The sequence below is a fragment of the Mumia sp. Pv4-285 genome (assembly GCF_041320275.1).
In the GTDB taxonomy this organism is placed as follows: domain Bacteria; phylum Actinomycetota; class Actinomycetes; order Propionibacteriales; family Nocardioidaceae; genus Mumia; species Mumia qirimensis.
The window spans coordinates 1,633,208-1,690,878 of the sequence record NZ_CP162023.1 but is presented as its reverse complement, the minus strand read 5'-3'; the positions used below and the strand labels follow the sequence as shown (position 1 = coordinate 1,690,878).

Here is a 57,671-nt window from a genome sequence, read left to right as displayed (position 1 = left end):
GACCACGTCGCTGCCCTCGAGCACGTCGGCCAGCCCTTCCTGATCGGTCCACCTCGCGTCTGCGCCGGGTCCGCGCCCGATCGTCCGCACCTCGGCCCCGTCGGCACGCCAGGCCGTCGCCAGGTGCTGGCCGATGTATCCGGACGCACCGGCGACGACGGCGACCTGCCCGCCCCTCATCGCTGCACCTCGGCCGGCGAGACGAGGTCGACGACGTCGTCGACCAGACCGCGGGCGACCGGGAGGCGCGACAGCGCGACCGCCCTCCCGACGACGGGCGCGAGTCGGTCGACGAGAGTGCGGGTTCGCTCTTGAGCGGGGGTGGGGTCGACCACCCAGTGCAGCGTGACGCCGAGGTAGAGCAACCACAGAAGCGTCGGAAGCCGGTCACGGAGGGCGCTCGGCACGCGCGTCTTCGACGTCGCCACCGCATGGTCCATCAGCGCGATCGCCATCGCACGTGCGTCCGTCGACTCCGCGGAGAACGGGCTGGCCGACGACGACCCCGGGAGCGCCTGCTGCACGAACGTCGTCCCGAAGCCGTGGTACGGCGCCATCACGTCGAGACCGGTGTGCAGGACGACCCGCAGGTTGTCGACGAGCGGCGCGCCGTCGATGAGGTCGGCCAACGCCCGGTCACGATGATCGCGCTGGACGCTCACGTAGAGCTCGTGCACGAGCTCGTCCTTGCCGGCGAAGTAGTAGTACGCGTTGCCCAGCGACAGTCCGGCCTCGTCGGCGATGCGCCGCATCGTCGTCGCGTGATAGCCGTCCGTACGGAACAACCGCAACGCCGCGGCAACCAGGCGCTCCCGCGTGTCCTTCGCCATCAGAGCCACCGATACTTGAACATGTTCGAAACCTAGTCGAGGTTTCGAACATGTTCAAGAACGAGCGGCGCGGCGTGGAGCAACGATGAAGACGCTGTCAGCCGAGCGGCTTCGCCATCGCGACGCGCTCCCACGGGTCGAAGAAGGCGGACTCTTCGGCGATCCGCTCTCGCACCCCCGGGCTCCAGAGCGCCTCCGGGACGACGTCGAAGCCCAGCCGTCGGTAGTACGGCGCGTTCCACGGCACGTCCGCGAACGTCGTCAGCGTCATGACCGTCAGCCCGTGGTCGCGTGCCCACACCTCGACGGCATCCACGAGCGCCCTGCCGATCCCCTGCCGCGCGCACGACGGATGGACCGACAGCTGCTCCAGGTGAGCACAACCGTCGACGATGCCGACGGACGCGAACGCGACCGGCGAACCGTCGCCGTCCACCTCCACCCAGGTCGTACCGCGATCGACAGACTCCGCGACAGCCGCGTACGACGTGGGCTCGCCGTCGGCGACGAAGCCGAGACCGATGTCACGGAAGCGCTCGTCCGCCGCGCGCTCGACCTCTCTGATCTGCTCGACGTCGTCGCGCGTGGCCGGCCTCATGGGACGACTACTTCTTGCCCTTCTCCCCCGCGTCGCCGGTCGACAGCGCGGCGACGAACGCCTCCTGCGGCACCTCGACGCGCCCGACCATCTTCATCCGCTTCTTGCCTTCCTTCTGCTTCTCGAGCAGCTTGCGCTTACGGCTGATGTCGCCGCCGTAGCACTTGGCAAGCACGTCCTTGCGGATCGCGCGGATGGTCTCGCGGGCGATGACCCGGGCGCCGATCGCGGCCTGGATCGGCACCTCGAACTGCTGACGCGGGATGAGCTCCTTGAGCTTCTGCGCCAGCGCGACGCCGTAGCCGTACGCGTTGTCGCGGTGCACGATCGCGCTGAACGCGTCCACGGGGTCGCCCTGGAGGAGGATGTCGACCTTCACCAGGTCGGCCGCCTGCTCGCCGGTCGTCTCGTAGTCGAGCGACGCGTAGCCCTTCGTACGGCTCTTGAGGTTGTCGAAGAAGTCGAACACGATCTCGGCGAGCGGGATCGTGTAGCGGATCTCCACCCGGTCCGACGACAGGTAGTCCATGCCGAGGAGCGTGCCGCGGCGCGTCTGGCAGAGCTCCATCACCGGGCCGATGTAGTCCGTCGGAGTCAGGACGGTCGCCCGCACCACCGGCTCGTACACCTCGTTGATCTTGCCCGTCGGGTACTCGCTCGGGTTCGTGACGCGGTGCTCGCTGCCGTCCTCCATGAGGACGCGGTAGACGACGTTGGGTGTCGTCGAGATCAGGTCGAGGTTGAACTCGCGCTCCAGCCGCTCGCGCACGATCTCCATGTGGAGCAGGCCGAGGAAACCGATACGGAAGCCGAAGCCGAGCGCATCGGAGGTCTCCGGCTCGTACTGCAGCGCGGCGTCGTTGAGCTGGAGCTTGTCGAGCGCGTCGCGCAGCGTCGGGTAGTCGTCGCCGTCCATCGGGAACAGGCCCGCGAACACCATCGGGTTGGGGTGGCGGTATCCGCCGAGCGCCTGTGTCGCGGGCTTGCTCGCCGAAGTGACCGTGTCGCCGACACGGGACTGGCGCACCTCCTTCACGCCGGTGATGAGGTAGCCCACCTCGCCCACACCGATCCGATCGGCCTTCGTCGGCTCGGGTGAGATCACCCCGACCTCGAGCATCTCGTGCACCGCGCCCGTCGACATCATCTTGATCTTGTCGCGGTGCGAGAGGGACCCGTCGATCACCCGGACGTAGGTGACCACACCGCGATAGGTGTCGTACACGGAGTCGAAGATCATCGCGCGTGCGGACACAGCGGCGTCACCGACGGGGGCAGGGATCTGGTCCACGACCGCGTTGAGGACGTCCTCGACACCGACACCGGTCTTGGCCGACACGCGGAGGACCTCGTCGGGCTCGCAGCCGACGAGGTGCGCGAGCTCCTCGGCGAACTTCTCCGGCTGCGCGCTCGGCAGGTCGATCTTGTTGAGCACGGGGATGACGTGGAGGTCGGCGTCGAGGGCCAGGTAGAGGTTGGCGAGGGTCTGCGCCTCGATGCCCTGCGCCGCGTCGACGAGCAGGATCGCGCCCTCGCAGGCAGCAAGGCTGCGGCTCACCTCGTAGGTGAAGTCGACGTGCCCGGGCGTGTCGATCAGGTTGAGGACGTACGTCGTGCCGGCGTCGGCGCCCGTGGACTTCGTGAACGGCAGTCGCACCGCCTGGCTCTTGATGGTGATGCCGCGCTCACGCTCGATGTCCATCCGGTCGAGGTACTGGGCGCGCATCGAACGGGCGTCGACGACCCCGGTGTGCTGCAGCATCCGGTCGGCCAGCGTCGACTTCCCGTGGTCGATGTGGGCGATGATGCTGAAGTTGCGGAGGATCGCCGGGTCGGTCGCGCCCGGTGAGGGCGCCGACGAGGCGGGTGAGGTCTTGGCCATGGTGCCTCCCATCCTCCCATGACGGACCAGACGGGCGGGCCACGAGGACGGACGACTCAGCGCGCACGCCGCCGGGACGTGCGGCACGAGCGAGAATCGTCAGTCCCCGCGGCCCTCTGTGGAAGACGCCTGCACGGACGGGCCACGATCGGCCAGGCTGCTCGCCATGCACGTCGTCGAAGCACTGGCCCGCCTGGGAGGCGTCGCGCCGAGTCGCCTTCTCGTCTCGGCGACGTCGCGGAAGCGAGTTCGGACCGCGCTCAAGAACAGTGAGATCGTCCGGGCCGAGCAGGGATACGCATTGCCGACCGCCGACGACGGGAAGGTTGCGGCTGTGCGCCTGTCAGGGCTCGCGTCACACCAGTCTGCCGCCGCGATCCACGGTTGGGAGATGAAGTCACAGCCCGACCGTCCTTCCGTGATCGTGCCGCGCGGACGCAACGTTGCGCCCGAACGCAGGGCGGGCACCGACGTCCGATGGCGGCCGCGTGATTCGATCGAGAACTGGAACGACCTCGTCACCGACGAGATCCAGACCGTCATCGACTGTGCGAGGGACCTCCCGTTCGACGAGGCTCTGGCGATCGCCGACTCGGCGTTGCGTCGGCACGCGGTGCACGCAGACGACCTCGAACGCGCCGCCCGCCGCCTCGCCACGCGCGGGCGGGGGCGCGCCATCCGGGTCGTCACCCACGCTGACGGGCGTGCCGCGAACCCGTTCGAGTCCGTCCTTCGAGCGGTCGCCCTCGGCGTCGACGGGATCGCGGTCGAGCCGCAACGGTGGATCAGCGACGGCTCGTTCAGGGTCCGGCCAGACCTGGTGGACCCCGAGCTGCGCATCGTCCTCGAGGCGGACTCGTTCGGCTTCCACGCAGACCGCGCCTCGCTGCGGCGAGACTGTCGGCGCTACGTCGCCCTGGCTCTGCGCGACTGGCTGGTCCTGCGATTCAGCTGGGAGGACGTCATGTTCGATCCGGATTACGTCGCCGAGTGCATCGCGTGGGCCGTCCGACGGCATGGGCCACGGCGACGGACGACTCGCGCCGACCGGGCTCGGTACGCGGCCTGACGGCGGGAATCGTCAGTCCCGGTGGCCCCAGGGCGCCTACGCTTCTCGTTGTGAACCTGATCCTCAACATCATCTGGCTCGTTCTCAGCGGGATCTGGCTGGCCATCGGCTACGCGGTCGCCGGGGTGATCCTCTGCATCACGATCATCGGCATCCCGTGGGGCATCGCGTCGTTCCGGATCGCCTCGTACGCGTTGTGGCCGTTCGGACGCACGATCGAGCCCCATCCGACCGCGGGCGTGGCGTCGATGATCGGCAACGTGATCTGGATCCTTCTCGCCGGCTGGTGGCTCGCGCTGGCGCACCTCGTGAGCGGGGTCGCGCTCTGCATCACGATCATCGGCATCCCGCTCGGTCTGGCGAACTTCAAGATGGTCCCGATCTCCCTGGTGCCGCTGGGCTACCGGATCGTGCCCGTCCGCAACGGTTGACCGGTTCGCGCGACCCTCAGGGCGTTTTGGCTGTCCGAGGAGGCGCTGATACAGTGGGTGGTCGCGTGTCCGTGTCCGCGCGCGCACCCAATCCACTTCGACAGAACAACGAGGCTTGCCCCGTGGCAAACATCAAGTCGCAGATCAAGCGCAACCGGCAGAACGAGATTGCCCGCGAGCGCAACAAGGCTGTGCGGTCCGAGCTGAAGACGGCCGTCCGCCGCTTCACCGAGGCCGTCGACGCTGGCAACAACGACGATGCGCAGGAGTTCGCGAAGGCAGCGAACCGCAAGCTGGACAAGGCGGCGTCCAAGGGCGTCATCCACAAGAACCAGGCTGCGAACCGCAAGTCGTCGATCGCGAAGAAGGCTGCCGCTCTCTGAGCGCATGACTTCCGCATCACAGCGGCACCTCCCGACGGGAGGTGCCGTTGTTGCGTCTGGGCTCAGCTGCTGCTCTTGTCGGGCAGGCGCGGGATCAGCCACCCGAGGAACGCGTCCTGGCTCCTCGTCTGGAGATAGACCCGTCCGGGACCGGTCAGGTCGACCACGAAGCCCTCACCGCTGAGCAGCGTCGACTTCCACCCGCCGACCTTGCGCACCTTGTACTGGATGCCTTCGCCCCACCCGACGAGGTGGCCGGTGTCGACGACGTGCCGCTCTCCCGCCTCCAGTTCCAGCGTCTCGATGGCGCCGTAGCTCGAGACGAGCAGCGGACCGGTGCCGGTGCATCGCAGCATGAAGAGACCTTCGCCTCCGAAGAACGTCTTGGCGCCGCCCCACTTGCTGTCCACGTCGATGTCGATGCCTGCGGCGAGGTACGACCCGGACTGGACGAACACCGTCTCGCCACCGATGTCCCACCGCACGATGTCGCCGGCGAGTACGGGAGCGAAGGTGATCTCACCCGGCCCGCCCGAGGCGGTGAACGTGTTGAGGAAGAACGACTCGCCGCCGAGAACCGCTCGCCGCAGCCCTTTCATCATCCCGCCCATGGTCGACGTCTGGATGTCGATGTTCGACGACATCGCCATCATCGCTCCGCCCTCGGCGCGGACTGACTCCCCTGCGGCGAGCGCACAGGTCGCCGACGCGTACGCAGGGCGGTTCTTGATCTCGATGTCCATGGCCGCAGGCTAGCCACCCCAGGGGTACGGCGCCTCTCGGTCGAGGTTCAGACCCGCGTCGGACGAGCCGGCGTCACGCGGTGCGGGCGCCGGTCACGGTCAGGACCATGCGCTCGAGGGCGTACTCAGGGTCGGATGCACCCTTGACGTCGAGGTCGGCGCGCGCAACGGCGCCGATCGCGACGGAGATGCCGGTGCTGTCCCATCCGCGGAGCTGGGCACGCAGCCGCTTGAGCCTGAACGGCGGTGCCCCGACCTCACGGGCGAGCTCCGCCTCCCGCAGACCCTTGCTCGACGCGACGCCGTAGCGAGCGAGCGAGCGCAGCCCGGACGCGAACGCCGAGGTGATGAGGACCGGCGCGACGTTGTTGTTGAGCGCCCATCGCAGCTGCTCGAGCGCGAGAGCGGTCTGGCCGTCGATCGCCGCGTCAGCGATGTCGAACCCCTTCACCTCCGCCCTGCCGCCGAAGTACTGGCGGACCAGCTCCAGCGAGATCGGCGCACGCTTGCCGTCGGATCCGGTCGCCGCGTCGACGAGCTGGTCTGCGGCCGCCGCGAGTGAGCGGAGGTCGTGGCCGACGGCATCGACGAGGTAGCCGGCAGCCTCCTCGGAGATCGAACCACCGAGCTGTCGTACCTCCGAGGCGACCCAGCGTGAGATCTCCCACGGCTTGGGTGCGGAGCTCGTGACCTCCTGGACGGCGGCGAGCTTGCGCAGCTTGTCGAGCACGCCCTTGCCCTTCTGACCACCGCCGTGGGTGAGGACGAGCGCCACGTCGGGGGCGGGCGAGGCAGCGTACGAGAGGAGCTCGTCAGCCGTGGTCGGGTCGAGCGACTCGATGCTGCGGACGACGACCGCGCTGTGCGCGGAGAAGAGCGACGGACTCGTGAGCGCGGTCAGCTCGCCCGTGCCGAGGGTCGCGGCCTCGACGTCGGAGACGGCGACCTCAGGATCCTCGCCCCGGATCTGGGTGAGGGCGCGACGCATCGCACGGTCGGTGAGGAACTCGACCCCGCCGGTGACCAGGAGAACGGTGCTGAACAAGGACGCCATCGTCGTCAGCATCCCACGCTCCGCCGACAGCTCACCGAACCACCCCGCCGAGCCGGCCGTCGCGCACGACCACGGCCACGTCGTGGCCGGGGTCCGTACGCAGGACCGTCGTGCCGTGCGACTCCAGCAGCTCGAGCGTCTGCGGTGCGGGATGCCCGTACGTGTTGTCAGACCCGGCGCTCACCGTCGCCCAGCGTGCCCCCAACCCGGTCAACCAGGCGGCATCCTGGTGCGCGCTCCCGTGGTGCGGCACCTTGAGCACGTCGACCTGCAACCTCGGGTACGCGGAGTGGAGCGCCTTCTGCGCGGGCGGCTCGACGTCGCCGGTGAGAAGGATGCGGACCCCGGCCACCTCGGCGAGCAAGACGATGCTGGCATCGTTGGCTGAGTCGTCGTCCGGCGCCTCGGCGGGTGTCGTCACCGGCCCGAGCACGGTGAGCGACACGTCGCCGGCCCGCCAACGGTCGCCGACACCCAGGTCTCGCACCGCGACTCCCGCGAGAGCGGGGCGGCTGGGTCCTGCCCCGAGCCAGGACACCTCTCGCCCCTCGAGCACGCCGTCGAGGCCGTCGACGTGGTCGGCGTGGTCGTGCGTCACGACGAGTACGGGCACGGATCGGACGGCGAGGTCGCGGAGGCACCGGTCGACCGCGCCCGGGTCGGGCCCGGCGTCGACGACGACCGCCGCGCCAGGGCCGGCGCGGAGGATCGTGGCATCGCCCTGGCCGACGTCGCAGGCGACCATCACCCATCCTCGCGGTGGCCACCCCGGGCTCAGCGGGGCGACGACCACCAGGACCGTCGCTCCCACGACCGCGCACGTGGCGACACGTCGACGCAGCACACGGTGCGCGGTCGACGCGAGGACGACCGTCACGCCGAGGACGACAGCGACGACCACCGGGCCGTCGCCCACCGTGGCGGACGCGCCGGGGAGGTCCGCGGCCCGCTGCCCCACGATCACGATCCAGCCGGCCGGCACCGAGGTCGCCAGGCCGACCACCGGACCGAGCGGCGCCCACAGGAGTCCGACGGTCCCGCCGGCCAGCCCGAGCACGGTCGCAGGGCCGACGGCAGGGGCGACCAGCAGGTTGGCCACCACGGCCACGAGCGAGACCTCGCCGGACAGCGCGACGACCGGCGCCGTGCACGCCAGCTGAGCGGACGCGGGCACGGCGACCGCCTCCGCGGCCCACCGCGGCATCCACCGTCCGAGCGCGTCCCGCCACACCGGAGCAAGAAGGACGATGCCCCCCGTCGCCACGGCCGACAGCAGGAAGCCGGCCGAGGTCGACAGCCATGGGTCGACGAGCACCACCGCGACCACAGCCCACGCGAGACACCTCGCGCCGCGTGCCCGTCCACCGGTGCTCAGCCCGGCGACGCCGACGAGTCCCATCACCGCCGCGCGGACGACCGACGGCTCGGGTCTGGCGAGGAGCACGAAACCGACGGTCGCGAGCACGGCCAGGGCGATGCGTGCACGAGGGCCTGCTCCGAGCGGCCGGGCGACCGCGAGCACCGCTCCGACGAGCAGGGTGAGATTGGTGCCGGACACCGCGAGCAGGTGCGTGAGGCCGCTCGTCCGGAAGTCCTCGGTGAGCTCGTCGCTGAGCGCGTGGTCGTCGCCGTGCACCAGGGCGGGAACAAGCGCGGCGACATCGGCAGACCGGCCGGCGACCGAGGCGGTCACGGCCTCGCGCAGGCGGTCGGCCCCGTCCCACCACCACGCGGGGTCACCACCGGACCGGCCCTCGATCGACGATGCCGAGACGGTCGCCGTGTACGAGGAGTCGTCGGGTGGTGCCAGTCGCCCCACCAGATCGACGGTCTGGCCGATCTCGACGCGCGGAGCAGCCCCGCGGACCCACACCCGGACCGGTGTCCTGCCCGACACGACCTCGCCGCGGGCCTCCATCGAGCGCAGCGTCGCTGAGAAGACCACCGACCCGCCGAACCGACCGTCGACCTCGCGCAGGTCGCTCGTCACGACGGCGACGGAATGCACCGTCGCGCGCTGGGCGGCGAGCTCCGCGACAGGGCCGTGACGGTGCATCGCCGCCCGCAGCGTACCGAGCACCACGGCAGCGACGAGCAGCACCAGGACGAGCAGAACCCAGGGCGTACGACGACGCAGCGCAGGGACGACACCGTGTGCGAGGAGTCCGAGGCCGACGACGCCGGCGGTACTGAGCAGCGCAGTCACCGTCGGTGTCCTCGTCGCCAGGACGGCGCCTGCCCACGCTGCGACGGCCGGGAGGATCATGCGAAGGTCGACCGGTCGCTCAGGCGTACGCCGGTCGGCGCCTGCGTCCACCGAGCGCCCCGTCCCACGGCTCGTGGCCGTGCCGGACGGATCAGACCGTGACGAGGTCACGCAGCCGGGCCAACGTCGCGTCGCCGATGCCTCGCACCTCGAGCAGCTCGTCGACCGAGGTGAAGCGCCCGTGCTCGGCGCGCCAGTCGAGGATGGCCTGGGCGGTGACCGGACCCACTCCGGGGAGTGTGTCGAGCTGCTCCATCGTGGCCGTGTTGAGCGGGACGACTGCCCCTGCCGGACCACCCGCATCACTGCTCGACGGAGACGGCAGGGCCGCCGGGAGACCGTCCACCGCGGGCATCCCGACCACGATCTGCTCCCCGTCGACGAGCACGCGGGCAAGATTGAGCGGCGTGAGGTCGACGCCGCGCGTGGCGCCCCCCGCCGCATCGAGTGCGTCGACCACACGGGAGCCCGAGGGGAGAGCGACGATGCCCGGCCGCCGGACCTTGCCCGCCACGTCGACGACCACTTGGGCCGCTCCGCTCCCCTGCGCCGGAGCCGGCGAGGGTGCCACGCCCTCTGCGGCACCACCCTGGGGGACGAAGGTAGCCGGCGCGAGCGGCTCCGCGACGACCGATCGGGGCTGCGCGCGCAGGACCCAGAACCCTGCACCCACGGCCGCGACGAGCACGATGACGACGACGACCACGACGTGTCGCGCCGTGACACCCGCCCCGAGGACGCTCAGCGCGCGCGGGAGCGCGACGGTCGACCCCGGTGCACGCCCCACCGCCCCCGATCGGTGCCGGCCCCAAAGGTCGTCGCCCTCGGGCCCGCCGAGCGGAGCCACGGGTCGTGACAGCCTCCGGCGACGCTCGGACTCCGCCCGATCGGGCAGCTCGTCGAGCGGGAGGAGACCATCCGGCCACAACAGCTCGTGCACGTCGTCGCCGAGCGCGACACGTGTGGACGCATCGGGCTCCGGTGCACCATCGAGCACCGCGAGGTCGTCCTCGGCGACGTCACCCCCGGCGATGCTGGCATGGGCGACGCCGGACTGGGCGATGTCGACCCGTCCGGTCCCGAGCTCACGAGCCAGCAGTGCAAGACGGCGCCGTGCTGCCTCGCTCGTCCGGTCGGCTCCGCGTCTGTCCACCTGGGAACGCTAAGGCCGGACGACCGGCTCGCGCGGAGCACACGACTCCACCCTGTGGACAAACGTCGGGTCGAGTCCGCTGGGGAGCGGCCGGACGGAAGACTAAGGAGCGCTCGGCAGCCGACCCGAGACAGTGGCGGCCAGCAGGCCTGGCCCGACGTGGGCGCCGATGACCGCTCCGACCTCCATCACGTCGACGGCACCGAGGCCGAGGGCGTCGCGCAGCCGGTCTGCGAGCGCCCTCGCCTGGTCCTCTGCGTCGAGATGCTGCACGGCGACGTCGACGCCGTCAGGGTGCGCGGCGACGGCCTGCGCGGTGAGCTCCTCGAGGCGGCCGATCGCACGTGCCGACGTCCGCACCTTCTCGACCGGCACGACCCTGCCGTCCTCGACCCCGAGGATCGGCTTGACCGACAGCGCGGAGCCGAGCATCGCCGACGCCGTGCCGATGCGGCCGCCGCGGCGCAGGTGCTCGAGGGTCGCGACGTAGAAGTACGTGGTCGCCCGCTCGGACCGGACCTGGGCGGCTTTAGCGGCGTCCTCGGCCGATGCTCCCGCGTCACGGTGGTCGGCTGCGCTGAGGGCGGCGTACCCGGTGGCCATCCCGACCTGCCGGCTGTCGACGCAGAGCACGGGGACCGGGCCCTCCTGGGCCGCCATCTGGGCGGACTCGAACGTTGCCGAGACCCGGGAGCTCAGGTGCACCGAGACGACCGCCTCGGCCCCGCGGTCAGCAAGGTCGGCGTACAAGCGCGAGAAGCGTTCCGGGCTGGGGCGTGACGTGCTGACGGCCCGCCCTGTCCGCAGCGCACGCGCGAGGTCCGCCGACGTCACGTCGACGCCTTCGGTGTACGAGCGGTTGTCGATGACCACCTCGAGCGGCACGACGGTGATGTCCCGGGACGCTGCGAGCTCCGGGGGCAGCGAAGCCGTCGAGTCGGTCACGATGGCGATCGTCATGGGCCGAGGGTAGCCGGAGACGCCGTGGCGGGCGCGTGCTCGTGCATCGGCCTGCGCGCAGCGCCGTCGCCGGTCCGTCCAGGCCGCCTCGTCTCTCGGCGTCGACGCAATGTGATCGTTCACAGAATCGGGCGAAACTGGTCACTTCGCCGAGGGGCTCGCGAAGGTCACGATTTGGAGACGACGCAGCAGCGCCAGGCGCTTGTCATCGTGCTTCAGCGCGCATTGAGGTGCAGCGACTCGCGCTCCCCAAAGACGCTCTGACCTGCGTAGATGAACGTGCCGTCGACAACGGCCCGACATCACGAGCTGGTCGACGCCCCACCCGAGACGACCGCCCCGGAGCGAGCAGAAAATGTGCCAGCGCCCTTGACGACCACAAATGTGAGCGTTAACAATCTGACCAATCGATGTGGCGCCCGTCACATCGAGAACGACCGGGGAGCAGTTGTCCGCCTGTGCCCCTTCGCCCGCACCAGAACCGGTGCCGGGTTCCGTAGACGGAGGAACCTCATGATCAGGAGAGTGAGTGCAGCCGCCGTCGGCGCCGTGCTCGTCGGCAGCCTCGCCGCGTGCGGGAGCGGCGGCAGCAGCGACGCGTCTGACGACGACAGCATCACCATGGGCTTCGCCCAGGTGGGTGCAGAGAGCGGTTGGCGGACAGCCAATACCCAGTCCATCAAGGACACCGCGAAGGAGGAGGGCGTGACCCTGAAGTTCTCCGACGCGCAGCAGAAGCAGGAGAACCAGATCAAGGCCATCCGGTCGTACATCCAGCAGAAGGTCGACGTGATCGCCTTCAGCCCGGTGGTGGAGACCGGCTGGGACACCGTCCTCCAGGAGGCCAAGCGGGCGAAGATCCCCGTGATCCTCACCGACCGCTCGGTCGACTCCGACGACACGTCCCTGTACGAGACCTTCCTCGGCTCGGACTTCGTCCTCGAGGGAGAGAAGGCCGGCGACTGGCTCGTCGAGAACGCCGACACCGCCGACACCGACAAGAACGGGACGATCAACGTCGTCCAGCTCGAAGGCACGACCGGTGCAGCTCCGGCGATCGACCGCGCCGAGGGCTTCAAGGAGAAGATCGCCGCCGACCCCCGGATCGAGGTGACCGCGTCGCAGACCGGTGACTTCACCCGCGACGGCGGCAAGAAGGTCATGGAGTCCTTCCTCAAGTCGCAGCCCGACGTCGACGTCGTCTACGCCCACAACGACGACATGGGGCTCGGCGCCATCGAGGCCATCGAGGCTGCCGGAAAGAAGCCGGGGACGGACATCAAGATCATCACCGTGGACGCCGTCAAGGACGGCATGACCGCGCTCGCGGAGGGGAAGATCAACTTCATCGTCGAGTGCAACCCGCTGCTCGGCCCCCAGCTGATGGACCTCGCCGCCAAGGTGGTGGCCGGCGAAGAGGTGCCTGAGCGTGTGGTCACCGAGGAGTCGACCTTCGACCAGGAGCAGGCCAAGGCTGCTCTGCCGGACCGCCAGTACTGAGTGCCGGCCTGCGCGTCGCCATCCGTCACGTGGTGCTGGGGGCTGATCCTGGATCCGCCCCCGGCACCACCCACCGAACCACCACAACCCGCCGACCCACGAGACCCCGAGGACTCGAGATGACCCACATGTCAGCCGACGCGTACCCCTCATCGGGGACGCGACCGGGCGGCACACCGCGCGACCCGCAGCCGGTCGTCGAGATGACCGGGATCACGATCACCTTTCCCGGGGTCAAGGCGCTCGACGGCGTGGACTTCCGGATGTTCCCGGGTGAGGTCCACGCGTTGATGGGTGAGAACGGCGCAGGGAAGTCCACGCTGATCAAGGCGCTGACCGGCGTCTACCCCATCGATGCGGGGACGATCCTCGTCGACGGCGAGGAGCAGCGGTTCGCCGGCACGGCGATGGCGCAGGAGGCCGGCGTCAGCACCGTGTACCAAGAGGTCAACCTGTGTACGAACCTCAGTGTGGCGGAGAACATGCTGCTAGGTCGCGAACCGCGCCGCCTCGGGCGCATCGACCACCGGCGCATGAACCGGCGCGCGAGCGAGGTGCTCGCCCGCCTGGGTCTCGACATCGCACCCCGCTCCCGCCTCGGGGACCACCCGATCGCCGTCCAGCAGCTGGTCGCGATCGGCCGTGCGGTCGACATCGACGCCCGTGTCCTCGTCCTCGACGAACCGACCGCGAGCCTCGACGCCGACGAGGTCGCCAAGCTTTTCGAGGTGGTGCGAGCTCTCCGGTCGCAAGGGGTCGCGATCCTCTTCGTCTCCCACTTCCTGGACCAGGTCTTCGCGATCTCCGACCGCATGACCGTGCTGCGCAACGGACGCCTCGTCGGTGAGCACCTCACCGACGGCGTCACGCGGCTCGAGCTCGTCGAGGAGATGCTCGGCCGGGAGCTGGAGGTCCTCGAACGCCTCGACCGCGAGCCCTCCCGTCAGCCGGACGAGCGTCGTACGCCGGTCCTGCGGGCGACCGGACTCGGCCGCAAGGGTGCTCTGGCGCCGGTCGACCTCGACGTGTACGACGGCGAGGTGATCGGCGTCGCCGGTCTGCTCGGCTCGGGCCGGACCGAGCTCGCCCGTCTGCTGTTCGGCGCGGACGCGTCGGACAGCGGCACGATCGAGGTGCGCGGGCGTCGCGTCCACCTTCGGACCCCGCGCAAGGCGGTCGACCACAAGATCGGCTTCTCCAGCGAGAACCGGCGCTCCGAGGGCGTGATCGGCGACCTGACCGTGGCCGAGAACATGCTGCTGGGCCTGCAGGCCGCGCGCGGGTGGCTCCGGCCGGTGCCGCCCCGTACCCGCGACCAGCTCGTCGCGAAGTACCTCGAGGCGCTCGACATCCGCCCCGCCGACCCGGACGCGCTCATGCGCAACCTCAGCGGAGGCAACCAGCAGAAGGTCCTGCTCGCCCGCTGGCTGATCATGGAGCCGGACCTGCTCCTCCTCGACGAGCCGACGCGCGGGATCGACGTCGGGGCGAAGGCCCAGATCCAGCAGGTCGTCGACGACCTCGCCCGCGACGGGATGGGCGTGGTGTTCATCTCGGCCGAGCTCGAGGAGGTGCTGCGCCTCAGCGACCGGCTCGTCGTCATGCGCGACCGCCACAAGGTCGACGAGATCACCAACGCCCAGACGACGACAGCCGACCTGATGGCGATCATCGCCCGCGACGAGGAGGCGACTCGTGCGTGACCTCGTCCGGCACCGGCTGTTCTGGCCCGTGCTCGCGCTGCTCCTCCTGCTGGCGGTCAACGCGATCGCCACACCGTCCTTCCTCCAGGTCCGGATGCAGGACGGGCACCTCTACGGCAGCCTGGTCGACATCGCCCGCAACGGCGCGCCCGTGCTCCTCGTGGCGCTCGGGATGACGCTGGTCATCGCCACCCGCGGCATCGACCTCTCCGTCGGCGCGATCGCCGCCATCGCGGGCGCCGTGGCTTGCGTGCACATCGCCGGCGCAGCCGATCCTGCCTCTGCCGGCACCGCGATCACGGCGATCACGCTCGCCCTCGCCGTGTGCATCCTGCTCGGTCTGTGGAACGGCTTCCTCGTCTCGGTGGTCGGCATCCAGCCGATCATCGCCACCCTGGTCCTGATGACCGCCGGGCGTGGACTCGCGATGCTCGTGACCGGCGGCCAGGTCACCACCGTGAACAACGCGTTCTTCAAGGCGCTCGGTGCGGACTACTTCCTCACTTTGCCGATCGCGATCCTGGTGTCGCTGGCCCTGCTCGCGTTCACCGGGCTCGTCACCCGCCGTACGGCGCTCGGCATGCTCGTGGAGTCCGTCGGCATCAACCCTGAGGCCAGCCGGCTCGCCGGAGTGCGCTCGCGCACGATCATCTGGACCGTGTACGTGTTCTCCGCCTTCTGCGCCGGACTGGCGGGCCTGATGATCGCGGCGAACACCAGCTCGGCCGACGCGAACAACGCCGGGCTGTGGATCGAGCTCGACGCCATCCTCGCCGTCGTGATCGGGGGTACGTCGCTCGCGGGCGGGCGGTTCTCGCTCACGGGGACGCTGGTGGGCGCGCTCTTCATCCAGACGCTGTCGACGACGATCCCCACCATCGGTATCCCGTCGGACACGAACTACCTCTTCAAGGCAGTCGTCGTCATCGCGGTGTGCCTCCTCCAGTCGCCGAAGGCCCGGGCGGCGGTCTGGCGCCGCCGTCGCAACCGTCCCTCTCTCGTGAAGGCAGGTCGAGCATGAGCACCGCCACGACCGATGCGCCCGGGGGCACCCTCGCGAGCCGGCTGAAGAGCTACTCCCCTCCGTCGCAGGTGCTCCCCGTGCTGGCGACCTTCGCCCTGCTCGTCGGGATGTTCGGCGTCGGTTCGGTCCGGTACGAGGGGTTCGCCTCTCCGCAGGTCGTCCTCAACCTCTTCGTCGACAACGCGTTCCTCATCGTCCTCGCCGTCGGCATGACGTTCGTCATCCTCACCGGGGGCATCGACCTCTCCGTCGGGTCGGTCGTCGCACTCTCGACGATGATCGCGGCGTCGACGTTGCGTGCGGGCTGGCCGCCCGCGCTGGCAGTCCTCGCAGTCCTGCTCACCGGGACCGTGCTCGGTCTCGCGATGGGTCTGGTCATCCACTACTTCGAGGTCCAGCCGTTCATCGCGACGCTGGCCGGGATGTTCCTCGCCCGCGGCCTCTGCTACCTCATCAGCGTCGAGTCGATCCCGATCAAGGACGAGACGTTCCAGTCGATCTCCGGGGCGTCGATCACGCTCCCCGGCGAGCTCTACATCACGCCGACCGTGCTGATCTCCCTCCTCGTCGTGGCGGTCGCGGCCTGGGTGCTGCACCTCACCCGCTTCGGCCGCACCGTCTACGCGGTCGGTGGCAGCGAGACCTCGGCGATGCTCATGGGTCTCGCGGTCGCCCGCGTGAAGGTCGGCGTGTACGCGATCAGCGGGTTCTGCTCGTCGCTCGGAGGCCTCCTGTTCGCGCTGTACATGCTCTCCGGCTACAGCCTCCACGCGGTAGGCATGGAGCTCGACGCGATCGCCGCGGTCGTGATCGGTGGCACGCTCCTGACCGGCGGGTACGGTCTGGTGATCGGCTCGCTCCTCGGTGTGCTCGTGCTCGGCACCATCCAGACGTTCATCTCGTTCGACGGGACACTGAGCTCGTGGTGGACGAAGATCTCGATCGGTGTGCTGCTGCTCGTCTTCGTCGTCCTGCAACGCTTCTTCACCCGCCGGGAGGTCTCGTGAGCACCGATCGTCAGTCCCCACCGGTGATGGCGGACGTCGCTCGGGCCGCCGGAGTGTCCCACCAGACCGTCTCGCGCGTGATCAACGGCTCCCCCAACATCCGCCCCTCGACGCGGGAGCGGGTCGAGTCCGCGATCCGCGAGCTCGGCTACCGCCCGAACACCGCCGCCCGAGCCCTGGTCACTCGACGCTCGTCGACGATCGGGATCATCAGCACCGGCAGCGGCCTCTACGGCCCCAACAGCATCCACCGCACGATCGAGGACGCGGCACGAAGCGCGGGCTGGTTCGCCGGGTCGGTGAGCCTCGCGACGGTGACGGCGTCGACCCTCACCGACGCGATCGACCACCTCCTTCGCCAGGCCGTCGAGGGGATCGTCATGATCGCCGGCCAGGTCGAGGCCCTCGAGCTGGTGAGCCACCAGGACTTCGGTGTGCCGTTCGTGGTCGTCGAGGGCGACCTGTCGAAGGCGACGAACGTGGTCGGTGTCGACCAGCACGCCGGCGCGTACGCCGCCACGGCCCACCTCGTCGAGCTCGGCCACACGCGGGTCGCGCACGTCCGCGGCCCGCGCAGCTGGACCGAGGCCGACGCCCGCGAGACCGGGTGGCGCGACGCCCTCGCCGACGCCGGTCTGCAGGCTGGGACGCTGCTGCAGGGCGACTGGTCGGCCCGCAGCGGCTACGCGGCTGGGCGGACGCTCGTCGCCGAGGCAGAGACGACCGCCGTGTTCGTCGCGAACGACCAGATGGCGATCGGCCTGCTCCGGGCGTACCAGGAGGGTGGTCGGCCGGCGCCGCGGCACGTGAGCGTCGTGGGCTTCGACGACACCCCGGAGGCCGAGTACCTCCAACCGCCCCTGACGACGGTCCGGCAGGACTTCGCGGAGGTCGGGCGCCGTGCGATCGCCTTCCTCGACGCCGGCATCAAGGGCGTCGAGCCCCACCTCGAGCGCCTCGTCTCCCCCGACGTGATCCTGCGCGCCAGCACGGCACGCCCGTACCGACCGGAGGTGGCGCCGTGAGCAGACCCGAGTACGCCGTCGGCATCGACTTCGGCACGCTGTCGGGCCGTGCGCTCGTCGTCGCCGTCGAGGACGGCCGCGAGATCGCGAGCGCGGAGTCGGTGTACGCCCACGGCGTCGTCACCGACGCCGTGCCGGGCTCACCCGGACGACGGCTGCCGGCCGACTGGGCGCTCCAGGTGCCTTCGGACTATGTCGACGTCCTGCGTACGGCGGTCCCCGAGGCGATCCGCAAGGCGGGCATCGATCCCGCGGACGTGATCGCGGTCGGGACCGACTTCACGTCCTGCACGATGATCCCGACCACCGCAGACGGGACGCCGCTTTGCGAGCTGCCCGCGTTCGTCGATCGCCCGCACGCGTACGTCAAGCTCTGGAAGCACCATGCTGCTCAGGGCCAGGCCGACCGCATCAACGCGCTGGCCGCCGAGCGGGGCGAACCCTGGCTCGCACGCTACGGCGGTCTGGTCTCCTCGGAGTGGGAGTTCGCCAAGGGGCTGCAGGTTCTCGAGGAGGATCCGGAGCTCTTCGCCGCGATGGAGCGGTGGGTGGAGGCGTCGGACTGGATCGTCTGGCAGCTCTGCGGGAAGTACGTGCGCAACGCGTGCGCCACCGGCTACAAGGCGATCTACCAGGACGGCCACTACCCGAGCGAGGACTTCCTCTCGGCACTCCATCCGTCGTTCGGCGACTTTGTTAACGCTCACATCAATCAGCCCGTCGTGCAGCTCGGTGAGCGAGCCGGGACGCTGACCGCGGAGGCCGCGTCGTGGACCGGCCTCCCCGTCGGCATCCCGGTCGCCGTCGGCAACGTCGACGCGCACGTGAGTGCACCTGCCGCCCAGGCGGTCGACGACGGGCAGATGGTCGCGATCATGGGGACCTCCACGTGCCACGTGATGAGCTCGTCGGTGCTCCGTGAGGTGCCGGGCATGTGCGGCGTCGTCGACGGCGGCATCGTGCCTGGTCGTTGGGGGTACGAGGCGGGCCAGAGCGGCGTCGGCGACGTCTTCGCCTGGTTCGTCGACCACGGCACCCCCGCGTACGTCCACGCCGACGCGGCCGCGGCCGGGCTCACCGTCCACGAGCACCTGACCGCACTGGCGGCGGCGCAGGCGGTCGGCGAGCACGGGCTCGTCGTGCTCGACTGGCACAGCGGCAACCGCTCGGTGCTCGTCGACCACGGACTCTCCGGCGTCGTGCTCGGACAGACCCTGGCGACCCGTCCCGAGGACGTCTACCGCGCGCTGATCGAGGCGACCGCGTTCGGGACCCGCACCATCATCGACGCGTTCGTGGGCAGCGGCGTGCCGGTCGAGGAGCTGGTCGTCGCCGGTGGCCTCGCCCGCAACGCCCTGCTGATGCAGATCTACTCCGACGTGACCCGGCTCCCGCTGTCCGTGGTCGGGTCGGCACAAGGCCCCGCCTTGGGCGCCGCACTCCATGCCGCCGTCGCGGCCGGCGCGTACGCGGACATACGCGCCGCCGCGAAGGCGATGGGGTCGGTGCGCAAGGCGGTCTACGTCCCCGACGAGGAGCGTGCGCGCACGTACGACCGGCTGTACGCCGAGTACGTGACGCTGCACGACTACTTCGGTCGGGGTGGCAACGAGGTGATGCACCGGTTGCGCACGCTGCGCGACGAGGCGTCCCGGATCCGGGAGCGGGCGCGATGACCGTGGTGGACGAGGTCCGCCGCACCATCGAGCGGCTGCGGCGCGAGGTGTGCGACCTGCACGCCGAGCTGACCCGGTACGACCTGGTGGTGTGGACCGCCGGCAACGTGTCTGCGCGCGTTCCCGGCGAGGACGCGCTCGTGATCAAGCCGAGCGGCGTCGCGTACGACGCCCTGACACCCGCATCGATCGTCGTGACCGACCTGCACGGCCGTCTCCTCGACGGCGACCTGTCGCCGTCGAGCGACACCGCCGCGCACGCCTACGTCTACCGGCACCGCCCGGACGTGAACGGCGTCGTGCACACCCACTCGACGTACGCGACGGCGTGGGCCGCGCGTGGGGAGCCGATCCCGTGCACGTTGACGATGATCGCCGACGAGTTCGGCGGGGAGATCCCCGTGGGGCCGTTCGCGCTGATCGGTGACGACTCCATCGGGCGCGGCATCGTCGAGACGCTCGCGCAGAGCAGGTCGCGTGCGGTGCTCATGCGCAACCACGGCGTCTTCGCGGTGGGGTCCAGCGCGAAGGACGCGGTCAAGGCCGCCGTCATGTGCGAGGACGTCGCCCGCACGGTCCACATCAGCCGCCAGATCGGCGAGCCGGTGGCGATCGCGCCCGAGGACGTCGACCGGCTGTACGAGCGCTACCAGAACGTGTACGGCCAGCAGGCCGGGGAGAGAGAGCTTCGATGACCGACCGCGCCCTGTGGTTCCTGACCGGGAGCCAGACCCTCTACGGCGAGGAGACCCTCCGCCAGGTGGCCGCGCAGTCGCGCGACATCGCCGAGGCCCTCGACCGCACGGAGGACCTCGCGCTACCGGTCGTCTGGAAGCCCGTGCTCACCTCGTCCGAGGCGATACGACGGCTGCTGCTCGAGGCGAACGCCGACGACTCGTGCGTCGGCGTCGTCGCCTGGATGCACACGTTCTCGCCGGCGAAGATGTGGATCTCCGGGCTCGACGCGCTTGCGAAGCCGCTCCTGCACCTGCACACGCAGCACCACGTCGAGATCCCGTGGGCCACCCTCGACATGGACTTCATGAACCTCAACCAGGCCGCGCACGGCGACCGGGAGTTCGGCTTCGTGCAGACCCGGCTCGGGGTGCCCCGCAAGACCGTCGCGGGGCACGTGTCCGACCCCGCGGTCGGGAGCCGCGTCGCGACGTGGGCTCGCGCGGCCGCGGCGTACGCCGACCTGCGCTCGCTGCGGCTGGCGCGCTTCGGCGACAACATGCGCGACGTGGCCGTCACCGAGGGCGACAAGGTCGAGGCCGAACTGCGCTTCGGGGTCTCGGTGAACACCTACGGTGTGAACGACCTCGTGGCCGTCGTCGACCAGGTGCCCGAGGAGGACGTGACGAAGCTCGTCGTCGAGTACGACGACCTGTACGACGTCTCCCCGGCGCTGCGCGAAGGCGGCGAGCGGCGCGACTCCCTGCGCTACGCCGCGCGGCTCGAGGCGGGCTTGCGCACGTTCCTGACCGAGGGCGGTTTCGGAGCGTTCACGACGAGCTTCGAGGATCTCGGCGGGCTGCGCCAGCTGCCGGGCCTCGCGGTGCAGCGGCTGATGGCCGAGGGGTTCGGATTCGGTGGCGAGGGCGACTGGAAGACGTCCATGCTCGTGCGCGCGACCAAGACGATGGCGGCCGGCCGGCCGGGCGGCACCTCGTTCATGGAGGACTACACGTACCACCTCGAGCCGGGCAACATGAAGTCGCTCGGCGCGCACATGCTGGAGGTCTGTCCGAGCCTCACCTCGCAACGTCCGACGGCCGAGGCGCACCCGCTGTCGATGGGTAGCCGCGAGGACCCCGTCCGCCTGCGGTTCGTGGCCGACCCCGGCGACGGCATCGTCGTCGGCCTCTCCGACCAGGGTGAGCGGTTCCGTCTGAGCGCCAACGACGTGACGCTGGTGGAGCCCGACGAGCCGCTGCCCCGCCTGCCCGTCGCGTGCGCGATGTGGGAGGCGCACCCGTCGCTGACGACGGCGGCGGAGGCGTGGCTCATGACCGGCGGCCCCCACCACACGGTGCTCACGACCGCCGTCGGGTTCGAGGAGTTCGACGACCTCGCCGAGATGCTTCGCACCGAGCTCGTCCACATCGACGCGTCGACCACCACGCGAGCGCTGCGCCAGGAGCTGCGCTGGAACCAGGCGTACTACCGGCTCGCCGCGGGATTCTGACTCTGCTCAGCCGGCACCGCCCGGCGGGTGGCGCTCGCGGAAGAGCGCTGCATGGGTCAGGCGGCGCAGCGCGAGGATGACGGGCTCCACCAGCACTGTCCCGAGGACGACGTCCTGGACGACGTCGGCGAGCTCGGCAGGCACGGCGGGGTCGCGCTGCGCCTCGACGGTGGCGACCTCTCGTCGTGCGATCACCATCATCTGCTCTGCGTACCGGCCGAGCGCACCGGCGTCCAGCGGACGCCCTGCCGCCTCCAGCCCGGCGAGTGCGGCCTCGAGCTGCGCGACCGCGTAGGACGACGGTTCGTACGCGAGACCTATCTCGTCCAGCGCGGCGGTGGCTCGTTCGTACGGCGGCCCGGCGGACACGTACGGCGGGAGCGCCGCGAGCGCCTCGCTGACCGCGGTGTAGGGGTCGGGTGCGGGGTCCTCCAGGACGTCGAGGACTGCGCGCACCTTGGCGAGCGGCATCCCGCCGACCTCGACGAGCGAGCGTACGAGCTGCAGGCGCTGGAGGTGCCCGTCGTCGTACGACGCCTGGGTGGCGCTGGTCGCCCGACCGGGTGGGAGCAGGCCCTCGCGGAGGTAGTACTTGATGGTCGGGACCGCGACGCCGGACGCCTGTGCGAGCTCCGAGATCCGCATCCGTGCCTCCCGTTCGACGACGTCTTGACTATTGGAGAGTAGCACTATCTAATATTGGATAGTCAGACTCTCCAATAGTCGAGGAACCGCCATGGACGCAGCAACCACCATCACCGCAGGCATCGTCGTGCTCACCGTGATCACGATCGAGACCGGCGGCGCCTTCATGCTGCGTGTCGTCGGCGGCAAGCAGCCCGCGAACGCGCTCCAGACGTCGTTCTTCCGAGCAGGTCACGCCCACGCGGGCGTGCTGGTCATCCTCGGGCTCGTCACGCTCCTGCTGACCAGCGCAGCCGACGTCGCCGACCCGTGGAAGTGGATCGGCCCGCTGGGCGTGCTCGTGGCCGCGATCGTGATGCCGGCCGGGTTCTTCCTGTCGGTTCTCGGCAGCGACCCCCAGCGTCCGGGACGCCTCGTCGCTCTCGTCTACACGGGCGCGGCGATCCTCGCGGTCGGGCTTGCCACGACGGGAATCAGCCTGGTCGTGACCGGCGCGAACGCGTGATCAGATCCGGCACCGACGCGTGATCAGATCACGACGTTGACGCGTGATCAAATCACGACGTTGACGAGCTTCGGGGCGCGGACGATCACCTTGCGGATCTCCGCGCCCTCGAGGTGCCGGGCGACGTTCGGCTCAGCGAGCGCCAGCGCCTCGAGCTCCTTGTCGGAGATCGACGGCGAGACCTCGAGCTTGCCGCGGACCTTGCCCTTGACCTGAACCACGCACGTCACCGTGTCGTCGACGAGCAGCGACGGATCGACCGTCGGCCAGGCCTGCTGCGACACCGAGGGCCCGTGCCCGAGCTCGGCCCACATCTCCTCGGCGACGTACGGAGCGACCGTGCTCAGCAGGATCGCGGTCACCTCGGCGGCCTCGCGCACGGCCGGGTCCGCGGCGCCCGCGCCGGAGTCGATCGTCTTGCGCGTCGCGTTGACCAGCTCCATCACGCGTGCGACGACGACGTTGAAGCGCTTCGAGTCGTAGAGGTGCTCGCACTCCGCGACCGTCTTGTGGGTGGTCCGACGCAGCGCGACGTCACCGGCCGTCGCGTCCGTGCCGGGCTCGCTCGCGACCTCGTGCGACACGCGCCACGCGCGCTGGAGGAACTTCGAGGCACCGGCGGGCGAGACGTCGGCCCAGTCGATGTCGTCCTCGGGCGGACCGGCGAAGACGAGGGTCAGCCGCACCGCGTCGACGCCGAAGGCCTCGATCTGCTCACCCAGGTCGATGCCGTTGCCGAGCGACTTGCTCATGGCCTTGCCCTGGTTGATCACCTGGCCCTGGTTCATCAGCGCCGTGAACGGTTCGGTGAAGTCCACCAGACCCATGTCGTGCAAGGCCTTGGTGAAGAACCGGCTGTAGAGAAGGTGCAGGATCGCGTGCTCGACACCGCCGACGTACATGTCGACGGGCATCCAGTGCTTCACGTCCTCGGGCGAGAACGGAGCGTCCGTGGTGCCCGGCGAGCAGTAGCGGAGGTAGTACCACGACGAGTCCACGAACGTGTCCATCGTGTCGGTGTCGCGCCGGGCGTCAGCACCGCACTGCGGGCAGGTCGTCTCGACCCAGTCGGTGGCCGCCGCCAGAGGTGACGTGCCCTTGGGCGCCAGGTCGGCGCCGGTCAGGTAGGGCAGCTCGACCGGCAGCTGGTCGTCGGGCACCGCGACCTCGCCGCAGGAGGGGCAGTGCACGATCGGGATGGGACAGCCCCAGTAGCGCTGACGGCTGAGGAGCCAGTCGCGCAGCCGGAAGTTGATCGTTCGCTCTCCCGTCCCGCGCTGCTCCAGCCAGTCGATGATGGCCGACTTGGCGGCCTCGATCTCGAGACCGTCGAGCGAGACCTCCTCGTTGGCGGAGTTGATCGCCGGACCCGCACCGGTGAACGCGTCCCCGTCGAATCCCTCCGACGGCTCGACCGTGCGGATGATCGGGAGGTCGTGCGCCTTCGCGAAGTCCCAGTCGCGCTGGTCCTGACCGGGGACGGCCATCACGGCGCCCGTGCCGTAGTCGGCGAGCACGTAGTCCGCAGCGTAGATCGGCACCTGCTCTCCCGTGGCGGGGTTCGTCGCGTGCACGCCGAGGAAGACGCCGGTCTTCGGGCGCTCGGTCGACTGCCGCTCGATCTCGGTCGCCTGCTTCGTACGCTCGAGATAGGCGTCGAACGCGCCGCGCTGCTCGTCCGTGACCAGCTCGGCCGCGATCCGCGAGTCGGGGGCGACGACGAAGAACGTCACACCGAAGAGCGTGTCGGGACGCGTCGTGAACACGCGTACGGGCGACTCGCGCCCCTCGACGGCGAAGTCGACGAAAGCGCCCTCCGAGCGGCCGATCCAGTTGCGCTGCATGGTGAGGACCCGCTCGGGCCACCGGCCCTCGAGCTGCTCCATGTCGTCCAGCAGGCGCTGCGCGTAGTCGGTGATCTTGAAGTACCACTGGGTCAGCTCGCGCTTGGTGACCACAGCGCCGCAGCGCTCGCACATCCCCTGCACGACCTGCTCGTTGGCGAGGACCGTCTGGTCGTTCGGGCACCAGTTGACGTACGAGGCCTTCCGGTACGCGAGGCCGCGCTCGAACATCCGCAGGAACAGCCACTGCGTCCAGCGGTAGTACTCGGGGTCGGAGGTGTGCAGACGACGCGTCCAGTCGAAGCTCACGCCGTAGCGCCGGATCGACTCGGCCTGTGTCTCGATGTTGTCGTAGGTGAACGTCGCCGGGTTCTCGTTGCGCTTGATCGCGGCGTTCTCGGCCGGCAGCCCGAAGGAGTCCCAGCCGATCGGGTTGAGGACGTCGTAGCCCTTCAGGCGCCAGTAGCGTGCCAGCACGTCGTGCAGCGCGAAGACCTCGCCGTGGCCCATGTGGAGGTCGCCCGACGGGTAGGGGAACATCGTCAGCGCGTAGCGGCGCTCACGGCCGACATCGGTGCCGTCGGCGTCGAAGGGCCGGAGCTCGTCCCACACCGCGCGCCACTTGTCCTGGATCGCGCGGACGTCGTACGACGCTGCCTCGCCGCTCTGGATGCTCACCTGGTTCTCCTCGAATGTCCGTCACGTACGGCTCCGTACACAGAACAGCCCCTCGTACAGAGGGGCTGCCGCGCTGACCGGTCGGGGTCAGCGCGGCTCGACAAGGAGCTCGCCGTACATGCGTCCCATGCTAGCGCGCACCGTACTGACCGGTGGGCGCCTACTCCGGCCCCGACTGGTGGTCGTCGAGAACCTCGGGGGGCACGTCCTCGACCACGAGGGGTCGCAAGAACGCCCAGAGGACGAACACCGCCGCAACCCCGAGCAGGATCAGGCCGTTGACGAGGTTGACGTTGAACCCGTCGGCCTTCGCCAGCTCGGCGTCGGTGGCGTTGAAGATGCCGAGGAACGTCAGGATCACCCCGTAGATGCCCATCAGGGCGCCGATGATCGTCCGGATGTCGAATGCGGAAGAGATCTGGAAGCGACGCTTGCCGTCAGCCACGGGCGTACTCCTCTCACCAGAAGATGATGTTCAGGGCGATCACGAGCACCAGCGAGATCGACGCGAGCACCGTCGGACGCTGGTACCAGGGAAGCAGGTGCGCGAGCGGGTCGCGCAGCTGGTCCCTCGGCGTGAGCGAGTAGACGAAGCCGCGCAGCTGCGTCGCAGGCTTCGGTTGCGTCACGAGGCTCACCACGATGCTGACGGCGATGTCGACCACGAACGCCGCGCTCGCCGCGACGAAGCTGGCGCCCTGACCGGACAGCGGGATCACGCCCAGGCTCGCACTCCCGAACGCGTCCTCGCTGAGGAACGCGACGGCGACGGCGGCGAGCGTGCCCGAGACGAGACCGACCCAACCGGCGGTGGCGGTCATCCGCTTCCAGAACATACCGAGGATGAACGTCGCGAACAGCGGCGCGTTGAAGAACCCGAAGAGGGTCTGGAGGTAGTCCATGAGGTTGGAGTAGCCGGAGGCGATGATCGCGGTGAAGATGGCGATCACCGTCGCGCCGATGGTCGCGAAACGGCCGATCTGCGTGTAGTAGCTGTCCTCGCGGTCCTTCTTCACGTACTGCTGCCACAGGTCGATGCTGAAGACCGTGTTGAACGCGGAGATGTTCGCGGCCATGCCAGCCATGAACGACGCGATGAGGCCGGCGATCGCGAGGCCGAGCATGCCGTTGGGCAGCAGGTCGCGCATGAGCAGCAGGATCGCGTCGTTGTACTGGACGCCTGAGCTGTCGTCGCCAGCCTTCAGGGCGATCATCTCTGGGACGAGGACCGCGCAGATCATGCCCGGGACGACCACGATGAACGGGATGAACATCTTGGGGAACGTGCCGATGATCGGAGCGCTCCGAGCGGCCGACATCGACTTCGAGGCCATCGCGCGCTGCACCTCGACGAAGTTCGTCGTCCAGTAGCCGAACGAGAGCACGAATCCGAGACCGAACACGATGCCGACCACCGACCAGAACGGGTCGTCGATGCCCGTGAGGTTGGTGCCCGGCCACGACGACAGCTGCTCCGCCCCGCCCGGCGAGTCCGTGATCTTGCTGGTCAGGCCGTCGATGCCGCCCACCTTGTGGAGGGCGACGAGCGTGAGCGGCAGCAGTGCGGCGACGATCACGAAGAACTGGAGGACCTCGTTGTAGATCGCGGCGGAGAGACCACCGAGGGTGGTGTACGTGAGGACCACGACGGCCGCGGCGATCAGCGACACCCACAGCGGCCAGCCGAGGATCACGTTGACGATCGTCGCGAGCAGGTAGAGGTTGACGCCGGCGATGAGCAGCTGGGCGATCGCGAAGCTGAGCGCGTTGACGAGGTGTGCGCCCGTGCCGAACCGCATCCGCATGAACTCGGGGACGCTGCGCACCTTGGACCCGTAGTAGAACGGCATCATCACGATGCCGAGGAACAGCATCGCGGGGACGGCACCGATCCAGAAGTAGTGCATCGTCGGCATGCCGTACTGCGCGCCGTTGGCGGACATCCCCATGATCTCGACGGCGCCGAGGTTCGCGGAGATGAACGCGAGGCCTGTCACCCAGGCGGGCAGCGACCGGCCGGAGAGGAAGAAGTCGATGCTGGTCGACACCTGTCGCTTCGCGATCACGCCGATGCCGAGCACGAAGACGAAGTAGATCGCGATGATCAGGTAGTCGGAGAAAGTGGTGTCCAGCCGAAACGTGTCGTCGGCCGCCAGCAGTACGGTGCCGTCCATCCGCCCTCCTGCGTCGTCGCTGTCGTTCTCGGGGTCAGAGGACTGGCCCGCACGGCACGTTACTCCGAAGGTCGGAGGTTGGCAGACCGAGACGTGCCCGGTCGATTCCGCTCCCGCGGCGCCGTGTCCGACGGCGTGCGGTGCGCGAGACTGGCACGCATGACGCTGACTCGCCGCGACGTCCTCGTTGCGCTGGCTGCTGCCGGGGTCGGACTGGCCACCGGGTGCAGCGGTGACGACTCACCGGACCCCGACCCCACGACCGAGCCGACGACCGAGCCGACGGCATCCCCTCCCACGACCCGGCCCGCGCCGACGCCGACCACCCCGGACGACCCGACGCGACTGCGCATCGACGACGTCGTCGCGGACGGGCTCACCGTGCCGTGGGGCATCGCGTTCCTCGGAGCCGGTGGCGCGCTTGTCACCGAGCGCGACACCGCTCGCGTCGTCCGGGTCGGCGACGGACGGACGCAGACCGTCGGCGAGGTCCCCGGCGTCGACACCGACAGCGGCGAGGGTGGGCTCATGGGTCTCGTGCTGACCCCCGACGAGGACGCGGTCCTCGCCTTCCTCACGTCTGCCGACGACAACCGCCTCGTCCGCATGTCGTACGACGGGCGCCGGCTCGGACGACCGGAGGTCCTGCTCGACGGCATCCCCCGCGCGCTCAACCACAACGGCGGCCGCCTCGTCATCGGACCGGACGGACTCCTGTACGCGAGCACCGGCGACGCCGGCGAGCGCGACCGCGCGCAGGACGTGGACTCCCCGTCGGGCAAGATCCTGCGGATGACGCTGGACGGAAAGGCCGCCGACGGCAACCCGTTCCGCAACCGCGTGTGGTCGTACGGCCACCGCAACGTCGAGGGGCTCGCGTTCGATGCCGACGGGCGCCTCTGGGCGGCGGAGTTCGGTGACCAGGCCACCGACGAGCTGAACCTGATCGAGCGCGGCGGCAACTACGGCTGGCCGCAGACCGAGGGGCCCACCGACGAGCGCGGACTCGTCGGGCCGAAGGCGTGGTGGAGCACCGACGACGCGTCGCCCGCAGGGGTGGGCATCGCGTACGGGACGGCCTACGTGGGCGCGCTGCGCGGTGAGTGCGTCTGGGCCGTCCCGCTCTCGGGGACCGATGCAGGTCGCCCGCGCCGCCGCCTCGCAGGCGAGGACCTCGGCCGTGTGCGCAACGTCGTGCCCGCGCCGGACGGGACCCTGTGGGTGACCACGAGCAACACCGACGGTCGCGGTGATCCGGCGGACGACGACGACCGGATCCTGCGCGTCACGGTCGGTTAGGGTCGAGCGCATGACCTGGCTCGTGACCGGCGGCGCCGGCTACATCGGATCCCACGTCGTGCGCGCTCTGACCGAGGCCGGGACGCCCGTCGTCGTCCTCGACTCGTTGGAGTCCGGGCACCGGCAGTTCGTCGACGGGGACGTGCCGTTCGTCGAGGGCAACGTCACCGACACCGGGCTCGTACGCCGCACGCTGAGCGAGCACGGCGTGGTCGGGGTGGTTCACGTCGCCGGCTACAAGTACGCCGGGGTGTCCGTGCAGCGCCCTCTGCACACCTACGAGCAGAACGTCACCGGCACGCTCCACCTGCTCGACGCGATGGCCGAGGTCGGCGTCGAGTCGGTCGTCTTCTCGTCCTCGGCCGCCGTCTACGGCACTCCCGACACCGACCTGGTCACGGAGACGACGCCGACCTCCCCGGAGTCGCCGTACGGCGAGAGCAAGCTGGTCGACGAGTGGCTCCTGCGGGCGCAGGCGCGCGCGACCGGGCTGCGGCAGACGTCGCTGCGCTACTTCAACGTGGTGGGCTCGGGCTACGCCGACCTGTACGACTCGAGCCCGCACAACCTCTTTCCCAAGGTCTTCCAGACGCTGACCACCGGCGGCGTGCCGCAGATCAACGGCGGCGACTACCCCACGCCGGACGGCACGTGCGTCCGCGACTACGTGCACGTCGCCGACCTGGCTCACAGCCACGTCGTCGCCGCCCATGCCTTGGCCGAGGGCTCGCCGCTTGAGCCCGTCTACAACCTGGGCAGCGGTGACGGCGTCTCGGTCCGGCAGATCATGGACACGATCGCCGACGTCACGGGCATCGACTTCGACCCGGTGGTCGGCCCTCGCCGCCCGGGCGACCCGGCCCGGATCGTCGCGTCCGGCGAGCTCGCCGGACGCGACCTCGGCTGGCAGATGCGGCACACCCTCGACGACATGGTCCGGAGCGCGTGGGCCGCCTGGACGCAGGTCGGCGCCCAGGGCGCGGCGGGCTGACCCCGCTCACGGCTCAGGCAAGACCGGCGAACTTCTCGACCTTGCTCGTCGGGCCCGACACGATCAGCTCGTCGAACTCTCCGAGGAAGGTCTCCGGTCGCGCGTACGTGAAGTCGGCCCCGGGCCGCTTCACGCCGACGACCGTGATGCCGTACTGGCTGCGCAGCGCGGACTCGGCGAGCGTCCGCCCGATCGCGCCGGTGGGAGCAGCCGTACGCGCGATCGCGAAGCCGTCGTCGAACTCGATGAAGTCGATCATCGAGCCGGACACCATGTGGGCGACCCGCTCCCCCATCGCCGACTCGGGATAGACGACGTGGCTCGCCCCCACCCGCTCGAGGATCTGGCCGTGCTTGCGGTTGATGGCCTTGGCCCACACCTCGCGCACGCCGAGCTGGGTGAGCGTGAGGACGGTGAGCACGCTGGCCTCGATGTCGGTGCCGATGCCGACGACGGCCCGGTCGAACTGGTCGGCGCCGATCTGGCGCAGCGCCTCCTCGTCGGTGGAGTCCGCCTGCACGGTGTGGGTGAACTCGGTCGCCCACTTCTGCACGAGCTCCATGCTCTCGTCGATGGCCAGGACCTCGTGGCCCATGCGGGTCAGCGACGAGGCGACCGCGGTCCCGAACCGGCCCAGGCCGATCACGAGGACCGGGGCGTCCGGCGGTGGGGTGTTCTTGGGCACTGGTCAGCTCCTAGCCGATGATCGGTCGCTCTTCAGGCAGGTGGAAACGGCGAGGTTGGGAGCGCAGGGCGAGCGCGGACGCCGTCGCGACCGTACCGACACGCCCGATCAACATCAAGATCATCAGCACGACCTGCGCCGTGGCGGGCAGGTCGCCGGTGATGCCCATGGACAGCCCGGCAGTGGCGAAGGCGGACGTGCACTCGAAGAGCGCCTCCTCGACGCTCACGTCTGCGACGGTGAGGACCGCCAGGGTGGACGCGACCACCAGCATCACCGCGAGCAGCGCGACGGTCAGCGCCTGGCGCAGGGTGCTCGCCCCGATGCGGCGCGAACCGATCGTGACGTCGGGGTCACCACGCACCTCGGCGAGGATGACGAAGCCGAGCAGCAGGAACGTCGTGACCTTGATGCCGCCGGCGGTGCTCGCGGAGCCGCCGCCGATGAACATCATGATCGTCGCGATGAGGTTGGTCTCGGGATAGGCCTCGGCGTAGTCCACCGAGTTGAAGCCGCCCGAGCGCGGCATGACACCGCCCTCGAACGAGGTCACGAGCTTCTCACCGACCGACTGAGGGCCCAGTGTCCCCGGGTTCGACCACTCGACGACAGCGAACAGCACGGTGCCGACGGCGAGGAGCAGGAACGAGCCCCACACCGTGAGCTTGGTGTGGATCGACCACCGCTCGGGACGCCGCCAGCCGCGCGACAGCTCGGCCAGGACGGGGAACCCCATGGCGCCGATGAAGACGGCGATCGAGATCGGGATGATGAGGCCCGCATCGCCGGCGTACTGGACCAGGCTGTCGGGGGCCAGCGCGAAGCCCGCGTTGTTGAAGGCCATCACCGCGTAGAAGATGCCGTGCCAGAGGGCCTCGCCCCAGCCTTCTCCGTGCCGTGACTCGAACCCGAAGGTGAGGATGACGGCGAGCACGGCCTCGAACCCGAGCATGGTGATGAGGATCCGGCGCAGGAGCGGGACGACCTCGCCGAGGTTCACGAGGTGGAGGTCCATCTGTGTCGCGAGGCGCGACCGCAGCCCGATGCGTCCGCCTACGACGACGCCGAGGATCGTCGCGAGCGTGACGAACCCGAACCCGCCGATCTGGACCAGGACGAGGATCACGACCTGTCCGAGCGGCGTCCAGTAGGTCGAGATGTCGACGACGGAGAGGCCCGTCACGGTCACGGCCGACACCGACGTGAACGCGGCCGGGAGCAGCGCGTCACCCTCCTGTCCCTCGGCACGCATCCCGGGAATCATCAGGAGGAAGGTGCCGACGACGCTGCCCACGACGAACGTCGCGGGAAGGATGCGGACGGGGTGCGCCAACGCAGAGAGCAGAGCGCCCCAGCGCGACCGCCGAGAGGACAGTGCCACGCGGGCAGGCTACCCCGTCACGGACCGCGGTGGGCGCGGAGCCATCGTGCTCGAGCGCACGACGAGCTCCACCGCGACCTCGGCATGGACGGGCTCTCGCGTGTCGGGCTCCTGGCCGAGCTGACGCAGGAGCAGCGTCGCCGCCTGCGTCGCCTGCTCGCGCACGTGCTGGTCGACCGTGGTCAGCCCGAACACGTCGCCGAGGTCGTGACCGTCGATGCCGACGACCGAGACGTCACGGGGTACGTCGAGGCCGAGGTCGCGCGCCGCGGTGATCGCGCCGATCGCCAGCTCGTCGGACGCCGCGGAGATCGCCGTCGGACGCAGCCTCGGATCGGCGAGCAGCCGCTTGGCCGCGGCGTACCCGTCCTGGGTGGTGAAGTCGCCGAGCGCGATCAGGTCGGGGACGATCTCGACACCGGCGGCGCGTACGGCGTCGGCGTAGCCGCCCTGACGCGTGGTCGCCAGTGCGAAGTCTCCGGCACCCTCCCACCCGATGTGGGCGATCCTGCGGTGGCCGAGCGCCACGAGGTGCTCGGTCGCCAGTCGCGCCGCCGCGAAGTCGTCGATGCTCACCGTCGAGACGCCGGGGATCACGCCGCCGATGCAGACGATAGGGGTGCCGACGCGGAGCAGGTCGGCACGCTCGGCGTCGTCGAGCTCCAGGGCCACGGCGAGCATGCCGTCGATGCGCTTGCGGAGCAGGAAGTCGCACAGCACGAGGTCGCGCTCGCGCTTGCCGCCACCGAGGTAGTAGAGCGTGAGGTCGTAGCCCTCGGCCGCGAGCACCGTGGACGCGGTCTCGATCACGGTGCTGAAGAACCACCGGTTGACCCACGGGACCACCATGCCGACGTTCTTGCTGCGGCCCGACGCGAGGCTCGCCGCGTTGTACGACGCGACGTAGCCCAGCTCGCGCGCTGCCTGCTCGCTCTGTGCGCGAGCGGCCTCGGAGACGTGACCGCGCCCGCTGAGCGCCCGTGACACCGTCGCCACCGAGAGACCTGCACGCTCGGCGACGTCCTTGATGGTCACGCTGGCCACGGGCGAGGACTCCTAGACCGCGTCCGACGACGCACGGAACCACGCGACGGCGTCGGGCGCGAGCCGGCCGTCGTGCACCGCGGACGGGACGCTCTCCAGCAGCACCTCGTCGGTGCCGATGGCCACCGGGTGGTCGGACAGGTTGGCGACCACGAGCACCTCTCCGTTGACGAACGCGAGCACCGCAGGGTCGTCGGTGCGGACCCAAACTAGCGAACCCGAGCCGAGCGCGAGGCTCTTTCGCGTCGCGAGCGCGTGCGTGTAGAGGGCGAGCGTCGACGTCTCGTCGGCGCGCTGCACGTCGCGGGCGTACCGGCTCCACTTCTCGGGCTGCGGCAGCCACGACCTGCCGGTCGCGTTGAACCCGTACGCGGGGGCGTCGGACTCCCAGGGGATGGGGACCCGGCAGCCGTCCCGGCCGACGACCGTGCCGCCGCTGCGCAGGAAGTAGGGGTCGCGCCGGGCGTCGTCGGGGATGTCCAGCACCTCGGGGAGTCCGAGCTCCTCCCCCTGGTAGACGTAGACGGCGCCCGGGAGCGCCGTCATCAGGGCAGCCGCCGCACGTGCCCGCCGCTCGCCGAGCTCGGGGTCCAACGGAGTCCCGGCGCGGATGCCGTGACCGAGGTCCACGTGGGCGCCGTCGACGAGCCCGAACCGCGTGGCGTGACGGGTGACGTCGTGGTTGGAGAGCACCCACGTGCTGGGCGCCCCGACGCCGCCGAACGCCGCGAGGGACTCGTCGATCACGCCCCGGAGCCGGTGCGCGTCCCACGGTGCGTGCAGGTACGCGAAGTTGAAGGCCTGGTGCATCTCGTGCGGGCGTACCCACTTGGCCGCACGCTCGAGAGGCGCGACGTTGGCCTCGGCGCACAGGATGCGGTCAGGACCCCAGCTCTCGAGCCGTTCGCGCCACCGCTCGAAGACGACGTGCACGCCGGGCTGGTCGAACATCGGGGCGTCCTCGCCGGGGAAGCCCGGGCTGCTCGCGCCGTCGGGTCGTCCTCCCCAGTCGGGCAGCCCCGGCGCCTTCACCAGCGCATGGGCGACGTCGACCCGGAACCCGTCTACACCGCGCGCGAGCCAGAAGTCGAGAACGCGGTCGAAGTACGCGCGGACGTCGTCGTCCTCCCAGTTGAAGTCCGGCTGCGACGGGTCGAACAGGTGCAGGTACCACTGGCCGGGGCTCCCGTCGGTCTCGGTCACCCGTGTCCACGCGGGTCCGCCGAAGTGCGACTGCCAGTCGTTCGGCGGGTGCTCCCCCGCGTCGCCGCGGCCGTCTCGGAAGTGGAAGTGGCCGCGCTCGCGACTGCCCGGGGCGGCGGCCACGGCTGCTCGGAACATCGCGTGGTCGCTCGAGCAGTGGTTGGGGACGAGGTCGACGATGACGCGTACGCCGTGCGTGTGGGCCGCTTCGACCACCCGGTCGAAGTCGGCGAGCGTCCCGAACATCGGGTCGACGTCGCAGTAGTCGCTGACGTCGTACCCTCCGTCGCGCTGGGGCGACGGGTAGAAGGGTGACAGCCACACGGCGTCGACGCCCAGCTCGGCCAAGGACTCCATGCGCGCGGCGATGCCGGGGAGGTCACCGGTGCCGTCACCGTCACCGTCGGCGAACGAGCGCGGATAGACCTGGTAGACCACGGCGTCGCGCCACCAGCCATGCTCCTGCACGGGGCTCGGGTGTGGGGCGGATCCGTCGGTACGCGGGGCCACGTCGATCATGGGCGTGCTCCTTGAAGGCGAAATGTTGGAAGCGATTACACCATAGTCATCGCCTCGCTGATCGCAACCCTCGCCCTTGGCGGCCCGTGCAGATCGCTGGAATTCCCGCAGTTCTTGCTGCCTCGTTATCGAACTGTTGCGAGCAGGTTTCCCGATGCCCCTTGCCATGAGCGCCGCGCGTCACCTAGAAATGGAACCGATTCCACAACCTCGAAGGAGCGCTCCCCATGCTGGTGAACCGCAGAGGCGTCCTGGCCACTGGTGCCCTGGCCGTCGCCTCATCACTTCTGCTCGGCGCCTGCGGCCAGTCGTCCGACGACGACAAGGACGCCGACAGCGCGTCGTCCGGCTCGACCACCATCACGATGTGGGTGGACGCCGAGCGCGCACCGGCTCTCAAGGACGCTGCGGCGTCCTTCAAGGAGGACAAGGGCGTCGAGGTCAAGCTCGTCATCAAGGACTTCCAGTCCGCGCGCGACGACTTCATCACGCAGGTCCCGACGGGCAAGGGCCCGGACATGATCGTCGGCCCGCACGACTGGCTCGGCAAGTTCGTCCAGAACGGCGTCGTGGCCCCCCTCGAGCTCGGCGACAAGGCCGGCGAGTTCGAGGACGCCGCGATCCAGGCGATGACGTACGAGGGCAAGACGTACGGCCTCCCCTACGCGATCGAGAACGTCGCGCTGGTCCGCAACACCGCGCTCCTCGACACGCCCGCCCAGACGATGGACGACGTGGTCGCCGCCGGCAACGGCGTCGTGAAGGCCGGCAAGGCGAAGTACCCGTTCCTCGTCGGGCTCGACCCCAAGCAGGGCGACCCCTACCACCTGTACGGCATCCAGACCTCGTACGGAGCGCCGGTCTTCGAGCGCAACGACGCCGGCGACTACGACCCGAACCAGCTCGGCCTCGGCAACCCCGGTGGTGTCGAGTTCGCGAAGGACCTCGCCACCTGGGCGAAGGCGGGCGCCCTGAACGCGAGCATCACCGGCGACATCGCCAAGGACGCGTTCAACAAGGGCCAGTCCCCGTACTTCCTGACCGGGCCCTGGAACGTCCCGGACATGCAGAAGGCCGGGCTCGACATCGCGATCGACCCCATCCCGACCGGTGGCGACGAGGCTGCGACCCCGTTCATCGGCGTCAACGGCTTCTTCATCAGCTCCAAGGCCAAGAACTCCCTCGCCGCGAGCGAGTTCGTCCTGAACTACCTCAGCACCGAGGACGCGCAGGACGCGCTGTTCGAGACCGGTGGCCGCCCGCCGGCCCTGAAGGCGTCGTTCGAGAAGGCCGCGTCGGACCCGGTCGTCGCCGCGTTCGGCGAGATCGGCAAGACCGGTGCGCCGATGCCGGCCATCCCGCAGATGGACGCGGTGTGGGCCGACTGGGGCGCCACCGAGCTCGACATCATCAAGGGCAAGGCCGACCCCGCCGCGGCCTGGCCCAAGATGGTCCAGAGCGTGCAGACGAAGGTCGCCGGCTGACCCTCTCCTGACGGCCGGGGAGCGTGACCCGCTCCCCGGCCGCACTCACGTTCCCCCCGCTTCTCCCCAGACCCTGGAGGACCCCGCCCATGACGCCCCCCGACGAAGCCCGCGGCCTGCGGGCTCGCCTGAGCCGTCCCGGTGAGACCGACGGCCTGGTCGGCATCCTGGTCAAGATCGTCCTGCTGGGTCTCGTCGACGCGGTCGCGCTGTACGCGGTCTTCGTGCTCGCCGCGCAGGAGAAGTGGGTGGTGCTCGTGGTGGCGGTCGTGCTGACCGTCGGGGTGAACGTCGTGTACCTGCGACGCGACGGGCTCCCCGCCAAGTACCTCGCGCCCGGGATCACGCTGCTGCTGGTGTTCCAGGTGTTCGTGATGGGCTACACCGGCTACATCGCGTTCACGAACGCCGGAGACGGCCACAACAGCACGAAGTCCGACGCGATCGAGTCCATCGCCACCAAGGGCCAGGAGCGCGTCCCCGACTCCCCCCAGTACCAGCTGTCGGTCCTCGAGAAGCGTGACGACCTGTGGTTCCTCGTCACCGCTCCCGACGGCACCGTCGCCCTCGGATCCTCTGACGAGCCGCTCGAGGAGGTCGACGACGCCGAGGTCGACGGCAGCGGCAAGGCGGTCGCGGTCGACGGCTACTCCCCCTTGTCGTTCGACGAGCTGCTCGCCCAGCAGGACGCGATCCTCGAGGTCGCCGTCCCGGTGTCCGACAACCCGTCCGACGGCAGCCTCCGCACCGCCGACGGCAGCACCGCGTACGAGTACCGCTCGAACCTCCGCTACGACGAGGCGGAGGACACGTTCACCGACGCCACGACGGGCGCCGTCTACCGCGACGGGGGCGACGGGTCGTTCGTGTCGGACGACGGAGAGGAGCTGGTCCCCGGCTGGAAGATCAACGTCGGCCTCGAGAACTTCCGCCGTGCGGTCGAGACGCCCCAGCTGCGCGACTCGTTGGTCTCGGTGATCGTCTGGACGTTCGTGTTCGCGACGCTCTCCGTCGCGCTGGTGTTCGGGCTCGGCCTGTTCCTCGCGATGGTCTTCAACGTCGCGAGCATGCGCGGCAAGAGGTTCTACCGGGTGATGCTGATCCTCCCGTACGCGTTCCCCGCGTTCCTGTCGGGCCTCGTCTGGTCCGGCCTGCTCAACACGGAGTTCGGCTTCGTGAACCAGGTGCTGCTCGGCGGCGCCGAGATCCCGTGGCTGACGGACCCGTGGCTCGCACGCTTCAGCGTCCTGTTCGTGAACCTCTGGCTCGGCTTCCCCTACATGTTCCTCGTCTGCACGGGCGCGCTGCAGTCCATCCCCGACGAGATGAGCGAGGCGGCGCGCATGGACGGTGCCGGCCCGTGGCGGGCGTTCCGGGCGGTGAAGCTCCCCCTGCTGCTGGTGTCGGTGGCGCCGCTGCTGATCACGACGTTCGCCTACAACTTCAACAACTTCAACGTGATCTACATGCTGACGCGCGGCGGTCCGCGCTTCGAGGACACGACGAGCGACATCGGGGCGACGGACCTGCTGATCACGATGGTCTACAAGGTCGCCTTCGGGACCGGCACCGGCCGCGACTACGGGCTCGCCAGCGCCTTGGCGATCATCATCTTCGTCGTCATCGGCGTCATTGCAGGCCTGCTCTTCCGCCGCACCAAGGCATTGGAGGACATCCACTGATGAGCACCGTCACCGCTCCGCGCCGGCGCACGTTCCGGCGTTGGTTCGCCGAGCTCGGCTGGCGGCACCTGGTCGGCATCGCCGTCACGGTCTACGCCGCGTTCCCGATCCTCTACGTGCTGTCGGCCTCGCTCGACCCGTCGGGCACGCTCGCGGGCAGCTCCCGACTCTTCAGCACGATCGACCTGAGCAACTACCACGACCTCTTCACCGACCCGTCGCGTCCGTACGGGCGGTGGTTCGTCAACACGCTCGTGGTCGGTGGCGTCACGGCGGTCGGCACGGTGTTCCTCGGCGCTCTCGCCGCGTACGCGTTCTCGCGGATGCGCTTCACGGGACGCCGCATGGGCCTGCTCTCGCTGATGCTGGTCCAGATGTTCCCGCAGATGCTCGCGGTGGTCGCCATCTTCATCCTCATGTCGACCATCGGCGACGTTTTCCCCGCGATCGGCATCGGCACGCACGCCGGGCTGATCCTCGTCTACCTCGGCGGTGCCCTCGGGGTGAACACGTACCTGATGTACGGGTTCTTCAACACGGTGCCGGTCTCGATCGACGAGGCCGCCCGGCTCGACGGCGCGAGCCACGCGCAGGTGTTCTTCGGCATCATCCTGCGGCTCGTCACGCCGATCCTCGCCGTCGTCGGCCTCCTGGCGTTCATCACCGCGACGAGCGAGTTCGTGATCGCGAGCGTGTTCCTCACCGACCCGGACCAGCAGACGCTCGCCGTCGGTCTGTTCGGCTACGTGTCGGAGCAGACGTCGACGAACTGGACGATCTTCGCCGCGGGGGCCGTGCTCGCAGCGATCCCCGTCATGGCGGTGTTCCTGGCGCTGCAGCGCTACATCGTCAACGGCCTGGTGTCGGGGTCCGTGAAGTAGCCGGCGGCGCGTCGGCGGCAGCCGGCCCGCTCGTACGCCGCACGACGACGAGATGCACGGCGACCCCGGCGACCAGTGCCCAGAACGCTGCTCCGATGCCCGCGACGGCGACGCCGCTGGCGGCGACGACGAACGTGACGACGGCCGGCTCGCGCGGCCCTTCGGCGGTGACCGCGCCGTGCAGCGCGCCGCCCAGCGTGCCGACGAGCGCGAGACCGGCCACGGCCTCGACGACGCCCGCCGGCGCGGCGACGACGACGGTCGCCAGGGCGGTCGAACCGAGCGCGATCACGAGATAGGCCCACCCGGCCGTCTGCGCGGCGATCCACCGTCGCGAGCGCTCGGGCCCGGCCTCGGGGCCCGCCGTCATCGCCGCCGTGATCGCCGCCAGGTTGATCGCGTGACCGCCGCCGGGCGCTCCGAGCACGGTGCCGAGCCCGGTGGTCGCCATCGCCGCGCGCCACGGGACCGTGAAGCCGTACGACGCCATCACGGCGACTCCCGGGACGTTCTGTGCGGCCATCGTGACGACGTACAGCGGGAGGGCGATGCCGACGACCGCCTGCCACTCGAGGGTCGGCGTGGTCCAGACGACCTGAGGCAGCAGCGGCCCGTCGACGGCGTTCCCGTGGCCAGCGAGCCAGATGCCGACGACCACCATCGTCACCGCGAAGGCAGCGGGGACGGCCCAACGCGGGGCCCGGCGCAGCAGGACGAGCCAGGTGAGGACGACTGGGGCCACCAGCCACGGGCTGGTCGTGAGCGCCCGTACCGGCTCCACGACGAGGGGCAGGAGCACGCCGGCGAGCATCGCGTGGGCGACCGGTCGCGGGATGCGGGCCACGAGGCGGCCGAGCGCCGGCCAGCCGGCGGTCGCGAGCACGAGGACGCCCGTGACGACGAAGGCGCCGACGGCAGCGGGCCACCCGCCGTCGATCGCTGCGGCACCGGCCAGCATCGCCGCGCCGGGCGTGGACCAGGCGAGGGTGATCGGCATCCGGTAGCTCCACGACAGCACGATGATCCCGACGCTCTGCGTCACGCACAGCACCAGCAGGCCGGACGCGGCCTCGGCGTCGCTCGCCCCGACCGCCTGGAGGCCCGCGAGGACGACGGCGAAGGAGCTGGTGAAGCCGACGAGCGCGGTGACGAGGCCCGTCGTGAGCGGAGTGCGTCGAGAGGCGCTCACAGCTTCTCCTTCGTGCGAGGATGAGGTGTTCCACCTACGGAACGTTCCGTATGTGGAACGATAGCCGACTCAGGGGAGGCCCAGGTGGAGGAGACCCGTACGGCTCCCGCCGACGGCGCCGGTACGCCGACGCGGGTGGGCGCCCAGGTGCGCCGGCTGCGCGAGGACCGCGGACTGAGCCAGTCCGCGCTCGCCCGCGCTGCCGGGATCGGCAAGGCTTCGCTCTCCGAGCTGGAGGCGGGCCGCCGGAACGCCACGCTGGCGACCCTCTACGCGCTCGCCGAACCCCTCGGCGTGCCCCTCGCGGCGCTCCTCGACGAGGCGATCGGAGCCGAGGTCTCCGGCAGCGGCGTCACCGCGCGCCTGGTCGACGTCGGGCACCGACCCGAGGCCACCGTCGAGACGTACGTGATGAACTTCGCGGCGGGTGAGCTGCGCCGCTCACCCTCGCACGGCGCCGGCGTCCGTGAGCACCTCGTCGTCGTCGCGGGCACGCTCCGGATCGGCCCGGACGCCGCACCCGTCGAGGTGCGGGCCGGCGAGCACGCGACCTTCGACGCGGACGTCCCGCACCACTACCTCGCGCTCGGCGGCGAAAATGCACAAGGCGTTCTGGTGATCGTCACGCCTAGACTGACCAGGTCGTGAGGCAAGCTCGTCTCACGACCGGCGAGACGAGGAGGACGCGGTGAGGTCAGGCATCGACGGCAGCGGCATCGACCCGGAGGTCCGTCCGCAGGACGACCTCTTCAGGCATGTCAACGGGACGTGGCTCGCCACCAGTGAGATCCCCGCCGACCGCGCCGTCGCCGGCTCGTTCGTCACGCTCGTCGACGAGGCCGAGGCCAACGTGCGAGCGATCGTGGAGGAGTGCCAGAGCGCGGCCGGCGATCCGACCGGCGCGTCCGTCGAGGACGAGGCCGCCAAGATCGGCGCCCTCTACACGAGCTTCATGGACACCGAGCGGGTCGAGGCGCTGGGTGCCGCTCCGCTCGCGGCCGACCTCGCCGCCGTCGACGCGGTCAGCGACCTGCACGGCGTCGTGGAGGCCATCGGCCGGCTTGAGCGCCAGAGCGCGTCGAGCGTGATCGGCATGTACGTCGGCCCCGACGCCGGCGACCCCGACCGCTACGTCGTGACCGTCGTCCAGGGCGGGCTCGGCCTGCCCGACGAGGCGTACTACCGCGAGGACCAGTTCCAGGCCGTCCGTACGGCGTACCGCGCGCACGTCGCGACCATGCTCGGCCTCGCCGGTCTCGACGAGCCCGAGATCCGGGCTGCCCGCGTGTACGCCCTCGAGGAACGGCTCGCGAAGGGCCACTGGGACCGCGTCGCGTGCCGTGACGCAGTGAAGACCTACAACCTCCTGGACGTCGACGCGCTCCAGCTCCTCACGACGGCGCTCGACTGGCGCGCGTGGGCAGCGGCCGCCCGGTTCGACATGTCGGTCCTGGCGGAGGTCGTGGTCGCCCAGCCGTCCTACCTCGAGGCGCTCTCGGAGGCGCTGCGCGAGGAGCCGGTCGAGTCCTGGCAGGACTGGCTGCGCTTCCGCCTCGTCTCGTCGGCTGCCCCGTACCTGTCGAGCGACTTCGTCGACGCGAACTTCGAGTTCTACGGTCGCACGCTGTCGGGCACCACCGAGCTGCGCGCCCGTTGGAAGCGCGGCGTCGGGTTCGCCGAGGGCGCGATCGGTGAGGGCATCGGCCGTCTCTACGTCGAGCGTCACTTCCCGCCGACCGCCGCGGCACGGATGGACGCCCTCGTCGCCAACCTCGTCGTCGCCTACCGCGACAGCATCATGGCGCTGACCTGGATGAGCGACGAGACCAAGAAGCGTGCCCTCGAGAAGCTCGCCTCCTTTGCCCCGAAGGTCGGCTACCCACTGCACTGGCGCGACTACGGCGCCCTGTCGGTCGATCCCACCGACCTGCTCGGCAACGTCCGTCGCGCCTCCGACGTCGCGACCGACCGTGAGCTCGCCAAGATCGGGCAGCCCATCGACCGCGACGAGTGGCTGATGACGCCGCAGACCGTCAACGCCTACTACAACCCGACGATGAACGAGATCGTCTTCCCGGCGGCGATCCTGCAGCCGCCGTTCTTCGACGCAGACGCCGACGACGCCGTCAACTACGGCGGCATCGGCGCGGTCATCGGTCACGAGATCGGGCACGGCTTCGACGACCAGGGCTCGCAGTACGACGGCACCGGCGCGCTGCGCAACTGGTGGACCGACGACGACCGAGCGGCGTTCGAGAAGCTGACCGGCACGCTGATCGCCCAGTACGACGCGCTCTCGCCCGACGGCGCCGACGGGCAGGCGGTCAACGGTGCGCTGACCATCGGCGAGAACATCGGCGACCTCGGCGGGCTCGGCATCGCCTACAAGGCCTACCAGCTCGCGCTGGGCGGCGAGGAGGCGCCGGTGCTCGACGGGCTCACGGGCCGGCAGCGGTTCTTCACGTCGTGGGCCCAGGTCTGGCGCGGCAAGGTTCGCCCGGCCGAGGTGGTTCGCCGCCTCACCGTCGATCCTCACTCCCCGCCGGAGTTCCGGTGCAACCAGGTCGTCCGCAACCTCGACGCCTTCCACGACACCTTCGGGGTGACGCCGGACGACGCGATGTGGCTGGAGCCCGATCAGCGTGTGACGATCTGGTGACCACCGACGTCTACACCGCCGACCGGGTAGCCGGGATCCAGCGTCGTACCATCGGGGTCCTCGCGTCCGCGCAGGTCGTCGGCGGCATCGGCGCAGGGGCCGCGCTGTCGGTCGGCGCACTCCTCGTCAAGGACGTCTCCGGGTCCTCGGCCGTCGCCGGGCTCGCGACGACGATGCTCACGCTCGGCGCCGCGCTGCTGGCCGTCCCGCTCGCCGCGCTCGCGTCGTCCCGCGGCCGCCGCACCAGTCTCTCGACGGGGTGGTTGATCGCGTCGTTCGGCGCCGTCGTCGTCGTCGGAGGAGCCCAGCTCGACGCGACGTGGCTGGTGCTGATCGGCCTCTTCGTCGTCGGCGCCAACAGCGCGACGAACTTCCAGTCCCGCTACGCGGCGACCGACCTCGCCGAGCCGATGCACGTCGGTCGGGCGCTCTCGCTCGTCGTGTGGGCGACGACGATCGGCTCGGTGATCGGGCCCAACCTCACCGACCTCGGCGCGCGCACCGCTCAAGCCCTCGGGATCCCCGACCTCGCCGGTCCCTTCGTGTTCGCGGCGGTCGGCTTCGTCCTGACGGCGACGTTGATGGCCGTGATGCTCAACCCGGACCCACTGCGGGTCGCCCGGACGATCCGGCCAGCCTCGCAGGGCGAGGCACCCCGGCGCTCGCGGATGCGGGACGCGTGGCCGGTCCTCCGGACGAACGCCGCTGCCCGCACCGGCGTCGTCACCGTCGCCGGGGCCCACGCCGTCATGGTGGCCGTGATGGCGATGACCCCGGTCCACATGGAGGACCACGGCGCGACGCTCACCGTGATCGGCCTCACCATCAGCCTGCACATCGCCGGCATGTTCGCCCTCGCACCCGTGATGGGCATCCTCACGGACCGGTGGGGCCGCGGCCGTACGATCACGCTCGGCCAGGCCACCCTGCTGCTCGCCACGCTCGTCGCCGGCACGGCAGGCGAGTCGGAGGTCCGGATCATCGTCGGTCTGGTCCTTCTCGGGCTCGGCTGGTCGGCGTCCATCATCGCCGGCTCCTCCTTGGTCGCCCAGTCCGTCGAGCCCGACACGCGCCCCGCCGTGCAGGGCGCGTCCGACATGGTGATGAACCTCGCGGGGGCGATGGGCGGCCTGCTCGCCGGCGTCATCGTGAGCGTGTGGGGGTTCGGGCCCCTCAACGTGGTGGCCGCGTTCCTCACGGTGCCCGCGATCCGCATGGTGATGGCAGGGCGGCACCGGCTCCCTCGCTGAACGGCACGTCGTGGTTTCGGCGCAACGGGGGTGCAACCCTTGTCGCGTTCGCGGACGGTGACCTACGGTCGTCGTATGCCACGGGGGTGGCCTGAGCGCTCGGGGGAGCTGATGAAGAAGTACATGCCGTGGGGACCTTCACCGGCGATGGGCCACTACACCTACTGGCCGCAGGCCGAGGTCTGGGAGTTCTCGGAGGGGATGTACTCGATCCTCGGGATCCCGGAGTCGACGACGGTCACGACGGAGCTCGTGCGACGCCACCAGCACCCGGACGACGCGGGCCGCACAGAGATCGCCTTCGCGCTGCGCGACCTGAGCAAGCCGAGCGACTACAGCTACCCGCACCGCATCGTCGACTCGCTCGGGCTCGTCCACGAGGTCGTCGTGGTCGGACGGGTCGTCCCCGACGGCGGCAGGCTCGGTGTACGGGTCGACGGCTTCCTCGTCGACCTCAGCGACGTCGGTGGCCACCCCGCCCAGAGCGCGCCGATGGTTCCGGTCGAGTTCGACGCCTCCGACCTCGTGATCACCCCGTGCGCGCACTGTCCGCAGTGGTGGGCCGAGATCGTCCCGTCGGGCGGGATCCAGGTCGTGCGCGAGTGGCACGGGCCGTACTGTCCCGAGGCACTGCGGTGGTCGGTGCAGGAGCCCCCGATGTTGGCGCGCGGGGTCTACTGACCCTGGTGCTACGGTGGCGGCCGTGTCCGACTCGTCCACCGTGCGCCCCACCCACCCGACGCTCGCCGAGTACCGCGCGATCGCGCAGCCGCCCGAGGTGCGCTCCCGCCGCAGCGCCGAGCACTGGGTCGCCGACGTCTACCTGCGCGACATCTCGCCGTACCTGAGCCGCCCACTCGTACGCCTCGGGCTGAGCGCGAACGCGGTCACCGGACTCATGATCCTCAGCGGGTGGGCGGCCGCCGGCTCGCTGCTGATCCCCGGTCTGGTCGGCGCCCTCCTCGCGGTGTTCTTCGGCCAGCTGCAGATGCTGCTCGACTGCGCCGACGGTGAGGTCGCCCGCTGGCGCGGGACGTTCTCGCCGGCTGGGACCTTCCTCGACAAGATCGGGCACTACACGGCGGAGTCGCTGATCCCCATCGCGTTGGGCGTGCGCGCCGCAGGCGGGTTCGGCGACCTCGACGGACACTACGGCTGGACGACGCTCGGCGCTCTGCTCGCCGTGCTGATCCTCCACAACAAGGCGCTCAACGACTTCGTCCACGTCTCGCGCACGTTCTCGGGGCTGCCTCGCCTCGCCGACAGCGCTGAGACCGCCGCGCCGCGACCGGGTCTCGTCGCGAGGTTGCGCCGCGTCGCGCGGTTCATCCCCTTCCACCGGCTCTACCACTCCGTCGAGCTGACGCTGCTGGCGCTCGTCGCGGCGATCGTCGACATCGTGGCCGGCTCGGCGTGGGGCGGCCTCGCCGGGACCCGCACGCTGCTGGTGGTGCTGCTCCCCCTGGCGCTGCTCGCCGTCATCGGCCACTTCGTGACGATCCTCGCCTCGTCCCGCCTTCGCGCCTAGGATCGGCGACGTGCACCGGTTGAGAGGGATGGCCAGGATCGTCTCGCGGGCGAGCAGGCAGGTCCGCAACCGGCTCGAGCGGAGCACGTTCGCCTCCCGCTGCAACTCCGACCCGCGTGCGCTCGCCGCTCCGGTCGCGGTGTACTTCGCCGACGGGCCCGAGAACCTCTACCAGCTCCGTCAGTGGGACCGAGTCCTGACGGCGCTCCCGTGGCCCGTCGTCGTCGTCGTTTCGCGGCCCGACACCGGACGCCGCGTGCTCGCCGAGACGTCCCTCCCCGTCTTCTTCGCACCAGGATCGACCTACCTCGAGGACCTGCTCGCCCGCGGCGCCGTCAAGACCGTGCTCTACCTGAACCACCTCCCCCTGAACTTCCGGATGCTGCGGTTCGCCGCGCCGGTCCACGTCCACCTCGGCCACGGTGAGAGCGACAAGGACTCCAGCGTCACCAACCAGAACAAGGCGTACGACCGGGTGCTGGTCGCCGGCCCGGCCGCGCGCGAGCGCGTGGCCGGAGCGCTGCGGGGATTCGACGACGCGGTGCACGTCCGTGAGGTGGGTCGTCCACAGCTCGACCTCGCGTATCCCGGCGCACCGGAGTGGGCGGACGACGGCACGACCCGCGTCCTGTACGCGCCGACGTGGGAGGGCGACCGCGCGAGCATGGCGTACGGCTCGGTGGCATCGCACGGAGTTGCACTCGTGTCGTCGTTGGTGAGCGACCCGCGCTACCGCGTCGTCTACCGTCCGCACCCGCGCGCGGGGGTCCAGGACCCTGCCTACGCGGCGGCCGACCGGCGGATCCGAGCGCTGCTCGCCGAGCACGGCGACCGGCACATCGTCGACACCGGCCCGTACGGGTGGCAGTGGGCGTTCGCCGACGTGTGCGTCACCGATCTGTCGTCGGTGGCCTACGACTGGCTCGCGACGGCGAAGCCGATGCTGGTCACAGTGCCGACCGAGCCGCGGGCCACGCTACCGCCGTCGCGTCTGCTCGAGGAGGTTCCCCGCCTGCACGCGGCCGACGCCCCGCGTGCGGCGACGCTCCTCGACGCCAACTGGCCACGCGAGCGCATGCTCGCGCTGTCGGAGCACTACTTCGGCGACATGTCCGCCGGTGCGAGCACCCGGCGCTTCGTCGGTGCGCTCGAAGAGGCGCTCAGGATCGCGGACGAGCCGATCGGACCAGCTTCCGCAGCTTCGGCGTGATGCGGTCGCCGAGGTCGCGCGGGCGGCGCGCTGCCCCGACCGGCTCTCCCACGAGGGGCGGGAAGGACTTGCGGGCGACCCGCTGGTCGAACGCCTCGGCGCCGGCCGCCTGACCCGGTTCGAACACGTGGGACAGTCCGTGGGCGTGGAGGAAGGCCGCATAGCGCTCGAAGCGCTCGGCGTGACCCGAGACCATCGGCCCCCAGTCCGCGGCCTCGTGCAGCTCGACGGCGTCGACCCCGTCGAACGGGACGTCGATCCTGCGGTGCGGGATCTCGTGGTAGCGCGCCAGCTCGAGCGTGCGGGCGTCGTGGGTGAGCACGTACGCCGGGGTGCCGGCCAGCAGTGCCGCGATGTTGCCGTGGATCCGGGTGCCGTAGGAGAACGGGTACGCGGACAGCGCTTCGAGCCACCGCGTCACATCCGTCGGGAAACGCGTCCGTCCGCCGGCGATCAGGGGGTGGTCCGGGTGGACGGGCAGCCGCTCGTCGGCGCCCCTGCGGCGGCTCGTGCCCTCCAGGAGGAGGCGGAGCGTGTCGATGTCCTGGCCGAAGTAGACGAGCCCGGGGTAGCGGGCGACCTGGTCCTCGACCACGGGCGCCATCTGCGCGAGGTACGGCGACAGGTTGAACGCGATGGGCCCGTCCGGATCGAGGCGCGGCTCCGTCCGACGCAGCGGGAGCCGGTCGCCGTGGAGGAACATCGACGGGCAGCCGATGACCTCGACGTGCTCGGGCCCGAAGCCGAGCCCGGCGAGGTAGTCGGCGGTCCGCTCGCCGCGGACGCCGATCGACGGCGAGTGGTCGAGCACGGCGCGCACGAACCGGGTGACGGCATCGGCGACCTGCCGCGGTGCTGCGACTCCTTCGTCGACCGCCGACTGGACGCCGACGCCGACCACGGTGACCGGCACCGAGAGCTTCTCGATGGTCTCGGTGATCGCGTCGAGGTTCGGCAGGAAGCGCTTGCGGAACGCGTTCGCGAGCGGGATGACGACGTGGTCGTACTTCTCGTCGATCTCCTCGGTGCCGAGCGTACGGGCTCGGTTGAGCCGTGCCACGTCGATCGTCGTGCCGGGCACCGACAGGGTGCGCTGGACCGAGTAGCTGAAGACGAGGTTGCCGACGTTGTTGCCGATGAGGTTGCGCGCGAGCACTCGTCCGGCCGACGGTGCGGTGAAGGGGCTCTTGTGAGCCCGGAGCAGCAAGCGCGTCACAAATGTCTCCTAAGATAATCGACTAACTCAAGAGGAAGCCTAGCCCCCATGCTCCATGGAGCGTCACCATGGCCGCCGGGAGACGCCGTCGAGCCTGCGGATCAAGGTCGCGTCCCTCCCAGAGAGCCGCTGCACCGACGCCCACGAGATAGCCGGCCGGAACGGCGAGACCAAGCATCAGCCACGGCGTCGTGAACGCACCGACCGCGCCGGCAGCGAGGCCGAGCGTGCTGCCCACCACCACGGCCGGCGGTGCGAGGTAGCGGACGGAGGCCGTCTCGGGGTGCCGCTTGATCACTCGACGGCGCCAACCGCCGGTGCGGTACTGCTGCGTGGCGAACGCCTTCCACGTCTCCCGCGGCCGGTAGGTGACGGCGACGTCCGGGAGGAACCACACCGTCTCCCCCGTCTCACGCAGCCGGTGGTTCAGCTCCCAGTCCTGGGCTCGCACGAAGTGCTCGTCGTAGCCGCCGACCTTCTGGAGAGCGTCACGACGGAACGCCCCGAGGTACACGGTCGGCTGCGGACCCGCCTCTCCTCCCGTGTGGAACGCGGCACCGCCGATGCCGAACCGCGACGACATCGCGCGCGCCACGGCGCGCCCGAAGGGACTCAGACCCTCAGGCGACATGCGGCCACCGACGTTCGCGGCGCCGGTGTCCGCGAGGGCCGAGACGATGCGGGCCAGGTAGTCCGGCGGGAACAGTGCGTGCCCGTCGGCTCGCACCAGGTAGTCGTGCGAGGCAGCCGCGACCGCGGCGTTCAGCCCGTGCGGGGTCAACCCGCTCGGGTTGTCGACGATCGTGACCGTCGGGTGCGTCGACGCGAGCCCGTCGGCGATCTCTCGGGTCCTGTCCTCCGACGGGCCGACCGCCACGACGACCTCGATCACCCCGACGTACTCCTGGGCGAGGATGCGTTCGACGCACTCGGCCAGGTCACGCTCCTCGTTGCGGACGGTCATGAAGACCGAGACCGGAGGCATCGAGCCCGTGCTGTCGGTCGTCATCGCAGTCCCTCGTCGAGCGGGCCGACGTCGATCAGGCGTCGGGCGGCGGTCAGGAAGCCGTCGGCGTACGCACCCTGCGCGAAGTCACCGAGGTAGTAGGCACGGGTACGGGCGCGCTCCTCGGCCAGCGGGTCGGCGCCGAGCATCGCGTCGAGCGCGTCGTCGAGGTTGGCGAGGTTGCCCTCGACCACGTACGCCGCCCGCGCGGCCGGCGCCTCCGCGCACAGCTGCTCCGGCGTGCGTCCCACCGAGACCATCGCGTACGGCTTGCCCGACTGGAGGTAGTCGGACACGACGGCCGACACGTCGGCGACCATGGCGTCGGAGGCGTTGAAGCAGTCCACGACGGACATCGCGACCTCTGCCGCGTCGCCCCACACGTGCTGTCGGCCGGTGCGGGCGCGGTCGCCGTCCAGCAGCGCACCGATCCGCGCGATCGTCCGGGTGGCGTCGGGGAACCGGTAGTTGAACGGGTGCGACCGGAACACCACTCGGGCGCCTCGGGCCAGCAGCGCCGCGACGATCTCCTCGCCGCGCGGCAGCGAGTAGACCTCGGAGTCGGCGTACGGGCCGCGCCAGGTCGGTGCGTACAGGACGGTTCGGTCCTCGAGCGAGTCGATCGGCCCGCGCGCCGGGACGATGTCCTCGACCTGCGGACGGCCGACGATCTCGAACTTCTCCCGAGGGATGTCGACGCCGTGGCGCGCGTACCGGTCGACACCGGCCTGGCCGGCCGCGAAGATCCGGTCGTAGATCGCGTGCACCGGGTTGTAGCAGGCCGGCTTCTCCGAGTCGCCGTGGTTCAGCCAGACGTGGACCATCTGGCGTCGCTCGATGAAGTGCGTGTTGTTGGGAGCGTTGTTGACGTAGAACGCCGCCCGCATGCTCGGGACGACGACCTCCTGCAGGCTCCGGATGCTCGGTCGGTGGACGATCGGCGCCGAGGTGATCCCCTCGATCGTGCGGAACATCGTGAGGTTGCGGGTGACCACCACGAACGGCCGCCCGAGACGCTCGAAGTACGGCATCCACATGCCGAGCTGGTAGGGCGCGCCGATGTTCGAACCGAAGTAGACCGCGAACTCGGGCGCGTGGTCCTCCAGCGTCGCGTACAGCCGGTCCTCGGCGTCGACGCAGCGGTGGACGCGCGTCAGGCCCACCACCAGCGACACGAGAGTCGTGGCGGCGACCGCCGCCGCCACGGCCACGAGCACAGCGGCCCAGCCGGCTGCACCGCAGATCCACAACGCCACGACCGCGAGGACGTTGATCACGCCGACCGTCCCTCGCGAGACGACCTCGCGGACCTCGACCCTCAACGTCGGCAGGTTGCGGGCCTCGAGACCGACCCGCTCCCAGTTCTCGAACACCGTGGACTCGGCTGCTGTCGCTGCCGCGACGGCGGCTACGGCGGCGGCGACCGCCCACGACGGCCCGTGCCAGTCGAACCACCCGACCACGAGGGCGAGCAGCAGGAGGATGCGTGAGATCTGGAGCGTGCCGGCGATCTGGGCGTACTGGGGATTGCCCGGACGGGCGCGCCGGTGCAGGGGGACGAACAGCGCCATCGCGACGAGCGTGACGACGAAGGGAAGCGTGGCGGAGGACCCGACCAGCGTCGCCACGAACACGAGCAGCGCCAGGCCGCCCGTCACGACGTCGCGCGCGGCGACGGCCAGCTCGCGCCGGATGGCGCCCAGCGTGAGGCGTCCGCCCCCGTCCTCGGTGTCGGCCTCCGCCGTCGACTCGTCCGCCGCATGCTCCCGCGGCGCGTCGATGATCGCTCGGGCGCGGTCGACGAACACGTCGGCGTAGCCGTCCGCCGCGAAGTCGCCCAGGTAGTCGGTGCGCACGGCACGACGATCGAGCGCGAGCGGGTCGGCGCCCAGCAGAGGGTCGAGCGCAGCGTCCAGGTTGGCGGCGTCGCCCTCGATCACGTACGCGGCGGAGGCGATCGGGTAGTGCGCGACGAAGTCCGGGCCGGTCTCCGTCATGGCGGTCATCGCGAACGGCTTGCCCGAGAACAGCCAGTCGACCACGACGCTCGAGACGTCCGACACCATCGCGTCAGCGGCGTTGATGCAGTCGAAGATCGACATCGCCTTCTCGGCCCGCTCGCCGTACACGTGCTGCCGCCCGGTCCGGTCGGCGTCCTCACGCAGCAGCTGGTGGATCGTACGGATGGTGTCCGCGTCGGTCTCGAAGCGGTAGCTGAACGGATGTGGCCGGAAGACGACGGTCGCCCCGCGGGCCAACAGCCCGCGGACGATCGCGACGCCGATCGGGAGCGAGTGGTAGGCGGTCTCGTCGACGTGTCCGCGCCAGGTCGGCGCGTACAGGACTGTCGGGTCGGCCGGCACGGGACCGTCGACACGGTGGACACCCTCGACCTGCGGTCGGCCGACGATGTCGAACGTCGAGCGTGGGATCGCGACGCCGTGCGCGGCGTACCGGCGGACAGCCGCCTCGCCGGCCGCGAAGATGCGGTCGTACATCGCGTGCGTCGGGTTGTACGAGGTGGGCTTGTCCGAGTCGCCGTGGCCCAGGAACACGTGGGTGATCTGGTTGTGACGGACGAAGATGCTGTTGCCGGACGACGCGTTCACGTAGAACGCCGTCGTGAGCGAGGGCACGACCACGTCGTCGAGGTCACGCGAGCCCCGACGGACGACGATCGGGAGATCGGTGTGCTCGGCGAGGAGCTCGGCCGGGAAGTTGTGCCGCGCCACGATGAGCAGACGGCGCTCGGTCCGTTGGAGGTACGGCAGCCACATCGTCACCTGGTGGGTGCCGTCCTCCGGCCACGCGGTGTAGACGACCGCCTCGGGGGCGTACCGGGTCACAGCACCGGCCAGCTCGGCCTCGATCCTTCGGCCGGCGCGCATCCTGACGGCGGCGTTGATGCCCATGATCACGTCGGGGACCGCGGCCACGAGCGTCACCGCCGCCCACCACGCGACGGGGAGCCCGAGCCCGGCGGCGATCGCGCCGAACGCGAGGGCGCCGAGGTGGGCTCCCGTGGCCGCACCCTCGAGGTCGATCTGCTTCGGCGCCTGGGACAGGCCCGGGACGTTCGAGACGAAGGTGACGCGGTACTGGCGGGCCTGGCCGAGCACCGGCTCCAGGACGACGATGCCGATGCTGATCAGCGCGGCGAGCGACGCGAGCCACACCGACGAGTCGCTCCACGCCACGAAGCAGACGGTCACGGCCGCGCCGACACCGCCACGGACGGGGCCGTCGTGCCCGAGAAGGACGAGATCCTCGGTCAACGGGAGGTCGTCCCTGCGCGTGAACCGCCACGCGTCCACGGCGAGGGCGGCGAGCGCCACGAGCAGCACGGCCACGACGACGGCCTCCACCACGCCCGTCAGCGCCGCAGCCGTGGCCAGGACGACCGTGGCGGCCGTCCCGATCTGCGTCGCGGCATCGCCCCCGCGAGCCGCCGTGACGCGTCCCGCCTCCGGCGGCGCCAGCCCCGGGTCAGCCATTCGTGATCGCCGCGGGACCGCTCTCGCGTCGGATGTCGACGACGTGGCCGGTCTGGGACGAGAGGAGCACGTCGAGGGACTGCCGAGCGACCTCGTCGGACGAGAGCAGCGTGCCTGCCGGCTCGTCGCCGAAAGCCTTCGTACGCATCGGGGTCCCGGTGCGCTCCGGGTTCACGCAGTTGACGCGGACCGACCCGGCCCACTCGTCGGCGAGCGCCTGGGTCAGGTTGACGACGGCTGCCTTCGCCGACGAGTAGAGCGAGTAGCCCGAGCGTCCGCGCGTGTAGGACGACGAGGTGAACAGGAGGAGCGAGCCGGAGGTCTCGGCCAGGTGCGGGTAGAACTCCTGGGCGATGAAGATCGGGCCGAGGTAGTTGACCTCGGTGGCGTTGTAGATGGTCTCCTCGCTCGTCTCCGACAGCGGCGCGATCGGGAGGACACCGGCGGTGTTGACCACGTAGTCGACGCGGCCGGTCTTCGCGAGCACCGTCTCCGCCGCGGCGCGGATGTCACCGCGCCGCTCGACGTGGGTCTCGGTCGCCGAGCGCGAGAACGAGAACACGTTGGCTCCCGCCCGCTCGGCGACGGCGGCGATGTCGCCGCCGATCCCGTACGACCCGCCGAACACCACGACGGTCTTGCCCTCCAGCGCCGCGACCTGCTCGGCCTCGCTCAGCGCGGCCGGACGCTCGGCCGACGCCAGCTGGAAGAGCTTGTCGGCGATGTAGACGTCGATCGGCTCCGTGACCTTCATGTTGCGCTCGTGACCGTCGACGACGGTGATCGGCACGCTCGGGTTGTAGCGCAGGACCACGGTGCAGTCGTCGGTCGCGACGAAGTCGGGGTCCTTGTCGGCCTCCGCGTACGCGGCGCGGATCACCGACAGGCGGAACGCCTGCGGCGTCTGCCCCCGCCGCAGCAGGTGGCGAGGGAGGACGTCGGCGATCGTGCCGGAGTCCTCGTGCACCTGGACGATGGTGTCGGCGGACGGGATGACCGTGTCGACGGCCTCGTAGTCGTCGAGCGCCGCCACGACGTCCTCGAGGATCGTCTGCGACAGGAGCGGGCGGACGGCGTCGTGGAGGAGGACGTTGCACTCCTCGTCGCCGAGAGCGGCGAGAGCGCGCTGGGTGGTCGCGTTGCGGGTGTCGGCACCCTCGAGGATCTGGGTGACCTTGTCGTACCCGCCGGTGCGGACGATGGCACGGACGGGGTCGAGGTGACCCGGCGTCATCAAGACGATGATCTCGTCGATGAGAGGGGATGCCTGCATGACTGCGATGGTGTGCTCGATGATCGGCTTCCCGGCGATCTTGATCAGCTGCTTCGGGATCGAGAGGCCCACCCGGGTCCCGACACCGCCGGCGAGCACGACGGCCACGTTTCGCATCCTAGTCACGACCTAGAGGGTAACTTGTCGGACGTGACACGAGCCTGAGGGTGCTCGCGGATCTGCTTGATCGCGCGCGTACAGTGGGCGTGCTGAGCGGGGGTCCGTCCCCGGAGCGGGACGGGATTCCGGACGAAAGGGACCGATGGTCGACTCGAGCTACACGCGTTCGCCCTTGGCGCGAATTCGTGCCATCTGGGGCGCACGCAAGATCCTCCTTCTCCTCATCCGCCGGGATCTGAAGGTCCGTTACGCCAACTCCGTCCTCGGATACGTCTGGACGGTGCTCGACCCGCTGCTGATGAGCCTCGTCTACTGGGCGATTTTCAGTCTGCTGTTTCCCAGGGACGTCCCCGGAGACGACCCCTACATCGTCTTCCTGCTGGCTGGCATGCTCCCGTGGCAGTGGTTCAACAGCTCCGTGTCGCAGGCCTCCAAGGCGCTGAGGAGCTCGTCGCGCCTGGTGAGGTCGACCAACCTGCCGCGCGAGATCTGGGTCCTGCGGGTCGTGGCGTCCAACGGCGTGGAGTTCCTGCTCGCCCTTCCCGTGCTCGCGGGCTTCCTCCTTGCGACTCAGACCCCGCTGCACTGGAACATGCTGATCACCTTCCCCCTCGCCATGCTGATCATGGCTGTTCTGCTGGCAGGCGTCGGGCTGGGGCTGAGCGTCCTCACCGTCCTCGTGCCCGACCTCCAGCGACTCGTCGCCATCTTCCTGAGGCTCTTCTTCTACGCCTCCCCCGTCCTCTACTCCGTCACTCGGCTGCCCGAGGACCTCCGGTGGGTCTACGTCGCGAACCCGGTCGCGGACATCCTCCAGCTGTTCCGGGCAGGGATCTATCCGCACTACCTCGAGTGGTGGCACGTCGGCTATGCGGCCGCGATGTCGCTCCTGGTCCTCGCCGTCGGCTGGTGGCTGTTCGCTCGGCTCGAGCGCACTGTCCTCAAGGAGCTCTGACATGACCGAACCCATCATCTCCGTGCAGAACGTGTCGGTCCGGTTCCACCGCTCGCGCCGGCATCGCAGTGTCCGCGACCTGATCTTCAAGGGCCAGTCCGGCGTTCGCGCCGGCGAGTTCTTCGGCCTCCGCCACATCTCGTTCGACGTGCAGCCGGGAGAGGCGATCGGCGTCGTCGGCCGCAACGGCCAGGGCAAGTCGACCCTGCTCAAGACCATCGCCGGCGTTCTGATCCCGGACGAAGGCCGAGTGGTCGTCAACGGTGGCGTCGCGCCGCTCATCGAGATCACCGGCGGCTTCGTCGGTGACCTGACGGTCCGCGACAACATCTACCTGGCCGCCGGGCTGCACGGCATGAGCAAGAAGGAGATCGCCGCGTCCTTCGACGAGATCGTCGAGTTCGCCGAGATCGAGGACTTCGTCGACACGCCCTACAAGCACCTGTCGTCCGGCATGAAGGTGCGCGTGGCGTTCAGCGTGGTCTCGCGTCTGGACGAGCCGATCCTGCTGGTCGACGAGGTCCTCGCCGTCGGTGACCGCGCGTTCCGGGAGAAGTGCTTCGAGCGGATCGACGAGATGCTGTCCAACGGCCGCACGCTGTTCATGGTGTCGCACAGCGAGGCCAACCTGACGCGCTTCTGCAGCCGTGGCCTCTACCTGCGTGAGGGGCAGCTGATCCTCGACGGTCCGATCCAGGACGTCGTCGACCAGTACTTCAGCGACTCCGGCGACGAGGCCGCCCTCCGTCGCCGCCACGAGCGCCGGATGCGCCGCATGCGCAAGCTGGGCCTGCTGTCCGACGACGACGAGGAAGACGACGAGGAAGACGGCCTCCGTACGGTCGTCTGACCGCGAGCCACCCTGTCAGACGACAGGTGGCCGCCCGCGGCGCGTCATCGCGAGCACCGTGCGCCACCGCATCGGCCGACGCGGTCCCGGATCCGTACGCCACCCCTCGCGCCACCCCGCGAACCAAGGTCGGAGGGACCGGCGCCCGTCTGCTGACCGGACACCGCGCGCCACGGCGACGGCCGTCCAGGTGGCGACGTACGCCCAGCTGAAGGGCCACCGCAGGTTCCTGCGCGCGAGCCACACCCGGTTGCGGGCGTTCAGCCGGAAGTAGTAGGCGTGCCGCGCCGGATCGATCGCGGGATGCTCGCACCGCAGGTCACCGCGGTACCAGACCTCGTAGCCGGCGTCCCACACCCGCCACGCGAGCTCGATGCCCTCGTGGGCGTAGAAGAACTCGTCGCCCCATCCTCCGGCCGCCTCGAAGGCGGCACGGCGCACGACCAGGACGCCTTCCCACAGCGAGAACGCGGGCGACGACCGCCTCGGATCGCCCTTGCGCATCCGCGGGATCCACCGGGTGGGTGCGTCCTCCCCCGGGCTCTCGACCCTCGGCTGGACGACGCCGAGCCGCGGGTCGGCGGCGAAGAGCTCGGCGGCGCGGCGCAGGAAGTCCGCGTCGGGGAGGCGCGCGTCGTCGTCGACGAACAGGAGCAGGTCGCCCGAGACGTGGGGCACGCCGGCGTTGCGTCCGGCGGGGATGCCGAGGTTCTCCGGCAGGGCGACGGCGGCGGCACCATCGGGGATCCCGGTCGGTGCCCAACCGTTGCCGACGCACACGACGTCGACGTCGACGTCGTCCTGCGCGAGGACCGACTCGATGGCAGCCGTGAGGTCCTCAGGACGCTTGCCCTGGGTGAGGACGACGACTCCGACTCGGGGGCGTACGCGGGCGCTGGTCACGCGAGCCACCGTATCGTCCGGCCCACGCGCACCCGGCGTCCCGGTCAGGAGGCGACGGCGTCGTCGCTCACCGACACGAGATGGTTCGCGGGGACGACGTCGACCAGCAGCTCGCGGCCCTTCACCACGATGCGCCCGGCGGTGTGCAGCAGGCGGTAGCGGCCGGCGCGCCCACGGTTCATCTCCACCAGCTGCGGCCGCTCGGTCCGGGAAGGACGCAGGCGCGCACGCCACGACGGCCGCCAGGAGCGCACGCGGGCGTCGGCGAAGGTCAGGACGACCCGCACCGGGACGTCGGCGACGGGCGAGATGTCGGCCGGGAGGAGAAGCGTCACGACCATGACCGGCTCCGAGCCCGACTGGAACGAGACGTGACCGAGCCGGGCGCCGGGCAGGCTGGCGAGGACGTCTCCCGGCCACAGCCCGTACCCGCGCGCCCGGTCGGACAACGTCACCGGCCTGCGCATGCCCGCATCACAGCACATCGACCTGCCCGAGTCTCGGTGCCACGCGGTGTCACCGTCCGGCGAGCATGTCCTCGAAGGACGTGGTCAGCGCGAACGGGTCGGCGGGGGCCGACGACTGCCGCGACGCCACCAGGTCTGCGAGCTCGGCACCCGCGCGCCTGACTCGCGCCTGGAGCGCTCCGCTGACGCCGTCCACACCGCCCCAGTCCTCCGACGCCGCGAACACGGCCGTCGGGACGATTACGGCACGCAGGTAGGCGAACATCGGACGCAGCGCGTGCTCGAGTGCGAGCGAGTGACGGGCGGTGCCCGCCGTCGCTGCGACCAGCACGGGCTTACCGGCGAGAGCGTCCTTCTCGAGCACGTCGAAGAAGGACTTGAACAGGCCCGAGTACGACGCGGTGAAGATCGGCGTGACGACGACCAGCCCATCGGCGGCGACGACGTCGTCGACCACCGACTGGAGCCCGGCCGGGGCGAACCCGGTCAGCATCGCATCGGTGATCTCGTGCGCGTGCTCACGCAGCTCGTGCACCGTCACCTCGGCGTCGACACCCCTGGTCATCAGGTCGTCGCGGACGGCCTGGGCCAGGCGGTCGGCCAGCAGCCGGGTGGACGACGGCTGGCTCAGACCCGCACTGACGACGGCGATCCTTCGGGTGGTCATGCGGACACCTCTTCGGCGATGGTCTGCTCGGGCGAGCGTCCGGTGACGTCGTCACCCTGGGCGTGGACGGTGGCGTCGTGCCCGCCGCCGGCGGCGGCGACCAGGGACGCGTGGGTCGGGGCGTCGGGCACGTGGTCCGGCTTGAGCGCGGCGAACTCCTTGCGGAGGACCGGCACGACCTCCTCGCCGAGGATGTCGAGCTGCTCGAGCACCGTCTTCAGCGGCAGGCCGGCGTGGTCCATCAGCCAGAGCTGACGCTGGTAGTCGCCGACGTAGTCGCGGAACCCGAGCGTCCGCTCGATGACCTGCTGAGGGCTGCCGACGGTGAGCGGGGTCTCGCGGGTGAAGTCCTCGAGGCTGGGCCCGTGCCCGTACAC

51 protein-coding genes (2 of these 51 running past the window's edge) are annotated in these 57,671 nt (G+C 70.3%); 25 read left to right on the top strand and 26 right to left on the bottom strand.

From position 1 onward, the window contains the following. The 4 genes from AB3M34_RS08165 to lepA all read right to left on the bottom strand — a co-directional run. Positions 1–180: the beginning of a TIGR01777 family oxidoreductase gene (locus AB3M34_RS08165; protein ID WP_370618895.1), read on the bottom strand. 750 nt of this gene lie to the left of the window's left edge; only the first 180 of its 930 coding nucleotides appear in the window; its start codon is at positions 178–180; its stop codon lies off the left edge, out of view. Beyond that, positions 177–830, bottom strand: a complete 654-nt coding sequence (locus tag AB3M34_RS08160) for a TetR/AcrR family transcriptional regulator (RefSeq protein ID WP_370618894.1) — start codon at positions 828–830, stop codon at positions 177–179. The genes AB3M34_RS08165 and AB3M34_RS08160 overlap by 4 nt, the downstream gene beginning before the upstream one ends. Positions 831–927: 97 nt before the next feature. Next, the gene (locus tag AB3M34_RS08155; protein WP_370618892.1) at positions 928–1,428 is read right to left on the bottom strand and encodes a GNAT family N-acetyltransferase; all 501 of its coding nucleotides are present in this window, start codon (positions 1,426–1,428) and stop codon (positions 928–930) included. Positions 1,429–1,435: 7 nt separating this feature from the next. Next, positions 1,436–3,310, bottom strand: coding sequence for a translation elongation factor 4 (gene lepA / locus AB3M34_RS08150; protein ID WP_370618890.1), 1,875 nt, complete (start codon positions 3,308–3,310; stop codon positions 1,436–1,438). A 166-nt stretch (positions 3,311–3,476) separates the two neighbouring features. Between lepA and AB3M34_RS08145 the strand changes: the two genes are divergently transcribed. The 3 genes from AB3M34_RS08145 to rpsT all read left to right on the top strand — a co-directional run bounded on the left by AB3M34_RS08145 (position 3,477) and on the right by rpsT (position 5,193). Then, positions 3,477–4,379 carry a hypothetical protein gene (locus AB3M34_RS08145; RefSeq protein WP_370618888.1) on the top strand — a complete coding sequence of 301 codons (903 nt, stop codon included), beginning with the start codon at positions 3,477–3,479 and terminating at the stop codon, positions 4,377–4,379. Positions 4,380–4,429: 50 nt separating this feature from the next. Then, entirely contained in the window at positions 4,430–4,810 is a 381-nt protein-coding gene (locus tag AB3M34_RS08140) for a YccF domain-containing protein (protein ID WP_370618887.1), read from the top strand. 122 nt (positions 4,811–4,932) lie between these two features. Continuing rightward, positions 4,933–5,193: a 30S ribosomal protein S20 gene (gene rpsT, locus AB3M34_RS08135; protein WP_370618885.1), complete on the top strand. Its 261-nt coding sequence runs from the start codon at positions 4,933–4,935 to the stop codon at positions 5,191–5,193. Between the two features lie 62 nt (positions 5,194–5,255). Here the strand turns inward: rpsT and AB3M34_RS08130 are convergent, their stop codons facing one another. From AB3M34_RS08130 to AB3M34_RS08110, 5 genes are all read right to left on the bottom strand, one after another. Next, a complete protein-coding gene (locus tag AB3M34_RS08130; RefSeq protein WP_370618883.1) occupies positions 5,256–5,936 on the bottom strand; it encodes a TIGR00266 family protein in 681 nt (226 codons plus the stop codon). 73 nt (positions 5,937–6,009) lie between these two features. Next, entirely contained in the window at positions 6,010–7,002 is a 993-nt protein-coding gene (holA, locus tag AB3M34_RS08125; protein ID WP_370618881.1) for a DNA polymerase III subunit delta, read from the bottom strand. 19 nt (positions 7,003–7,021) lie between these two features. Continuing rightward, a complete protein-coding gene (locus AB3M34_RS08120) occupies positions 7,022–9,307 on the bottom strand; it encodes a ComEC/Rec2 family competence protein (protein WP_370618879.1) in 2,286 nt (761 codons plus the stop codon). A gap of 40 nt (positions 9,308–9,347) precedes the next feature. Next, complete coding sequence (locus AB3M34_RS08115; protein WP_370618877.1) at positions 9,348–10,409, bottom strand: helix-hairpin-helix domain-containing protein; 1,062 nt, start codon at positions 10,407–10,409, stop codon at positions 9,348–9,350. Between the two features lie 102 nt (positions 10,410–10,511). Then, positions 10,512–11,369 carry a DegV family protein gene (locus tag AB3M34_RS08110; RefSeq protein WP_370618875.1) on the bottom strand — a complete coding sequence of 286 codons (858 nt, stop codon included), beginning with the start codon at positions 11,367–11,369 and terminating at the stop codon, positions 10,512–10,514. A gap of 525 nt (positions 11,370–11,894) precedes the next feature. Here AB3M34_RS08110 and AB3M34_RS08105 point away from each other — a divergent pair. The 8 genes from AB3M34_RS08105 to araA all read left to right on the top strand — a co-directional run bounded on the left by AB3M34_RS08105 (position 11,895) and on the right by araA (position 21,492). After that, positions 11,895–12,869, top strand: a complete 975-nt coding sequence (locus tag AB3M34_RS08105; protein ID WP_370618873.1) for an ABC transporter substrate-binding protein — start codon at positions 11,895–11,897, stop codon at positions 12,867–12,869. A 119-nt stretch (positions 12,870–12,988) separates the two neighbouring features. Next, positions 12,989–14,572 (top strand): sugar ABC transporter ATP-binding protein, encoded by a 1,584-nt coding sequence (locus AB3M34_RS08100; protein ID WP_370618871.1) that lies wholly within the window; start codon positions 12,989–12,991, stop codon positions 14,570–14,572. Next, complete coding sequence (locus tag AB3M34_RS08095; protein ID WP_370618869.1) at positions 14,565–15,593, top strand: ABC transporter permease; 1,029 nt, start codon at positions 14,565–14,567, stop codon at positions 15,591–15,593. Before AB3M34_RS08100 ends, AB3M34_RS08095 begins: the two co-directional genes overlap by 8 nt. Continuing rightward, positions 15,590–16,603, top strand: coding sequence for a galactofuranose ABC transporter, permease protein YjfF (gene yjfF / locus AB3M34_RS08090; protein ID WP_370618867.1), 1,014 nt, complete (start codon positions 15,590–15,592; stop codon positions 16,601–16,603). The genes AB3M34_RS08095 and yjfF overlap by 4 nt, the downstream gene beginning before the upstream one ends. Beyond that, positions 16,600–17,628: a LacI family DNA-binding transcriptional regulator gene (locus AB3M34_RS08085; RefSeq protein WP_370618865.1), complete on the top strand. Its 1,029-nt coding sequence runs from the start codon at positions 16,600–16,602 to the stop codon at positions 17,626–17,628. Before yjfF ends, AB3M34_RS08085 begins: the two co-directional genes overlap by 4 nt. Continuing rightward, positions 17,625–19,304, top strand: a complete 1,680-nt coding sequence (gene araB / locus AB3M34_RS08080; RefSeq protein ID WP_370618863.1) for a ribulokinase — start codon at positions 17,625–17,627, stop codon at positions 19,302–19,304. The genes AB3M34_RS08085 and araB overlap by 4 nt, the downstream gene beginning before the upstream one ends. Next, a complete protein-coding gene (locus AB3M34_RS08075) occupies positions 19,301–19,999 on the top strand; it encodes an L-ribulose-5-phosphate 4-epimerase (protein ID WP_370618861.1) in 699 nt (232 codons plus the stop codon). Before araB ends, AB3M34_RS08075 begins: the two co-directional genes overlap by 4 nt. Continuing rightward, positions 19,996–21,492, top strand: coding sequence for an L-arabinose isomerase (gene araA / locus AB3M34_RS08070; protein ID WP_370618859.1), 1,497 nt, complete (start codon positions 19,996–19,998; stop codon positions 21,490–21,492). The genes AB3M34_RS08075 and araA overlap by 4 nt, the downstream gene beginning before the upstream one ends. A 6-nt stretch (positions 21,493–21,498) precedes the next feature. Here the strand turns inward: araA and AB3M34_RS08065 are convergent, their stop codons facing one another. After that, positions 21,499–22,137: a MerR family transcriptional regulator gene (locus AB3M34_RS08065; protein WP_370618857.1), complete on the bottom strand. Its 639-nt coding sequence runs from the start codon at positions 22,135–22,137 to the stop codon at positions 21,499–21,501. A 91-nt stretch (positions 22,138–22,228) separates the two neighbouring features. Between AB3M34_RS08065 and AB3M34_RS08060 the strand changes: the two genes are divergently transcribed. Next, positions 22,229–22,642 carry a hypothetical protein gene (locus AB3M34_RS08060; RefSeq protein WP_370618855.1) on the top strand — a complete coding sequence of 138 codons (414 nt, stop codon included), beginning with the start codon at positions 22,229–22,231 and terminating at the stop codon, positions 22,640–22,642. Between the two features lie 47 nt (positions 22,643–22,689). On the opposite strand, the gene leuS is transcribed toward AB3M34_RS08060, so the two are convergent. The 3 genes from leuS to AB3M34_RS08045 all read right to left on the bottom strand — a co-directional run bounded on the left by leuS (position 22,690) and on the right by AB3M34_RS08045 (position 27,338). After that, positions 22,690–25,164 carry a leucine--tRNA ligase gene (leuS, locus tag AB3M34_RS08055; protein WP_370618853.1) on the bottom strand — a complete coding sequence of 825 codons (2,475 nt, stop codon included), beginning with the start codon at positions 25,162–25,164 and terminating at the stop codon, positions 22,690–22,692. 160 nt (positions 25,165–25,324) lie between these two features. Next, on the bottom strand, positions 25,325–25,609 hold the full coding sequence (locus tag AB3M34_RS08050) for a hypothetical protein (protein ID WP_370618851.1): 285 nt from the start codon (positions 25,607–25,609) through the stop codon (positions 25,325–25,327). Positions 25,610–25,622: 13 nt separating this feature from the next. Further along, entirely contained in the window at positions 25,623–27,338 is a 1,716-nt protein-coding gene (locus tag AB3M34_RS08045; protein ID WP_370618849.1) for a sodium:solute symporter family protein, read from the bottom strand. Positions 27,339–27,497: 159 nt separating this feature from the next. Between AB3M34_RS08045 and AB3M34_RS08040 the strand changes: the two genes are divergently transcribed. Then, complete coding sequence (locus tag AB3M34_RS08040; protein ID WP_370618848.1) at positions 27,498–28,637, top strand: PQQ-dependent sugar dehydrogenase; 1,140 nt, start codon at positions 27,498–27,500, stop codon at positions 28,635–28,637. A 10-nt stretch (positions 28,638–28,647) separates the two neighbouring features. Continuing rightward, positions 28,648–29,628 carry a UDP-glucose 4-epimerase GalE gene (gene galE, locus AB3M34_RS08035; RefSeq protein WP_370618846.1) on the top strand — a complete coding sequence of 327 codons (981 nt, stop codon included), beginning with the start codon at positions 28,648–28,650 and terminating at the stop codon, positions 29,626–29,628. A gap of 13 nt (positions 29,629–29,641) precedes the next feature. Here the strand turns inward: galE and AB3M34_RS08030 are convergent, their stop codons facing one another. From AB3M34_RS08030 to AB3M34_RS08015, 4 genes are read right to left on the bottom strand one after another with little or no spacing between them, the layout of a single operon-like run. Next, a complete protein-coding gene (locus tag AB3M34_RS08030) occupies positions 29,642–30,313 on the bottom strand; it encodes a potassium channel family protein (RefSeq protein WP_370618844.1) in 672 nt (223 codons plus the stop codon). Positions 30,314–30,323: 10 nt separating this feature from the next. Next, on the bottom strand, positions 30,324–31,694 hold the full coding sequence (locus AB3M34_RS08025) for a TrkH family potassium uptake protein (protein WP_370618842.1): 1,371 nt from the start codon (positions 31,692–31,694) through the stop codon (positions 30,324–30,326). A gap of 9 nt (positions 31,695–31,703) precedes the next feature. Next, positions 31,704–32,738 (bottom strand): LacI family DNA-binding transcriptional regulator, encoded by a 1,035-nt coding sequence (locus tag AB3M34_RS08020; RefSeq protein WP_370618841.1) that lies wholly within the window; start codon positions 32,736–32,738, stop codon positions 31,704–31,706. Positions 32,739–32,750: 12 nt separating this feature from the next. After that, complete coding sequence (locus tag AB3M34_RS08015; RefSeq protein ID WP_370618839.1) at positions 32,751–34,460, bottom strand: alpha-amylase family glycosyl hydrolase; 1,710 nt, start codon at positions 34,458–34,460, stop codon at positions 32,751–32,753. 365 nt (positions 34,461–34,825) lie between these two features. Between AB3M34_RS08015 and AB3M34_RS08010 the strand changes: the two genes are divergently transcribed. The 3 genes from AB3M34_RS08010 (at position 34,826) to AB3M34_RS08000 (ending at position 38,507) form a co-directional block, all read left to right on the top strand. Then, positions 34,826–35,944, top strand: a complete 1,119-nt coding sequence (locus AB3M34_RS08010; RefSeq protein WP_370619972.1) for a sugar ABC transporter substrate-binding protein — start codon at positions 34,826–34,828, stop codon at positions 35,942–35,944. Positions 35,945–36,033: 89 nt separating this feature from the next. Continuing rightward, complete coding sequence (locus tag AB3M34_RS08005; RefSeq protein ID WP_370618837.1) at positions 36,034–37,626, top strand: ABC transporter permease subunit; 1,593 nt, start codon at positions 36,034–36,036, stop codon at positions 37,624–37,626. Next, on the top strand, positions 37,626–38,507 hold the full coding sequence (locus tag AB3M34_RS08000) for a sugar ABC transporter permease (protein ID WP_370618835.1): 882 nt from the start codon (positions 37,626–37,628) through the stop codon (positions 38,505–38,507). Before AB3M34_RS08005 ends, AB3M34_RS08000 begins: the two co-directional genes overlap by 1 nt. On the opposite strand, the gene AB3M34_RS07995 is transcribed toward AB3M34_RS08000, so the two are convergent. Then, the gene (locus AB3M34_RS07995) at positions 38,476–39,696 is read right to left on the bottom strand and encodes a benzoate/H(+) symporter BenE family transporter (RefSeq protein WP_370618833.1); all 1,221 of its coding nucleotides are present in this window, start codon (positions 39,694–39,696) and stop codon (positions 38,476–38,478) included. The genes AB3M34_RS08000 and AB3M34_RS07995 overlap by 32 nt on opposite strands. Before the next feature lie 84 nt (positions 39,697–39,780). Here AB3M34_RS07995 and AB3M34_RS07990 point away from each other — a divergent pair, with 84 nt between their 5' ends. The 6 genes from AB3M34_RS07990 to AB3M34_RS07965 all read left to right on the top strand — a co-directional run bounded on the left by AB3M34_RS07990 (position 39,781) and on the right by AB3M34_RS07965 (position 46,343). Next, on the top strand, positions 39,781–40,344 hold the full coding sequence (locus AB3M34_RS07990; RefSeq protein WP_370618831.1) for a helix-turn-helix domain-containing protein: 564 nt from the start codon (positions 39,781–39,783) through the stop codon (positions 40,342–40,344). A gap of 40 nt (positions 40,345–40,384) precedes the next feature. After that, the gene (locus AB3M34_RS07985; protein WP_370618829.1) at positions 40,385–42,355 is read left to right on the top strand and encodes a M13 family metallopeptidase; all 1,971 of its coding nucleotides are present in this window, start codon (positions 40,385–40,387) and stop codon (positions 42,353–42,355) included. Continuing rightward, entirely contained in the window at positions 42,352–43,605 is a 1,254-nt protein-coding gene (locus AB3M34_RS07980) for an MFS transporter (protein WP_370618827.1), read from the top strand. The genes AB3M34_RS07985 and AB3M34_RS07980 overlap by 4 nt, the downstream gene beginning before the upstream one ends. 75 nt (positions 43,606–43,680) lie before the next feature. Next, positions 43,681–44,286, top strand: a complete 606-nt coding sequence (locus AB3M34_RS07975) for a hypothetical protein (protein WP_370618826.1) — start codon at positions 43,681–43,683, stop codon at positions 44,284–44,286. Between the two features lie 22 nt (positions 44,287–44,308). Beyond that, the gene (locus AB3M34_RS07970) at positions 44,309–45,133 is read left to right on the top strand and encodes a CDP-alcohol phosphatidyltransferase family protein (RefSeq protein WP_370618824.1); all 825 of its coding nucleotides are present in this window, start codon (positions 44,309–44,311) and stop codon (positions 45,131–45,133) included. A gap of 10 nt (positions 45,134–45,143) precedes the next feature. Continuing rightward, positions 45,144–46,343 carry a CDP-glycerol glycerophosphotransferase family protein gene (locus AB3M34_RS07965; protein WP_370618822.1) on the top strand — a complete coding sequence of 400 codons (1,200 nt, stop codon included), beginning with the start codon at positions 45,144–45,146 and terminating at the stop codon, positions 46,341–46,343. Here AB3M34_RS07965 and AB3M34_RS07960 read toward each other — a convergent pair. From AB3M34_RS07960 to AB3M34_RS07945, 4 genes are read right to left on the bottom strand one after another with little or no spacing between them, the layout of a single operon-like run. Next, positions 46,294–47,559, bottom strand: a complete 1,266-nt coding sequence (locus AB3M34_RS07960; protein WP_370618820.1) for a polysaccharide pyruvyl transferase family protein — start codon at positions 47,557–47,559, stop codon at positions 46,294–46,296. The two genes, AB3M34_RS07965 and AB3M34_RS07960, sit on opposite strands and share 50 nt — an antisense overlap. 22 nt (positions 47,560–47,581) lie before the next feature. Then, the gene (locus AB3M34_RS07955; RefSeq protein WP_370618818.1) at positions 47,582–48,568 is read right to left on the bottom strand and encodes a glycosyltransferase family 2 protein; all 987 of its coding nucleotides are present in this window, start codon (positions 48,566–48,568) and stop codon (positions 47,582–47,584) included. Continuing rightward, the gene (locus AB3M34_RS07950) at positions 48,565–52,059 is read right to left on the bottom strand and encodes a CDP-glycerol glycerophosphotransferase family protein (RefSeq protein WP_370618816.1); all 3,495 of its coding nucleotides are present in this window, start codon (positions 52,057–52,059) and stop codon (positions 48,565–48,567) included. Before AB3M34_RS07950 ends, AB3M34_RS07955 begins: the two co-directional genes overlap by 4 nt. Next, positions 52,052–53,449 carry an SDR family NAD(P)-dependent oxidoreductase gene (locus AB3M34_RS07945; RefSeq protein WP_370619970.1) on the bottom strand — a complete coding sequence of 466 codons (1,398 nt, stop codon included), beginning with the start codon at positions 53,447–53,449 and terminating at the stop codon, positions 52,052–52,054. Before AB3M34_RS07945 ends, AB3M34_RS07950 begins: the two co-directional genes overlap by 8 nt. Positions 53,450–53,594: 145 nt before the next feature. On the opposite strand from AB3M34_RS07945, the gene AB3M34_RS07940 reads away from it, so the two are divergent. Together AB3M34_RS07940 and AB3M34_RS07935 are read left to right on the top strand one after the other, a co-directional pair. Continuing rightward, positions 53,595–54,407, top strand: a complete 813-nt coding sequence (locus tag AB3M34_RS07940; RefSeq protein ID WP_370618814.1) for an ABC transporter permease — start codon at positions 53,595–53,597, stop codon at positions 54,405–54,407. Between the two features lies 1 nt (position 54,408). Next, the gene (locus AB3M34_RS07935) at positions 54,409–55,257 is read left to right on the top strand and encodes an ABC transporter ATP-binding protein (protein ID WP_370618812.1); all 849 of its coding nucleotides are present in this window, start codon (positions 54,409–54,411) and stop codon (positions 55,255–55,257) included. A 15-nt stretch (positions 55,258–55,272) separates the two neighbouring features. Here the strand turns inward: AB3M34_RS07935 and AB3M34_RS07930 are convergent, their stop codons facing one another. The 4 genes in view from AB3M34_RS07930 to AB3M34_RS07915 are tightly spaced (at most 49 nt apart) and all read right to left on the bottom strand, a layout consistent with a single transcriptional unit that may run on beyond the window. Then, positions 55,273–56,160, bottom strand: a complete 888-nt coding sequence (locus tag AB3M34_RS07930) for a glycosyltransferase family 2 protein (RefSeq protein WP_370618810.1) — start codon at positions 56,158–56,160, stop codon at positions 55,273–55,275. Between the two features lie 44 nt (positions 56,161–56,204). Further along, positions 56,205–56,627, bottom strand: coding sequence for a hypothetical protein (locus AB3M34_RS07925; protein WP_370618808.1), 423 nt, complete (start codon positions 56,625–56,627; stop codon positions 56,205–56,207). Positions 56,628–56,676: 49 nt separating this feature from the next. Further along, the gene (locus AB3M34_RS07920; protein WP_370618807.1) at positions 56,677–57,294 is read right to left on the bottom strand and encodes an FMN reductase; all 618 of its coding nucleotides are present in this window, start codon (positions 57,292–57,294) and stop codon (positions 56,677–56,679) included. Further along, positions 57,291–57,671: the 3' end of an LLM class flavin-dependent oxidoreductase gene (locus tag AB3M34_RS07915; RefSeq protein WP_370619969.1), read on the bottom strand. Its footprint extends 780 nt past the window's final position; only the last 381 of its 1,161 coding nucleotides appear in the window; its start codon lies off the right edge, out of view; its stop codon occupies positions 57,291–57,293. The genes AB3M34_RS07920 and AB3M34_RS07915 overlap by 4 nt, the downstream gene beginning before the upstream one ends.

Excerpts from the sequence above, each read along its gene's own strand:
- AB3M34_RS08160 (WP_370618894.1), bottom strand. The coding sequence starts at position 830 with ATGGCGAAGGACACGCGGGAGCGCCTGGTTGCCGCGGCGTTGCGGTTG.
- AB3M34_RS08155 (WP_370618892.1), bottom strand. The coding sequence starts at position 1,428 with ATGAGGCCGGCCACGCGCGACGACGTCGAGCAGATCAGAGAGGTCGAG.
- lepA (WP_370618890.1), bottom strand. The coding sequence starts at position 3,310 with ATGGCCAAGACCTCACCCGCCTCGTCGGCGCCCTCACCGGGCGCGACC.
- AB3M34_RS08145 (WP_370618888.1), top strand. The coding sequence starts at position 3,477 with ATGCACGTCGTCGAAGCACTGGCCCGCCTGGGAGGCGTCGCGCCGAGT.
- AB3M34_RS08130 (WP_370618883.1), bottom strand. The coding sequence starts at position 5,936 with ATGGACATCGAGATCAAGAACCGCCCTGCGTACGCGTCGGCGACCTGT.
- holA (WP_370618881.1), bottom strand. The coding sequence starts at position 7,002 with ATGCTGACGACGATGGCGTCCTTGTTCAGCACCGTTCTCCTGGTCACC.
- AB3M34_RS08110 (WP_370618875.1), bottom strand. The coding sequence starts at position 11,369 with ATGACGATCGCCATCGTGACCGACTCGACGGCTTCGCTGCCCCCGGAG.
- AB3M34_RS08100 (WP_370618871.1), top strand. The coding sequence starts at position 12,989 with ATGACCCACATGTCAGCCGACGCGTACCCCTCATCGGGGACGCGACCG.
- yjfF (WP_370618867.1), top strand. The coding sequence starts at position 15,590 with ATGAGCACCGCCACGACCGATGCGCCCGGGGGCACCCTCGCGAGCCGG.
- AB3M34_RS08075 (WP_370618861.1), top strand. The coding sequence starts at position 19,301 with ATGACCGTGGTGGACGAGGTCCGCCGCACCATCGAGCGGCTGCGGCGC.
- araA (WP_370618859.1), top strand. The coding sequence starts at position 19,996 with ATGACCGACCGCGCCCTGTGGTTCCTGACCGGGAGCCAGACCCTCTAC.
- AB3M34_RS08065 (WP_370618857.1), bottom strand. The coding sequence starts at position 22,137 with ATGCGGATCTCGGAGCTCGCACAGGCGTCCGGCGTCGCGGTCCCGACC.
- AB3M34_RS08060 (WP_370618855.1), top strand. The coding sequence starts at position 22,229 with ATGGACGCAGCAACCACCATCACCGCAGGCATCGTCGTGCTCACCGTG.
- AB3M34_RS08045 (WP_370618849.1), bottom strand. The coding sequence starts at position 27,338 with ATGGACGGCACCGTACTGCTGGCGGCCGACGACACGTTTCGGCTGGAC.
- AB3M34_RS08040 (WP_370618848.1), top strand. The coding sequence starts at position 27,498 with ATGACGCTGACTCGCCGCGACGTCCTCGTTGCGCTGGCTGCTGCCGGG.
- galE (WP_370618846.1), top strand. The coding sequence starts at position 28,648 with ATGACCTGGCTCGTGACCGGCGGCGCCGGCTACATCGGATCCCACGTC.
- AB3M34_RS08015 (WP_370618839.1), bottom strand. The coding sequence starts at position 34,460 with ATGATCGACGTGGCCCCGCGTACCGACGGATCCGCCCCACACCCGAGC.
- AB3M34_RS08010 (WP_370619972.1), top strand. The coding sequence starts at position 34,826 with ATGTGGGTGGACGCCGAGCGCGCACCGGCTCTCAAGGACGCTGCGGCG.
- AB3M34_RS08005 (WP_370618837.1), top strand. The coding sequence starts at position 36,034 with ATGACGCCCCCCGACGAAGCCCGCGGCCTGCGGGCTCGCCTGAGCCGT.
- AB3M34_RS08000 (WP_370618835.1), top strand. The coding sequence starts at position 37,626 with ATGAGCACCGTCACCGCTCCGCGCCGGCGCACGTTCCGGCGTTGGTTC.
- AB3M34_RS07975 (WP_370618826.1), top strand. The coding sequence starts at position 43,681 with ATGCCACGGGGGTGGCCTGAGCGCTCGGGGGAGCTGATGAAGAAGTAC.
- AB3M34_RS07955 (WP_370618818.1), bottom strand. The coding sequence starts at position 48,568 with ATGACGACCGACAGCACGGGCTCGATGCCTCCGGTCTCGGTCTTCATG.
- AB3M34_RS07950 (WP_370618816.1), bottom strand. The coding sequence starts at position 52,059 with ATGGCTGACCCGGGGCTGGCGCCGCCGGAGGCGGGACGCGTCACGGCG.
- AB3M34_RS07945 (WP_370619970.1), bottom strand. The coding sequence starts at position 53,449 with ATGCGAAACGTGGCCGTCGTGCTCGCCGGCGGTGTCGGGACCCGGGTG.
- AB3M34_RS07940 (WP_370618814.1), top strand. The coding sequence starts at position 53,595 with ATGGTCGACTCGAGCTACACGCGTTCGCCCTTGGCGCGAATTCGTGCC.
- AB3M34_RS07935 (WP_370618812.1), top strand. The coding sequence starts at position 54,409 with ATGACCGAACCCATCATCTCCGTGCAGAACGTGTCGGTCCGGTTCCAC.
- AB3M34_RS07925 (WP_370618808.1), bottom strand. The coding sequence starts at position 56,627 with ATGCGCAGGCCGGTGACGTTGTCCGACCGGGCGCGCGGGTACGGGCTG.
- AB3M34_RS07920 (WP_370618807.1), bottom strand. The coding sequence starts at position 57,294 with ATGACCACCCGAAGGATCGCCGTCGTCAGTGCGGGTCTGAGCCAGCCG.